Origin of the sequence: Pseudomonas sp. COW5, assembly GCF_026240005.1 — a bacterium.
Classification (GTDB): domain Bacteria; phylum Pseudomonadota; class Gammaproteobacteria; order Pseudomonadales; family Pseudomonadaceae; genus Aquipseudomonas; species Aquipseudomonas kribbensis.
The window spans coordinates 4,458,130-4,511,710 of record NZ_JAPHVP010000001.1; the positions used below are offsets into that span (position 1 = coordinate 4,458,130).

Here is a 53,581-nt window from a genome sequence, read left to right on the forward strand (position 1 = left end):
TGCGCACGGCGGGCGAGGAGGGTTCCAAATCGCTGATCGTCTCGTGGCTCAGCGGCAGCGACTTCGTTTCGCAGGCCCTGGACTCGATGATCATCTTCTTCCGCCTGTCGTTCCCCGTGGAGCTGATCCTGCTGTCCGGGCCGGGCCAGGTGATCTTCGTGGCGCTGATGATCATGACCGCGCTGCTATTGTTCAAAGTCATCACCTCGACCGATTACAAGGGCGCGCCGATCCAGACCAAACCCAAGGAACTGATCGCGATTCCCCTGGCTTTTCTGCTGGTCCAGGGCTTGTTCGAACCGGACTTCGGCTCGTTCGCCCGACACTTCTCGATGGTGGTGCCGGTGTTGTTCGTGGGCCTGGGGTTGATGCTGCGGGCGAACAAACCGGTGCGGGTCGAATCAAGAATTCTGAATTGAGGCGGGTGCTTTATGTCGAGCAAGAAAAAGTCCCTGGAGATCGAAACCCTGCGCGGGCTCGCTTGCCTGTTGCTGGTGCTCTACCACGTGATCGGCCCGTTGGGCGGCGGTTTGAAAATCGACATCGGCTCGCCGTTCCGGGTGATCGCCGATTCCATGGTGTACGTGCGCATGCCGCTGTTCACCTTCATCTCGGGCTACATCTATTCCATCTACAAGATTCGCGGCAATGACTTTTCGGCGTTCTTCACCGGCAAGGTGCGGCGGTTGATCGTGCCGCTGTTTTGCGTGGGTGTACCGTTTTCCGTGTTGCAGGCGGTGGGGCCGGGCGTGAACAAGGACGTCGGTGTGATCGATGCGCTGTTGTCGTTCTATGTGCCGGTCAACCACTTCTGGTTCCTGCAGGCGGTGTTCATCATTTTCATGTTTGTCGGCCTGCTGGAGTGGCGTGGATTGCTGCGCTCGGCGGCGCGTCTGTACCTGCTGTTCGCGTTTTCCGCCGCAGTGTTTCTGTTGCCGCCGTTCAAGTTCGATGCGTTCGGCATCAACGGTGCGACCTATCTGCTGCCGTTCTTTGTGGCGGGGATGATTGGCCAGGAAAATGTCAGTGCGTTGAAACAACGGTTCAAAGTCGTCGGCCCGTTGGTGTTCGTGCTGATTTCCCTGACGCTGTTGTACATCGCGGCGCTGGATCGTGAGCTGATCATCGATCGCCGCAGCCTCATCGGCCTGACGGTGGGTTGCGTGTCCTGCTTTGCGCTGCTGTCGAGTGACATGCGTTCGAAGGCGCTGACCTGGCTCGGTGGTTACTCTTACGCGATTTTCCTGTTTCATGTGTTGTTCGCGGCGACATCGCGTTCGGTGCTGGGGCGTCTGGGCATCAAGGACGAAAGCGTGCTGGTGTTCTGCGGCGTGGCGTGCGGGTTGCTCGGGCCGGTGTTGCTCTCGACGATCTTCAGCCGGTTCAACTTCACGTCGGTGCTGTTTCTGGGCGAGCGTGCGGCGGCGAAAAAACCGGCGGGGAACGTCTCCCCGGCGCAGGTTTCGGCTAAAGGAAGTGCTTGATGGTTGCAGTGGATGACGCAGCGCCGGTCGCGGCATCGGTGGTCGAAGTCGGCGACGCTCGCGAGCGGTTTGCCCAGTGGCGCGAAGGCAAGGCCGGGAAGGTGTTGTCGGTCTCGGTGATCGGCGACAGCTACAGCGCCGGGCAGGATTACTACCTGAACAAACTGGTGCAGCGGCTGGTCGGCGAGGTCGGTTTTGCCGGCCCCGGTTATGTCGGCTTCAACCACGGTGCGGCGCTGGGCGGCAGCCATTTCAAGTACACCCGCAGCAGCGAGAAATACTTCGGCGGCGACTGGAAGGTGTCGAACCTCGGCGCGGCCAGTCCCGACAGCCGTACCGTGACCGGAAGTCCCGGTGCATGGCTGCAGGTCGATGCGCATCCGAGCGAAGCGATAAACACCGCTGTCACTCAGGCAAAGTTACTTTTTCTGGGCAACGGCGAATCCAGTGAACTGCGCTATCGCTGGGCACCCTCGCAATCCTGGCAGCCGTTGAAGTTGAGCGGCGTCGGTGTTCAGGAAGTCCCACTGTCAGGTACATCCGCCGCGACGGACTGGTCGTTCAGGCTGGAAGTGGTGAAAGGCGCGCCCACCCTGTTCGGCCTGTGGATGAGCAACGAGCAGGCCGGTTTGCGGGTGTCGAAGCTGGCCGCATCGGGCGCTGCGTCCGGCGATTTCTATCATGCCGACGGTCAGTGGCAGACCCAGTGGAAATCGGTGGTGTCGAAGATTCCGGCGGACGTCTACCTGATCATGCTCGGCGGCAACGATCAGGGTTTCGGCGTGAAGCCCGAGCAGTACCTGAAGAACGTTCAGGGGCTGGTCGGGATGATCCGCGAGATTCAGCCGGCAGCGAGCGTCAACCTGATCATGCGCCAGGACACCACGCGTTCCAGCGCCTATCCAATGTCGGCTTACGCGCAGGTGCTCGAACCCTGGGCCCGCGAGCAGCATCTGGGCTACGCCAATCTGCAATGCGCGTTCGGTACGGACGTCAAACGTTACGCGGCGGCGATGATCGGCCCGGACAAAATACATCCGGTGCCGGCCACGGGAGGGAAGGTGATTGCCGATTACTTCTATCGGATGATCGTTGGCGGCAACCACGGGACTTCCTGCGGCGCCGCCTCGGAATAAGGGCTCAGGCTTTTTTGAAGTTATCGATCTGACTCAAAAGCTCTGCGGTCTTCTGCGGCATCAACTGCGTCACGCAACGGGTCTCCACATTGATGATGATTGCCGGCTCGTTGCAGCAGAGGCGCACGCGGAATCGCCAGTCGCCGAGAATCACCTTCAGGCCGTCGCGGTCATCGACCTCCAGCGCCTGTTCTCCATAGATCTGTTTCAGATGGGCGAGCAGGGGATAGGGATCACGCACTGGCCGGCGAATGTCTCCGGACGATGGAAACATGCCGATCCGCTCCACCAGCAGGATGGTCCCCAGCCAGGATTCGTTGGCGCTGGGCAACGGCTGATGACGAGACAACCAGCTCATCACCCCGAGGTTGTCCACCTCCCGTTCAATGTCTGTCAAATGTTGTGCGATGTTCATGGTTGCCTCGTCGGAAGTGCGTGGGGCGCCTTTCAGCGGCCCTTGAGGTAGACGTTGTCGTAGCAGAAGTTGGTCGCCTGCAGGTAACCCTCGGCGTCACCGCAGTCGAAGCGCAGGCCCTTGAACTTGTAGGCCAGCACGCAACCGTTCTGCGCCTGTTTCATCAGGGCGTCGGTGATCTGGATTTCCCCGCCCTTGCCGGGCTCGGTGTCGGCGATCAGGTCGAAGATGTCGGGCGTCAGGATGTAGCGGCCGATGATCGCCAGGTTCGACGGAGCGTCCTGCGGTGCGGGTTTCTCCACCATGTGGTTGACCCGGTAAATGCCCTCGGAAATCGCCTCGCCGGCGATCACGCCGTACTTGTGGGTCTGGTCCCGCGGGACTTCCTGGATGGCCACGATCGAGCAGCGGAATTTCTTGTAGAGCTCGATCATCTGGGTGAGCACGCCGTCACCTTCCAGGTTCAGGCACAGGTCGTCGGCCAGGACCACGGCGAAGGGCTCGTCGCCGATCAGCGGGCGTCCGCTGAGGATCGCGTGGCCCAGACCTTTCATTTCCACCTGACGGGTGTAGGAGAAGGTGCAGGTGTCGATCAACTCGCGAGTACCGGCCAGGAACTTCTCTTTTTCGGTGCCGCGAATCTGGTGTTCGAGTTCGTAGCTGATGTCGAAGTGGTCTTCCAGTGCGCGCTTGCCCCGACCGGTGACGATCGCCATGTGTTGCAGACCGGCGTCCCGTGCTTCTTCAACGGCGTACTCGATCAACGGCTTGTTGACGATCGGCAGCATCTCTTTCGGCATGGCTTTGGTGGCCGGCAAGAAACGCGTGCCATAGCCGGCAGCGGGGAACAAACATTTACGAATCATAGAAGTTTCCTGGACATTCATGGCATACAGCCATCGGTTACATTGCAATAAGGAAAAGTTGCAAGTTGATGAAGCTGTACTTTAATACCTGAGTCAGGTTATGAGTGACAACGTTAGCTTAGTGTAAAGGGGGGTAATGTTATTAGATGTCGGCTTGATAAATAACAGTTATTTTTAGTCGGTATCTGTTGATAGTGGTGAAAGTGCGGGAGTGCTAATAAGTACCGGGCAATACAGTTTGGCCTTTAAAAATATTTTTGGCCAGTGATGGAACTGTTTTTGTTTTGGGTTGTTGTCGCCCTGTTTATGTGAAGCAAGACACACATTAAACAAGTTGGGCTTGACACGCTAGTTGGCACTTTTCCCACTATGGACCGCGCTATGAAGATTCTGGTAACGGGTGGCGCCGGGTATATCGGCTCGCACACCACACTCGCATTGCTTGAAGCAGGTTATGAAGTTGTCGTTCTGGATAATCTTTGCAACAGCAGCGACGCGGCACTCCACGCCGTGGAAGGCATTTGCGGCAAAAGTGCGCTGATGATTCGCGGCGATGTGTGCGACCGGGCGTTGCTGGACCGGATATTCCAGCAGCATTCAATTGATGCCGTCCTGCATTTTGCCGGGCTTAAAGCGGTCGGCGAGAGCGTGCGCAAGCCGCTCGAGTATTACGAAACCAACGTCAGCGGCAGCATCACGCTGTGCCAGGCGATGGCGGCGGCGGGGGTCTTCCGGCTGGTGTTCAGTTCTTCGGCCACTGTTTACGGCGAGCCTGAGCAGATGCCGATCCGCGAGGATTTCCCCACCGGCATTCCGACCAATCCCTACGGCCAGTCCAAGCTGATCGTCGAAAACGTGCTGCGCGACCTGAGCCAGGCCGAGCCGCGCTGGTGCATCGCGCTGCTGCGCTACTTCAACCCGATCGGCGCCCATGCCAGCGGCCATATGGGCGAAGACCCGAGCGGCATCCCCAATAACCTGCTGCCGTACATCAGCCAGGTCGCGGTTGGCAGCCTCCAGGAGTTGTCGGTCTTCGGCGACGATTACCCCACGGCAGACGGCACCGGTGTGCGCGATTACATCCACGTCGTCGATCTGGCGGACGGGCACCTGAAGGCCTTGCAGGCCATCGACGGGCGCACCGGCATTCATACCTGGAACCTCGGCACCGGCGACGGTTACAGCGTGATGCAAGTGCTGCGAGCCTTCGAACAGGCGTGCGGCAAGCCAGTGCCGTTTCGGGTGATGCCACGGCGCTCGGGCGATATTGCCGAGAGTTGGGCCGACGCTTCCAAAGCGGAAAAAGAACTGGGCTGGAAAGCCACACGCAACTTGCAGGACATGGTTACCGATACCTGGCGCTGGCAATCGAATCATCCCAAGGGTTATCTGGAATGATGGCCTTTTAGTCCAATGTTATTTTCGGTCAGGTTGTTAGATATCGTCGGGAAATTACACTGGCAATGCCTTTTGCAAGTCCGTAGATATAAACCTGCCGTTCGACTTTTATCAGTTGCGTAGGACTGTGAAAGAACAACGGATCTTGTTCGCGCTTTTTGCGACTTGAACTCTACCACCTCTAACGAAACACCCGATGTATTGGTGCAATGTTAGAAAGGAGTTGATATGAAAAAAGTGATGGCGATTGCCTTGTTGACGATGTTGAGCAACTGGGCATCCGCAGCTGAAGCGCCGCTTACTGCGGTGACCAATGTATCGGGCAGTGTCGCGGCTTCTACAGCGCCTGCTGCCAGTACTGCAATGGTTGCCAGTGCCGTAGCGGCGTCCAACAGTGGTGGAAGTGCCAACGGCGGTACAACGGGTACCACCGGTACCACGGGTACAACCGGCACGCACAACTAACTGAAGTAACTGTTGGTGCAGTACAAGGTCGCCCGACGAAAGTCGGGTGACTTTGTTTTGGATTCGCCCTTGAATAGCGTAGTGCCATTATGACTCGTAGTTTTTCTCTTTTAATGCTGGCAAGTCTCGCTCTGCAAGGTTGCATGTTTTCCCCCGGTCAACACCTGAGCACCTTTGGCATCACTCGCCAGGGCGCCAGTGAAAGCAGCCGGGTCGAGTTGATTCCGATCACCCCCAAGCTGATCTCCATGAACCGCGCCACGCAAAAGCGTGAGTCAGTGCCCACGGAATTGCTGGCGACGCCGGCCGAGTACCGCATCGGCAACAACGACGTGCTGTACATCACCGTGTGGGATCACCCCGAGCTGACCGCGCCGTCGGGCGCGCAGCAGCAGATCGATGCGAACGGCCGTCTGGTGCGCTCCGACGGCACGCTGTATTACCCGTACATCAAGGAAGTCCAGGCCGCCGGCCGGACCATCCAGCAACTGCGCGACGACATCGAACAACGGCTGTCGGCGTTCATCGCCGAGCCGCAAGTGGACGTCGCCGTGTTGCGTTTCGCCAGTCAGAAAGTCGTGGTCACTGGCGCAGTCGCCAAGGCGGGCCCGCAAGCGATTTCCACCAACCCGCTGAGCGTGGTCGAAGCCCTCGGTTCGGCGGGGATCGACACCAACAATGCCGACCTGTCCGGGTTGTTGCTGACGCGCAACGGGCGGGTCTATCCGCTGAATCTGGATACCCTCAACCAGCAGGATTCCGAGTTGCAGAACGTCTACCTCCAGGGTGGCGACAAACTGTATCTGCCGTACAACGACAACAAGCGCATCTACGTGATGGGCGAGGTCAACCAGCCGCGCGCCCTGAGCTTCAAGACGGCGACGATGAACCTGTCCGACGTGCTCGGCTCGGTCGGCGGCCTGAGCCAGACCACCGCCAACGGCAATGCCGTGTACGTCATTCGCGGGGTGGAAAACCTCGATGTGGAGCCGGCGAAGATCTATCAACTGGAAGCTGAATCGCCGACTGCCATGGTCCTTGCCACGCACTTCGAAGTGCGTCCCCAGGACGTCGTTTATGTAGGGCCTGCCAACGTGACTCGCTGGAACCGTCTGATCAGCCAGTTGGTGCCGTCGGCATCGATTGTCGGCACCGGCGCTTCCGCTGCGAAGAACTGGAGCGAATTCACCAACAACAGCAAATAAGGCCCGCCGACTTTGAAAACCTTGAATGTTGGCGTCTGCCTGATGGCGGCCTTGTTGCTGTGTGGCTGTAATCCGCTGATGGTTGCGTCGGTGACCAACCTGAAGTCGGCGGTGGTCGACCCGGATGATATCGACGTGACGCCGGCCCAGGTGGCCGAGGTCAATTATCCGCAACTCAAACTCACCACGCCGTCCGGTTCCGGTGTGCTGGCGCTGGTGCGCAAGCGCGATGACCTGCAGTTCTGGGTGGCGTCCGGCAAGCAGGTCCTGTTGCTGCGCGACGGTCTCGCGGTGCGCAGCATCGGCCTGGGCGCGGAGGGCGACCTGGACGGCACGCGTCTGTCCGATGCGTCGCCGTTCAAGCGCGGTCTGCAACACGTTGCCGATGGCCAGACCAGCCAGCGCTGGATCGACCTCTACAAGGGCCAGGAAGTCGGGCTGATCGTCAACAGCCGCTTCACCCGCAAATCCGTGGAAACCCTGAAGATTCTGAACAAGGAATACGCCGTGCTGCGTGTCGATGAACGTATCGACGTCCCGGCCATCGGCCTGCGGGCGACCAACCGTTATTGGGTCGATCCGGTGGACGGTTTCATTGTGCAGAGCGAGCAGCAACTGACTTCGCAACTGCGGGTGAAGATCGTGCAACTGACCCCTGATCGCAGGCATCTGCCATGAAGTGCTTGAGGGTTCTGTCGGCGGGTTTGATGTTGCTAGCCGGCGCAAGTCAGGCGGCGGTCACGGTCAGCGGCGATGTCGCCAACCCCGGGCCGGTGGCGTTGCCGCCGGGTGGCCGTTTGACCGATGTGATCAGCGAGGCCGTACCCAATGCCGAGGGTTACTGGCTGGCCGGTGTGCTGCTGCGCCAGTCTCTGCTGGAAGAGCAGACCCGGCTCAAGGTCGGCGTGCTGTTCGATCTGGACGTATTGCAGCGCATGGCCGATCTGTTCGATCGACCGAGCCGCAAAGCCCTGGCGGTGCGCATGGCCGAGGACGTGCGGCAGATGCCGGTCACCGGGCGCCAGATCGCGGACCTGGACCCGGTGGCACTGGAAGTCGGCTTCGCCCGCAACATTCGTCTCGACGACGGTGATCGCCTGATCTACCCGCAGCGGGTCGATGAAGTGGAAGTGCTCGGCGCAGTCGCCGGGACCTGCCGGCTGCCTTATCAGCCGTTGCTCGAGGCCCGTGAATACCTCAGCAGTTGCGTGCTGCTGGAGGACGATGCCGACGCCGATTACCTGTGGCTGATCCAGCCCAACGGGGTTTCGCGGCGCGTCGGCATCGCCCACTGGAATCGCGAGAGCGGGCAGTTTCCCGTTGCCGGCAGCAAGATTCTGGTGCCGTTGAAAAACGATGATCTGGATCCGCCTATCCCTGAACTGAATCAGCAGTTGGCCGAATTTATTGCCACGCAGTTGGCTGAGGTGGTTCGTTGAATTTGCGTTTTGCAGCTGTGTTGTTATTGCCGTGCGGCCTGGTCCATGCCGAGCCGCGAATTACCCAGGGCGATTTCGGTGGCACCGGTCTGTTGCAGACGCCCACCGCGCGCATGTCCCCGGCCGGCGAGTTGAGCGTCAACGCCAACCGCACCGAGCCCTACAGCCGCTACAGCGTTTCGTTGCAGCCGCTGGACTGGCTCGAAGGCTCGTTTCGCTACACCGCCATTACCAACCGCCCGTACGGCCCGGAATCCATGAGCGGCAACCAGAGCTATAAGGACAAGGCGGTCGACGTCAAAGTCCGGCTCTGGGAGGAAACCCATTGGGCCCCCGATATTTCCCTGGGCTTCCGAGACGTCGGCGGTACGGGTTTGTTCGCCAGTGAATTCCTGGTGGCCAGCAAACGCTACGACAACCTGGATTTCAGCGCCGGCATCGCCTGGGGCTACATCGGTAATCGCGGCGATATCGACAACCCGTTCGGTTATCTCGATGATCGCTTCAAGACCCGGCCAGCCCTGGAAGGCACCGGTGACGTCAACGCCGGTTCGTACTTTCGCGGCCAGCCGTCGTTCTTCGGCGGCGTGAGTTACCAGACCCCCTGGGATCGCCTGAGCCTGAAACTCGAATACGAAGGCAACGATTACAAACACGAACCCAAGGACAACGTGATCAAGCAGGACTCGCCGATCAACCTTGGCGCGGTGTTCAAGGTGACGGATTCCCTCGACGTGAGCGCGGCGTGGGAGCGGGGCAACACAGCGATGTTCGGCGTCACCTTCCACACCAATTTCGTCAGCCGCAAGGCGCCGGCCAAGACCTTCGATCCACCGCCGGAGCCGCTGCCGGCGAAGGCCCCGACCACTTCGATGGATCAGGTCGATTGGGCCAACGTTTCGCAACGCTTGCAACAGAATGCGGGCTACCGGGTCGAGCGCATCGCCCAGCGTGACTCCGAGTTGATCGTGTACGGCGAGCAGCAGCGCTACTTCCATTCCTCGAAAGCGGTGGGGCGTGCGAGCCGGGTGCTGGACAACAGTGTCAACGACGACATCGACTGGTTCACCCTGGTGAACAAGCGCTACGACCTGCCGCTGGAAGAAACCAGCGTGCCGCGCCAGACCTTCCGCGAAGTGATCAACAACGAGGAACCGCTGCAAACGTTGCACCGCACCACCGAGGTCAACCCGGCGATGCCGCACAACGAGAAGACGCTCTACACCCAGCCGCTGCAGCACTTCAGCTATGGCGCGGGTCTGGGCTTCAAGCAGAACGTCGGTGGCCCGGATGGCTTGCTCTATCAATTCAGTGCCGACCTCGACGCCGAGTTCCGCTTCAACCGCAACACCTGGTGGAGTGGCATGCTCAGCCAGAACCTGACGAACAACTTCGACAAGTTCAAATACGACGCACCCAGCGGCTTGCCGCGTGTGCGTACGGACTTGCGTCAGTACCTGACCACGTCCGACACCACGATGCCGTTATTTCAGGTCAGCCATGCCGAGCAGTTGGACAAAGACTTGTACGGCATGGTCTACGGCGGTTATCTGGAGTCGATGTTTGCCGGGGTGGGCGGCGAGGTGCTGTTCCGTCCGACCGGTGAGCGCTGGGCGATCGGCGCCGACCTGAACTACGTGCGTCAGCGTGAATTCGACCAGGGTTTCGGCCTGCGGGACTACTCGGTGCTGACCGGTCATATCACCGGTTACACGGATCTGCCTTACGAAACGCTGGCGGCGGTCAGCGTCGGCCGTTATCTGGCGGGCGACTTTGGCGGCACGCTGGATATTTCCCGGGAGTTTTCCAACGGCGTGCGCTTCGGTGCCTGGGCGACCATCACCACGGCGGGCAGTACGGAATACGGCGAAGGTAGTTTCGACAAGGGCATTTATCTGTCGATTCCGTTCGACGAGATGATGAGCATGTCGACCATGCGCCGGGCCAACCTGGTCTGGGCGCCACTGACCCGTGACGGTGGTGCGAGGCTCAGCCGCAGCTTCCAGCTGCACTCGATGACCGATAGCCGTGAGGACGACATGTTCTATCGCAACTTCGGGAAGATTACCGAGTAAGTCCGGGAGACCGGAAAGCCAAAACGGGAGCCCTTGGGCTCCCGTTTTTGTTTGTGGTGGATGGCCGTCGTGATCCATCCAGCACTACCGACGGAACGGACGTGTTCCGGGTGAGGAGATTGGCAAGGCCGAGCCCGTTGCTGAACGACCCGACGCTTTCGTCGGATCGCCGCCCGGACCAAGCCCGCTCCCACAGGGGTCCGGGAAGTGCTGCAAATTGCGGCATCATCCAAAAACTGTGGGAGCGGGCTTGCCCGCGAAGGCGTCTGGCCTGTCGACATCCATATTGACTGATTCACCGAAATCGCCAGCCAATCCAGCCCCCAAATCCCGCCCACAAAAAAGGGGACTTTCGTCCCCTTGCGGTCTTGCCTTTCGAAGCGCTGCGTCTCAGTAAATATCCTTCGACAACAGGGTAAACGGCGTCTTCACCAGAATCTTCACATCCAGCCACAGCGACCAGTTGTTGATGTACTTCAGGTCGATCTCGACACGCTTTTCCATCTTGTCGAGGGTATCGGTCTCACCACGGCAACCGCTGATTTGCGCCAGACCAGTAATGCCCGGTTTGATTCGGTGACGCGCCATGTAGGCGAGGATCTTGCCCGAGTAGTAGTTGTTGTGTGCTACGGCGTGCGGACGCGGGCCGACCAGTGCCATGTGACCTTGCAGCACGTTGAACAGTTGCGGCAATTCATCCAGCGAAGTGCGGCGGATGAAGCGCCCGACGGCGGTGATGCGCGAATCGTTGCGGCTGGCCTGTTTGACGTCGCGGTCATCGTGGACGCGCATCGAGCGGAACTTCCAGACCTGAATCACCTTGCCGTTCCAGCCATGGCGATCCTGCTTGAAAAACACCGGGCCCGGCGAGCTGAGCTTCACCGCCAGCGAGATCAGCAACAGCACCGGGCTCAACAGGATAATCGCCAGCAGCGCGACGCTTTTCTCCATCAGGCTCTTGCTCAGGGCGGCGGTCGGGCGGCTGGTCAGCGGGCTTTCATTGAGGTAGATCGCCGGCAGGCCGTCCACGACTTTTACCGAGTGATTGAGCAGCGTCAGGCTGTTCAGGTCCGGCACCCAGACCACGTCGACGTTGGCATCCAGCAGATCGACATACATCGCTTCGATCTTCGCCGCTTCGGACAGCGACAGCGTGATGTAGAGACGGCGGATATCGTGGCGTTTGATCAGCTCCAGCAAGTTTTCCTGATCGCCCACGACCCGTGGCGCGTCGGCGTCCAGAGCGGGCAGGGTGCCGTTGCTGACCAGACCTACCAGTGGCAGGTTTTCGTGTTCGCTGAGCTTCTTCGCCAGGCCCAGGGCCAGTTCGCCGGTGCCGACGATCAGGGTCTTGTGCTCGCTTTTGCGGGAACGCTGGTAGTACTTCGAAAACGCATGCAGTGGCGCATACAGCAGCGCCTGACCGAGGAAACCGTACACCGCCCAGTCAAGAATCACCTGGCGGGAAAACAGCTCATCGGCCTTGCAGATGAACGCGATGAAGGTCAGCCCGGCCATGGTCATCGACCAGCCCATCAGCAGCCGACCGAGGCCGGTCAGGTAGTTGTCGCGCTTTCGGTAGGCGCCGCTGAACGTGTAGGCCGGAACCGAAGCCAGCACGGCCAGCATGGTGCACATCCGGTAATAGAACTCGACCGTTCCCGTGTGCTGCTCAGCCAATACAAATAACAGTGAAACAATAAAGCACTGTGCCAGCGCCCATTGGCCCCAGAAGGTAAGTCCCTTGAGGCCGGTGTTTCGGTTGATACGTAGAGTGAGATCCATATGCGATATCCCCAAAAGACTTCCATTCAGGTTTCGACAGTTGAAATCCGAGTTGTTAAGCAGAGTTGTTTTTGTTTTAGGTGCCCATGTTCTGAGGTAACAACATCGGTATGCCGAACTGTCGTCAATCAATAGACTAAGTTATTGGGGAAGAAGCTGTCTGACGAGTTCTAACAAGATGGCAAAGTGCCAATCAATTGATTGGGGAAATAATCGAACGTTAGAAAAGGTCAAAGGGCAAAGGGTGAACAAACAATAATCTGTTTGCTATCGTAGGAAGGGTGAGGAGGGAAGCATTACTGAAAAGGAGGTTCAAACAAGCAAAGTGCTTTTTTATTTTTGTTATTGCACTTGCTTCAATTTCTGGATGTGGAGGCTGTGCTCAGGCAACAACTTCCTGGATCAGGCAATAACCACGATTGCGCACGGCACGAAACAGCCGTTCACCATTGCTGGCACTTTTGAACTTGTCTTGAAGACGGCTCAGGCACATTTCCAGTCCGCGATATTGTTCCGGTTCCCGGCCGATGCTGAGGATCAGATCGTCGCGACTGACAACACGCTCTTCGTGGTGCAGCATCTTTCTGACCAGTGCGGTTTCGAGGCCGGTGAGGCTGATCTCGACACCTTCCTTGACGAGGGCGCCCTGGTCATTGTCCAGATGCCAGGCCTCTGTGCAGGGAACATTGCTTTCAATGGAGCCGGTGTCTTCCATTGCCGGCGATTTCTGGAGCGAGTTTACCGATTGTGCCGCCAGCCACTCGGATTCGAGGGTGGCCAATATGCGCTGTGTATCGTGTTCAATACTGCGAGCGACGCTTTTCCTTGTGCCGCGTGGGTAAGTGAACTCCATGAGCGTGGGAGTGGAAGAGGGCGAAGCAACACCTTCAACAAACATTTGTGCCTGGGACGTACCGAACGAATTGAAACGCTCGCTGGAGAGAATGCTCTCGAGTTCACGTTGCGACGCAGAGTTATTGGTCACGACAACAAAATATTTTCGTGGGAGGGTTGTACTGGTTTCCATGTCTCTCTCCTGAATAACGCACCAAATTTGGCTAAAAGGTAATCGGCAGACGAGTTATAACGCGCTCGGAAATAATCGACAGGCAGGGTCTGGGCCCGATTATGGCCCGCGACAAGTTCCACTGGGTCTGCTTTTAGAGTAATGATTTATTGTTATGTTTAAGTGTTGCAGCGCTCATTCAATTGACAGCTTTTTATTGGATGGATATTGCAAATAAAACGGTGAGACCGTGGATTGTTGTAGCGTTGCATCAGACGTTCCCTCGTATGCTGCAAATGGTGATTTCCCTGACTCAGGCGGTCGAGATCAACCCCCTCATCAGACGGTAGCCATACCCGCGAATGCTCTGTATGGCGTTCGTACCGTACACGTCCTTGATTTTCCCACGCAAGCGGCTGATGGATTTTTCCAGCGCGCGAGGGTCGTAGAAATGCGTGTTGAGCCCCATGATGCCGGCGATTTCGTCATGGCTGAGAATGTGATTGCTGGTTTGCGAAAACGCTTCCAGGATCTTCATCTCGGCAAAGGAAATGTCCAGTTTCTTGCTGGTGTCGGAGAGGCAGATACGGGTCGGGTCCAGTATCAGATCAATGTCACGCAGCCATTCTTCACTGCTGAAGAACTCACTCAGCAACTCGCCACCCTCATCGGAAAGGGTATTGAGCTTGATACAGAAGTCTGCCCCGGCAAGATGGTATTTGATCTTGTTGTGGGCGCCGCGACCGGTAATCACCGCACAAATGATCGGCTTCAAGTTCTCGGTGCGCAGGTTCTCCACCAGCGCCAGATTGTCTTCCAGTGCTTGCGGAGTATCGATGACGATGAAAATGGCGCGATAGGCGCCGTGATATTCGTTTGGCTGATATGAACTAGTGAAAGAGTCGGCTTCCAGCGCCAGACCGGTCTGCACATGTTTGGCGATTAGCGCTCTGAAGTGTTCGGCCACAGCACGGGTACGCGCCAGGGCAAGAACACCTGGCGCGTCGTTTGTCTGGTGCGAGCTTCTAGTCGCTAAGTTCCCTGTAAGCATCATGCCTTGACTCGAAAAAGTGCGGACATCGGGATGTTAAAGCACCGGTTCTCATCTGTGACTGACAATTGGTAACATTCGCGCGATTTTTAGACGTGGCTCCCGAGTTTTTTAACAATAATTAAGCTTTTCAAGCTTTTAGTTGATTTTCTCGGGGTGCTGAACTAACGAAACGAACGTCGTTAGATGGTGGCGATGTGCAACGGTGCCACTATTTTGTAATTATGGCGACCGGTTTTTATGTCCTATGGCCAGTATGGTTCGTCGCCAGAATCAGGGGAGTGTGAGGTGGGTCACATTTTAGGGGTGCAAGGTTATTTTTGCCACTAAGTGAACAAGTTCACAGACAGACGATTATTAACATGGCTTGAGTGTGTCTTTTGATAAGACATATTCTCCGTCACCAAATCGGGCAATGACTGTAGATCTGCCAATTGTTTAATTGCAGATACTCAATGCCTGAATGCAGTTGACCGGGCGCTCTTGAAGAGCGTTCTGACGGAGGATTAATGGATTTACTGACCTTGTTCAAGGTGTTGGTTTTAGGTGCGGTAGAAGGTCTCACCGAGTTCTTGCCCATCTCCAGTACGGGCCACCAGATTATCGTTGCCGACTTGCTCGACTTCGGTGGCGAACGTGCCATGGCGTTCAACATCATTATTCAACTGGGCGCCATTCTGGCCGTCGTCTGGGAGTTTCGCCCGAAGATCTTCGAGATCGTCAAAGGCCTGCCGACCCAGCGCAATGCACAGCGTTTCACCCTTAATCTGCTGATCGCATTTTTCCCGGCAGTGATTCTCGGCGTGTTATTCGCCGACGCCATTCATCATTACCTGTTCAACCCGATCACCGTGGCGGTCGCACTGGTGGTGGGCGGTATCGTGATGTTGTGGGCCGAAAAACGAAATCATGTGGTGAGTGTCGAGCACGTCGACGACATGGCCTGGTCCGACGCGCTGAAGATCGGTTTCGTACAGTGCCTGGCGATGATTCCCGGCACCTCGCGCTCCGGCTCCACCATCATCGGCGGCCTGTTGTTCGGCCTGTCACGCAAAGCCGCCACGGAGTTCTCGTTCTTCCTGGCAATGCCGACCATGGTCGGCGCAGCGGTGTACTCCGGCTACAAATACCGCGACCTGTTCCAGGCAGGCGACCTGCCGGTCTTCGCCCTGGGCTTCGTCACCGCATTCGTCTTCGCCATGATCGCCGTACGCGGCCTGCTCAAGTTCATTGCGAACCACAGCTACGCCGCGTTTGCCTGGTACCGGATCGCGTTTGGTTTGCTGATCCTGGCGACGTGGGTGTTTGGCTGGGTGAACTGGACGGAAGCGGCGGCCTGATCACTGGCTGCTGATCAGCGCGGCGACGGCGAGGTCGCTCAACTCTGTATCCGGCGATTCCCGACGAAAACGCTGCAAGGCTGACGTGAAATACGCGGCTTGCAGCATGCCGTCGCTGGCGAGGTAGAGCCGCGCGTCCTCAAGCTCCGCAGCGGAGTAAACGCGTTTATGGCTGTCGGTGGTTTCTTGCGAGGCCGTAAAAGGCGTGAGCAGCAAAGAGACAAGCGCGAAGCCAGACAGCTTGGTCACCTCCCATGGCGTATCGGTGTTACCCAGACACAGCCCGTCGCAGTGGGCCTGAACATTGGACGTGACGCAAAACAAGGCAAGGAAGGTGCAGCGCTTGAAGCCAGAGAAATTCAACGCGGGCATAAACAAAAGACATCCTGTCAGTACATCAAAAGAGTTACAGCAGCGGGCAACGCTCATTCGTTGCCCGCACAATCAACGCATCGATCAACGACCCGCCAGCAACTCCGCCGCCTGATCCAGCAACGCCAGCGGATCCTTGGCCTTGTGAATATCCACCGACAACAACTGCCGAAACTTGCGCGCCCCCGGGAAACCGGTGCCCAGGCCCAGCACATGACGGGTGATGTGATGCATCGCCCCGCCAGTCGCCAGATGCGCGGCAATATAAGGCCGCAACTGCGCCAACGCCTCGGCCCGGGTGATTACCGGCGCCGAACTGCCGAACAACTGCTGATCCACCTCGGCCAGCAGATACGGATTGTGATAAGCCTCACGACCCAGCATCACACCGTCAAAGGTCTGCAAATGCTCATGGCAGGCCTCCATCGTCTTGATCCCGCCGTTCAGAATGATCTCCAGCTCCGGGAAATCCGCCTTCAACAGCGCCGCCACGTCATAACGCAGCGGCGGAATGTCACGGTTCTCCTTCGGCGACAACCCCTCCAGAATCGCAATCCGCGCATGCACCGTAAAACTCGTGCACCCGGCATCCCGCACCGTACCGACGAAATCGCACAGCTCCTCATAACTGTCCCGCCCATTGATCCCGATCCGATGCTTCACCGTCACCGGAATCGACACCGCATCACGCATCGCCTTCACACAATCCGCCACCAACTGCGGATGCCCCATCAGGCACGCACCGATCATATTGTTCTGCACCCGATCACTCGGGCAGCCAACGTTCAGATTCACCTCGTCATAACCGTGCTCCTGCGCCATACGTGCGCAGGCGGCCAGGTCCAGCGGAACGCTACCGCCCAACTGCAACGCCAGCGGGTGCTCGGCTTCGTTGTGACGGAGGAAACGTTCGTGATCGCCGTTCAGCAGAGCGCCGGTGGTAACCATCTCGGTGTAGAGCAGGGCGTTTTTCGACAACAGGCGTAGGAAGAACCGGCAGTGACGGTCAGTCCAATCCATCATGGGCGCAACGGAGAACCTTCTAGACAGTGTAGAGCCGGTGTTTGTTGGGTATGTAGCTGAATTCTGTACCATTTTGCTCTACGTGTTCTAAGCCGGTTTCAGGGGGTAAATAGGCGTTTTCTGAGGTCGGTTGGTACAATGTACCAATCACTTTTCAAATTGTACCAGTTGACTATGGCCACGATCAGAGCACGGAAACGCACCGACGGCAGCACCAGTTACACGGCACAGATACGCCTGTTTCGCGATGGGACGCAAGTTTACCAAGAGAGTCAGACCTTCGCCCGAAAACAGGCCGCACAGGCTTGGGTGCGTAAAAGAGAAACCGAACTGGACGAACCAGGTGCGATCGAGCGGGCAAACCGACCTGGTGCGACGATCAAGGAAATGATCGATCGGTACTTGGCCGAGATGACCAAAGCGCGCCCTCTCGGGAAGACGAAGCTCGGCACGTTGAAGGCGATCAGCGAATCTTACCTGGGGAAGTTGAACGACAGAGATGTAAGCAGCCAGCACCTGGTCGAATATGCGTTATGGCGCATGGGCAAAGAGGGCGGGGGAGTTCAGCCTCAAACCGCCGGCAACGATCTCGCACACTTGGGCGCGGTTCTCTCGATAGCTCGGCCCGCTTGGGGGTATGAGGTGGATCCGCACGCAATGGCGGACGCCCGCCGAGTATTAAAAAAGCTCGGTTACAACATGAAAAGCCGCGAGCGCGATCGCCGGCCGACCTTGGAAGAACTCGACAAACTGCTGACGCACTTCCGAAGTATCCAAACCCGTCGTCCAACTTCTATCAACATGCTTAAGCTGACCGGCTTCGCGTTGTTCTCCACGCGTAGGCAAGAAGAGATTACCCGGATCCGCTGGGATGATTTGGACGAGGCTGGCCAGCGGGTTCAGGTTCGTGACATGAAGAACCCCGGGCAAAAAATCGGTAACGACGTCTGGTGTCATTTGCCGCCAGAAGCATGGGCGATCCTTCAGACCATGCCTAAAGTGTTGCCTGAGATTTTTCCTTACAGCGCTGAATCCGTGTCGACGTCCTGGACCAGGGCCTGCAAAATCCTGGGCATTGAAGATCTGCACTTTCACGATCTGCGACACGAGGGCGTCAGTCGTCTTTTTGAAATGGATTGGGATATTCCGCGAGTGGCGAGCGTGTCGGGCCATCGAGACTGGAACTCAATGCGCCGTTATACCCACTTGCGCGGGCGAGGGGATGTCTATGCAACTTGGGAATGGTTCGAGCGCATCCTGCAGGCGCCCGTAAAACTGGGCGCCAAAACGTTGAAGTGAATTAGCTGCTGCGCGGCGCGCTATTCAGTTGGTTACTTTCTTTGACTGCTGCAGCGCGCTGTTCATCCAGGTAGGCCGACAGGTCTGCAATATGAACACCTTTCGCACTTTTCTGGCTCGACTCCATGCGAGTAATCGGGAGCTTTATCTGCCCTGCACCAACTTTGCGTTGAAACATATCCGTTGTCAGGTGCGTGAAATAATCCTGGCACACTCGATCCAGGGGAATTACCACTTGGCCATTGTATTGGGCCATCAGTACAAACAGCGTTTTCATAGTGCAATACCTTCGAGTGAGAAAGTTCGATCAATTGGGGGGCGGTCTGCTGTTGATTTGCCTGCCAATAGTTGAGCGACAACAGCGAACTCTGCCGCATCAATGTCGCCCAACTCCTTGGCGAAAGTGGTAAGGCATTCAAGCCGGATCCGCGCTGCTTCAGTTTTCCGTACTCGATAGTCAAACAGCGCTGTACCTACGATTCTGATAGCCATCAGATGCCGAGCGTGCGGGTCACTGTTGTTGAGTGTGTTAGCCTTTGGATCACTGCTGCTTTGGTGCTGTGCTTCCATGGTGTTGCCCTCAGTGGTGGTTGATGTCGGGGAGCTGCAACTCCTCGACATCGCTTCTATTCCGTCAGTCCCGACGGGCCAGGTGAATAACCAGGTCAGCGTAATTCGGGTCTTCCTCGGTACAGGATTGCCATTCCAGTACGCTCAAAATCTGCTGTGGGCTGCATGAGTCCACCAGGATTTCGCGCTGGCCACCTGCAGCACGAACTTCAAGAATCTGCAGCAGCCCGTCCTCGTCATAAGCCCTGGCTTGAATCACCGGCTGGCTCTTACCCAGTGCATTCAGGCGATCGATGATTTCCTGCAGCTTGTTCGTGTTGCCGTCGCCGGCATTACCCATAAAGACTTGGATTTGCATCGGTGTAGCCTCCTTTTCACGCTTTGAAGATCCAGCACTTGACCGTCGTGGGACGGCCCGGCGCCAAGGGTGTTCTGCTGTTCATCGCTGCGCGGACTGCGCTGTGTACTGCTTTATTTGCTTCCAGAAACTTGTGCGAGCGTGACTCTTTCAGCAGGTCGCGCAGGGTGGCCACGTCGGCCAGCTTCTGTTTGTGTTCGGCGGCGCGTTCACTGAATTCGTTGAGGTTGATCGCAATCACGTTCGGGTCGCTGCTGTGATCGACCAATGGGTCGTCATTGAGCGATTCGAGGTAGTCGTAGACTTCCCAGAATTCGGCAACGGCCGGGTGGTCGGAGCTGATCGAGGCCTGGCGCTCGATGGCCATTCGCACGATCTGGCGCTGGCTGGCGGCAATCTGGGGTTCGTCCAGTTTCAGAACCAGGCGCAGGGCATCGAGCAGCGAAAGCAACTGCGCGTGGTTCTTGCTGATCCGCTCCACGCGGATGTATCCGCGCAGGTCAGATCCGCAGCTGCGACAGTTGCCTTGCTCGCTGGAGTACTCCGTGCAGCAGTCAAAGCAGTGGGTATGCAGCCGGCGCAGCTTGGCTTCGTGTTCCGGCATGCGCTGGGCGAAAAGCTCGAGGACGGCGGACTCTTTACCAACGGCCCGAATCAGGAAGTGGCTGAGCATGTCGCCATCCAAGGCGTTCAACTTGTCGGCTGCAGCGCGGCTTTGCGGCGTCACTGTTGGTCGGATGAAGTGCAGCTTCACGATCCGGGTCATGATCGCCTCATGGGCGACCACTGCCGCGTTCTGGCTGATGGCAATCGTGCCGCGAAACGGTGGTTCGTAGGTTTCGTTGCCGGCAGTCTTCACCCCCTTTGTGGCCAAGGTGCCGCCGCCGTAGTAATCCTTTAGCTCGTCCCATTCGAAGGTTTTGGCGTGAGAGCGATCCTCGCTGTGCCGATCGGCTTCGAGGAATACGACCGGCATACCTGCGACTTGCCCCATCAATCGCGAACGACCGGCTTTCGTCGATTTCATCGGGTCGAAGCCTTCGTACCCCTCGCGCCCGAGCAGTTTCCACAGCAGGTTGAGCAGGGTGGTCTTGCCGGCGCCGGCCTCGCCGGTGGCCTCCAGAAAAGGGAAAGACTGATAGCGCGCCCGGATCTGCTCGCAGAACAGCGAACCGAAGAAGAACACCAGCGCGACCAGACCCTGGGCGCCGAAGCATGTCCACAGCAGCTGCAGCCACTGCTCGTTAAAGTCCTTCCCGTCGCGCTGTAGCTTGATCGGCACGCCTTTCTGCAGTGATTTCAGCCGGAGTTTCCCGAACTCAAAATAGTCCTCACTGTTGATTTTGTAGATCGTGCCATCCTTGATGGCGAGATCCCCAAAAACGTAGCAGCCGTATTCCTTGCTGTAGCCCACGTAGTCGATCGTGGACACGGTTTTGATGCCGAACAGTTGATCCTTCATCAGCTTGTCGAGCTGCTGGCCGCTACCGGTGTACATGGCACCGGCAGCCATCCCGAGCAGACGTTTTTTGAACTCGCTGGCGGCTGATAGCTGACCGCTGGTGAAGGTGTTTTTCACGCTTTCTGAGTCGTGAGGGAAGTCTACGCGCACGTAGTACCAGGATTCGTCGGTGACTTCGTTGCGTTGAAAGTACAGCGCCTGTGGGTAGCAGTTTGCGATCTCGGCCACGCTGCCCGATTGCTGCAGGGCTTTTTCGCGCTGCTGTGCTTGATTGAGCAATTGGTCGTCGTGGTTCTCGCTGTCCTCGATGTCCTGCATCGCCCGGTTGAACTTCTCCATGTCCAACTTGAACCAGTACAGGCGGCTACCGAAGGCCAGGTGAAATTCACCGCGCTTGTTCCAGTCGTACATCAGCAAGGCTTTCTCGGCGGCACTCTCTGCCAACAGCAGCGCGCCCTGGTGACGTACCTGTTTCAGGTCAGCGGCAATTTGTTCAGCGCGTTCGCTTTCGTCATCGATAAAGCCCCAGCGTTGATGCAGGTCGTTCCAGTCGGTCTTCCGTCCGTCACGGAGAGGGATCTGCGCGGCCTCACAAACGAACCCCAGCGCTCGCGCCTGCTTGGCCCAGCGTTTGGTATAGGCATGTGCACCTGGTTCGTTGTCCAGCGCCCAGACCAGCTTCGGCAGCTTCCCCTCACGATCACGAACGAGCGCCCGTAGGGATTCCTCCGGAAACGCATTCGAAGACATGGCGGATACGGCGGCGATATCGTTATGCACCAAGGCAATCGCATCGAAGATGCCTTCCACAATCCAGATTTCTTTGGCTTCCAGCAGATCCACGCAGGGCGGGCACCACCAGACGCCGCGATAGCTGTCCTTCGATTTGAAGCGCGCTTTCATCTTGCCGAAGCGGCTAGGTCGGTCGATCAGGCGCTCCCACCAACCGCCTTTCTCCAGCGCAAAGCGAACAGTCGCACTGCCGGCGTTGTGTTCGACTGAATAGAAGCTTTCCTGCGTGAACCAGCCTTGGATCAACTGAATGTTGAAGCCCCGAGCGAACTCCAGGTAAGCACGGGCGGTGGCGTTGGGATCTTGATCGGTTATCGGTGCGCGCTTGCTCCAGTCCTCAAACAGATCGTCGTACAGCTCCTTCACATGCATTGTGTGGGCGCATTTCTCGGGTCTGCCACATATCACCAGCCACGGAGCCTGAATGCGGGTGTACAGCGTTTTCTGCCGGCACTTCGGGCAAGTTCCGCCGCGCATGTAATGGGCGTCTGACCGTTGCTTAAGTCCGTAATCGTTTTGCAGGCGCTTAAGCACGTCGACGCGCAGTTGCTCTTTCATGGTTACTTCACTTTCTTAAGGCAGTGGGAGAGGGCGCCGATCAGATGTTTCTGAGCGGCCATCACGGGGGAGTTGGCGAGAATCGAACCGTGACGCAGGCCTTCGGGGATAAAGCGGTATTGGTCTGCGTACCAAAGGTCATTGAGGCTGAGACGGTACTGTTCGCGCAGGTTGGCCAAGAGTGCCTGAGCCTGTTCCGGCGGCAGTTTTGCGTGGATGTTCAGGGCGTTTTCCATCGTCAAACCTCAATTTCGGGCGCAGCTCACCCAAACCCACGGGAATGGGGAATCGGGATCTTTTGGGGTGGGTGTTACGGAGTGGTGATACGGAAGCGCCCGTTGTCCGGTGCGTTCAGAATGCGTTCATAAATCAGGCTGACAGGGATGGCCCATACCTCACCGGTGCCTGTATCCGTGATTACGGTGTGTGTAGGCGTGCTGGTCAGAACATCCAGACGCTGCCGATCGCTGGCTGCAGACAGATCGCTGTAGGCAAGGTGAACCATTTTTTCCGCGGTAGGTGTCAGCACGTCAAAGTCGGCAACCAGGTGTTGGACTGCGCGTTTCAGCAACTGCTGGTCGTCGCTCAGGTGTTCGCATTGGTGACGCTCAAGGAAGACCAGCGCTGCGGCTTTGAGCATGTCCTGATATTCCTGTACTGCGGGCAGATTGTTCATTGGGCTTTCCCTTCGCGGTAGAGGGCGATCGCTGCCAATACTTCGGCGTGGCGGGCTGCCAAGTGCAGGTTGTTGGCATCCAGAATCAGTTCGGCTTCTTCTTCGCTGATTGATCCGTCCTCAAGTGCTTGAGCAATAGCCTGGTCAACGCAGCCGCGTTTGGCTGCGACTTGCAAAGAGCGGGCATAGAGTTCGACGTTGTCGAGTGTTTCCGGGTCGGCAACGGGGATAAAGCGACCCCCGTACATTGAGGCGACGTAGTTAGCCAGGTGGTAAGTGCCGCTTTCCTGTTCGAGCATGAATATCTGCGCGTCAGTGAGGGGCGAGCATCCAGCATTTTCGTAGGCATGGTTATCGAACTTTTTGAGCTTCATTCCCAAACGGTTCGCTGCAGCCTCGCGGCCACCGGCGTAGGTTCGAATAATCTCGCTGGTAACTTCCCTGCGTGTATCTAGGATCAGACTTTTCATCTTCTACTTTTCCCTGTTGAACCGTGGCACTACTGTTCAATTTCGCCGTCTTTGATTCCGAGTAGGACGGCTGCTCGATGTGCCTCCCCACGGCGACCTTTGATCCGACCGTTCAACAGGTCGCTGACTAAATTTTTGTTCAGCCCATGCTTGCGGCTGAATTCCGCAATGCTGACGCCTTTTCGATCAAGCGCCGCCCGGGCTTGCTCGTGCGTAACGGTGGCGGGCATAGTGCTCCCCTTGTTCGTTTCTGTTTGTTTGCGTTTATCTGTGGTGATTCTTGGTCAAAAAAATGACCAAGTCAATGGTGGTGGCTAAAAAAATGCTCATAGCGGATCGAGTGGGTGAACGCCTCAGGGAAGAGCGCGAGCGCTTGGGGTTAAATCAAACTGATTTTGGTGTGCTGCTAGGCGTTAGCAGAGGCACACAGAAGAACTACGAGTTGGGAGCAAATTCTCTCGATCTCCGTTATGTCACTGCGCTTGAGGAGCGTGGTGTTGACGCGGCTTACGTGCTTACCGGTCGGCGATCGACGCCACTGGGCCAACTTTTTAGCGCTGCGGAAGAAGAATTGATTCACCAATTCAGAAACATTTCTGACGAGGATCAAAAAGCAATTCGTCGCTTTCTCGAAGCCATGGCAGACGACGCTGCTCGCCAGCGGAAGTAACTCGCAACAATGCACCTGACTCATTAGTCGCGCCTCTGTTTCAATGCGGTTTGCCGCCCCGATAACGTCGATTCAGCAATGCACTTTATGGAGTAGTAAGCATGTTGGATCGCAAGATGAACGATCGCACCACGTTCGAGAAAACCGAGTTCGATACGTCCGGACTCACAAATATCGAGCGTCGTTTGATCGATCTCTATCGACGGTTGAGCCAGGTGGAGCAGCAGCAAGTCCGTCGAGTTGCCGAGATACTGGCCGTAAACCCAAAGGAGCCAGTAGAGGGCTGAATCTCATTCCTTGAGTGATCCCGATCGCCGACGCTTCTGCGTTGGCGATTTGCAGTTACGCCACCGCCTGCGATCCCAACTGCTCGAAAAGCTCCCGCTGCTTTGCCCTGGGCAACTCGCGAAACCGATCGATCAACATTCGTTCGAAGGTCTGCGATGAAGGGCTGAGCGTGTGTGAGAACGTGAGGTTTGACACCCACGTGTGCCCGCATCTGGCGTCCAGGCATTGGCAATACAGCTTCACGAATTCCGTTGTTACCTCTTCCCGTGAAGCAATTCGGCCCTTGTGGCCGCACTTGCATACAACTCTCATAGTGTCCCTCCCCAGGGGCAGCTGATCGCCACCATATTGCCACAAATTGTAGTGGCATTCGCTTCGAAAGGTATTTCATGAAGTGGCATCCACTGCATTTGTCGCAGGTTTCCAGCTAAATCGCCTGTCTTCGCGTAACCGGTCATTAAGCTGATCGAACAACTGGCAAATCGGTCGAATCTCGTTGCTGGTGTACACGCGATCGATTTTCTCGATGTCACCGAATCCGCCGGTGTTCTCCGGGATGATGCCGGCCAATGCAGGGTTCATCCGCCAGGCCGCGATGACGTCGTTTCGGGTGATGTTCTTCACCTTCTCCAGCTCGTCTTTCGCCTGGAAGTCGCCTACCGGGATGATCTGGATCGCGTTCTCTTTGCCGTTGGGGATGTTGACGAACATCGAGCGGAAGTTGCCCACGCCTTTGCTCGCGCTGATTTGGGCGCGCAGCTCGTCTTCGTCCTCTTCGGTCAGATCCGGGTCGTTGGTGTAGAAGATGTAACCGGCATGCGCGCCGTTGCTGTAGTAGCGCCGGCGGAAGAGGGTGGCGGCCTCATTCAGCAGCAACGCCTGCAAGCCCCCCAGGTAGTCCGGAATACCGTAAATGTTCTGTTCCACGTCGTAGTCCAGGACGTGGGAGATTTCGTGCGCCTCGAACTCCATTTCCTTGTTGTCCGGCAGTAGCATCACGTAGCCGCCGTCGACCTTTACGCGCATGTTGATCGCCGGCAGGTGCTGCAGCTCCAGCACCTGGCCGAATGCGTTGGTGTCGTTGTAGAAGTACGCTTCGCCAAACACCATGTAGTCCAGTCCGGCGCGTCCCATCGTCTCAGTGCTGCAGCCAGCCGAGGCGATGAACTCACGCAACAGCAGGTTGCGCTTGAACTTCGGAATGGCTCCGTGGTGCGCGTTGGCGCGCAACAGCTTCGCCAGGCCGGCCCGCGATACTGGCGGCTTGTAGATTTTGCCGTCGTCGCTTGGAAACACGCCCACGTACTCGCCGATGTTGCCGGACAGCACCTGTTCCGGCTCCCCGAACGTAAACGAGCGCATCGGTTGCTGCTGTGGTTGGGCTACGTGGTGCTTTCTGCGTTTGCGGTTGGCCATGGCTGCTCTGGTTACTCGTGACGTAGCGGCTACGGCGCCGCTTGTTGGTGTTCAAAGGTTCGTTGGACAGGGCGTGCATCACCGCCCAGGCAATGTCGGCGTGACCGGTGGCTTCGGTACGGGATGCGCTGTAGGTGATCTGGCCGCTGTTGGTGGCGCCGCGCTTGATGGTCAGGAATGCCTGGGCAATGTCCGTCCAACCGGCGTCCCACTCGATGCGGCTGCCCTGGATCGTGTCCTGGGCTTTCAGCACCAGGGCGTTTTTCGCTTCCAGGCTGTAATGAATCGGTGTTGCCTTGACGTAGAAGTCGCGCACCAGGTCGAACACGCCGTAACCCACGCCGGTGACATCGATGCCGATGTGCTGCACGTTGAAGCGCTCGGTCAGCTTCTTGACCTGCGCGGCCTGGTAGGTGAACGAGTGGCCCCGCCAACTGTGTTTTTCCAGAATTCTGAACTTCGCCCCGGGTTCGAGCGGCGGCGCGATGACCACGCAGGTGGCGTCGTCGCGTGTGCGGCTCGGGTCGTAGCCCAGCCAGACCGGACTGTTGCCAAACGGGCGATCCAGATCAGGGTTGTAGTCCTCCCACAACGACAGATCCGAGTAGCAGCGCTCCAGATCCTTGAGACTGAATGCGCTTTGCGTGCTGTCGATGAACCTGCAGTAGAACAGCTGCTGGAACTTGTCTTCGTCGTACTCCAGCTGCAGCTGCTCCAGGTCGAACAGATCGCAGCCACCGGCGATCGCATCGTCCAGGGTGATCGTCTTGCGCCACTGACCGTCCGGACACAGCGCGCCCTGCGTGTAAGCCGCTTCGCTCGGCCATTCGCCGCCGGCCTTTTTGCCGCGTTTGCTGTTGCGGAACTCTTCACCCGACCAGAACGGGTACGCCTGGTGCGACACGGCGCTGGGCGTCGAGAAATAGGTTTTGCGCCATTTCTTGTGGGTGCCCATGGCACTGGCGACGGTGCTGAGCTTTTCGAAGTCGCGAATCCAGAAGTATTCGTCCACGTAGACATGGCCGTGATACCCCTGGGCGGTGCTGCTGTTGGTGCTGAGAAAGCGCAGCTCGGCACCGTTGCTCAGGGTGATCGGATTGCCCGTAAGCTCAATGCCGAACCACTGCTGGGCGAACTGGATGATGTAGCTTCGGAAGATTTCCGACTGCGATCGGCTTGCCGATAGGAACACCTGGTTGTCACCGCTCAACACGGCGTCCATGAAGGCTTCGCCGGCGAAGTAGTAGGTCAGGCCGACCTGACGGCTTTTGAGGATGTTCCGGACACGGCGGGTCAGTGGATTCTGTTTCGCCTCGAACAGCTCTTTCTGGTAGCCGTACATTTTCGAGATGAACTTATCCAGGAAGTCCACTTCGGTCAGGCCGCTGACGTCGTTCTTTACCTTCTTTTCGCGCTTCTTGCCGCCGCCCTCGCGCCGCTCACGGCGTTGGCTTGACTGGCGTTCGTCAGGCTCGTCAGGACGGTCAGCAGGCGCTGCCGGCGCAGGTTTTGCCGCAAGCTTTTTCAGGCGCTCCAGCAGGCTTGTCAGGCGCTCCAGCTCTTTCAGCTCGGCGACCGTCAGCGAATCGATCTTTTCCAGAATCAGGGTGATCCGCCGGCTGACTGCGCTCAACGGTTCTTCATCCGTAAGCATCTCGTCCCAGGCGCCTTGGCGGATCCAGTAGTAGACGATACGGATGTTGGGCAGCTTCAAATGCGCCTGAATTTCCTTCACCGAACAGCGGCGTAGGTAGAGGCGTTTTGCGGCTTCTTTGACTTCGGTCGGGTAGTTCATGGGCCGCAGTCTATGCGGCGAAAACGCTGGAAACGCGGGGTTAAATCCCGGCATTCGCCTATATCCGGAAAATAGGAGAACGCCGAAAACCAACCGTTTGTTTGGGGCAAAACGGCTCCCTATCGTGGCGGCTCATTCAACGATTGAGCGCAATCACCGACCATGCCCCGTTCCCTTGTCTCCTACTGGAAACGTGTTGCCACCAGCGGCCCGACCGTCGATGGCCGCGAGATCCTGCCCCAGGAACTGCGCGACATCGCCGAGACGTACGCGCCAAACCTGTACACCGCTGTTATCTGGTGTGAACACGATCGTTGGTTCGGTTCCTTCGGCACTGTGTTCGCTGTGCGCCTCATCGAGGACGCGGAAGATCTGGAGCCTGGCCAAGTTGCCCTTGAGGCCCAGCTGAAGCCCAACGACAAGTTGCTGCGCCTCAACGACGCCGGCGAAAAACTCTTCACCAGCATCGAGATCAGGCCGAATTTCCGGGGCCGTGGCAAAGCCTATATGACCGGCATCGCGGTCACTGACGAACCCGCCAGCGTCGGTACTCAGGAACTCTACTTTTCCAGCCGTACCAGCCGCGATTCGTATTACGCCGCCTCCCACGAACTTGGCTCTTTGAGCGAAACCGAGCCGCAGGGCGAGATCGGGCGCCTGGGCGCCATGTTCACCCGCCTGTTCAAGCGTTTCGGGATTGAAGACACGCCCACCGAAACCACCCCGCAAACCCCAAACGAGAGCAAACACCCAATGGATGAAGCTACCGCAACGGCCTTGAAAGCCCTGCTGGCCCAGCTGCTGGTCGTCGCTGCCGGCATTCAGGCCGTGATCGAGCCTGCAGCCGAAGAAGCACCGGAACCCGATCAAACCCCGATCGATGATGTCAGCGCTGCAGTAGACGAAATCGTCACTACTGCCGAGGAAGAACGAGAGTTCAAGCGCAACGGCGGCGGCAACAAGGCCGTGATGGCGGCACTGACCAGCCTGCAGAAACAGTTTACTGAACTGAAAAACACTCCTGCTGGCCGTCATCTGCCACGCAACGCCGGCCCGGCTGGCAAGACCAAAGCGCGGGTACTCTGACCATGGCTGCTCACTCCCTGAGCGCCTATGGCGCGAAAATGTATGCCGAGCTGCAGCTTGCCCTCGCCGAAACCTACGGCGTCGACTTGGCCAGCAAACAGTTCAGTGTGGAACCGTCGGTAGCCCAAGAGCTTAACGACGCCATCACGGCCAAATCGGACTTCCTCTCGCGTATCAACGTCATCGGCGTGAGCGAAATCAAGGGGCAAAAGGTTTTCCTGGGCGTGTCCGGCCCGGTGACTGGCCGCACCAACACCAAGACCACCGACCGCGAAGCAAAAGATGCGTCCGCGCTCGATGACAGCACCTACGAGCTGTCGTCGACCGAATCGGACGTGGGCCTGCCTTACGCGAAGATCGATGCCTGGGCCAAATTCCCGGACTTCCATCAACGCTACTCCGCCGCCGTGCAGAAACAGATCGCCCTGGATCGCATCATGGTCGGTTTCCACGGCACCCACGCGGCAGCGCAGACCGACATCGGCGCCTATCCGATGTTGCAGGACGTGAACAAAGGCTGGCTGCAGCAACTGCGCGAGCAGGCACCGCAGCAGGTGCTCAAGGAAGGCAAAACACCTGGCAAGGTCACCATGGGGCCGAGCGGCGATTACGCAAATCTCGACGCCCTGGTGCACGACACCAAGCAAATGGTGGACGAACGCCTGCGCGACGGCGGCGACCTGGTGGCGATCATCGGTTCCGACCTGTTGGCCGCTGACAAAGCCAAGCTGTACGCCAAGCAGGGCGACACCCCGACCGAGAAAGAGCGCATTGAGGACGCCCAGGTGATTGCCACCTACGGCGGTCTGCCGAGCTTTAGCGTTCCGTTCTTCCCGGTCAACGGCGTGCTGGTCACCAGCTGGGACAACCTGTCGATTTACTTCCAGGATTCCAGCTGGCGCAAGCAAACCGTGGACAACCCGAAGCGTTCCCGCGTCGAGGATTACAACAGCCGCAACGAGGGCTACGTGATCGAGCAGCTGGAGAAAATCGCGCTGACCGAGAACGTGGAGCTGGTGAAGTGAGCCTGGCCCTTGCCCACAAACGCCGCATTTTGGCTCAGGGAACCGCTGCAGTGATCGCTGCTGCAGCGGCACCGCTGGCGTATTCGCCGGCGGAAGCCCTGAGCAGCCCGGCCAACGCGAAAAAGCATCTGCAGCTGCAGGAAGCGGCACTGGCTCAAGACCTGGAGCGCCTGAGCGCGATCAAAGGGCTGGCCGGACGCCAGGCACTCAAGCGCGAAGAACTCCTGCCCAAGTATCAGGACTTCATCCAGCGTTACATGGACTCGGGCCTGGTGATGCCGAACCCCGTCCTGGTGCAGGTGATGGTCTGGCTGTTCGATACCGAGCAGTTCGAAGACGGCCTGGTGCTGGCGGACTTTGCGATCGAGCAGGGCCAGGAAATGCCGGAGCGCTTCAAGCGGCGCGACGTGCAGACCTTTGTCGCGGATGCAGTAATCGACTGGGCCTACGACCAATACAACGCCAAGCGCAGTCCGGAGCCGTACCTGTCCAACCTGCTGCCGCGCGTCGACGGTGAATGGGATCTGATCGAGCAGATCCCGAGCAAGTACCACAAGTTGATCGGCATGCGCGCCCTAGAGGCCGAGCAATGGGAAACCGCGCTCTGGCATCTGGAGCGTTCCACCGAGCTGTACGCCAAGGCCGGCAACGAAACGCGCATTGCGAAGTGCCGTAAGGCGATCGCCAAACAAACACCCGCCACCGGCGCCCAATAACCGACTACCCCCCCCCAGCGGGGAACTGTGGACGTGTGTCTGCCATTTATGGCCAGCCCCACGGAAAACAGTCTCCCCGCCCTAATTCGAGCGGTCAGCAATGAGCTTTTCCGGGAAACCCACCACCATTGTGGAACAGGCGATCGAGAACGACGGCTTCTGGCCGAACCTTTCCGTGGCCGAATTCCAGAAGGGCTACCGCCTGCCGGCGGAGTTCCTGGGCGACCTGCTGACCGACGCCCTGTTTATCGCGATGGCCGAGGTCAATACCGACCTGACCAAGCTCAAGGCCAGTTGGCTGGCAGCAGGCATCACCGCCGTGGAAACAGCCGATCCGATGCTGCTGCCTGAACGTGCATTCAAAGCCAAGCTGTACAAGCGCGCCGTGTATTGCCGCGCCAAGGCCAGCGCCCTGCAGCAGTTCGCTACCGTTACACGTCGCGAGAGCGCCGAAAACACTGGCAAGGAAGCGCCGGAGCGTGAAGACACGTTTCTGGCATTCAGCCAACAGGCAGTGCGCGCCCTGCAGGGCCGTGGCCGCATCACGGCGAAATTGCTATGACCAAGCTGCAGGCGTTGACCGCCTACCTGCTGGAGCACCGCCTGGTCGAGCCTGAACAGCTCGACAGCTGGACGGAGCAGGTCAAGCTGTCGCTGATCTGGAAACCCGACGTCGACGGCATGCACTTTGCCGACATGCACTATCGCGCCGTGATTGTCCTGGAGCGTTTCGCCGCCAATCCGGCCCGCATGATGGCCCTGGTGGGCAGTTGGCTGGAGACCCACGACGCCGATCGCGACCGCCACGAACTGCCAGCGCCGGAATTCGCCGTGGAGCCGCTGGACAACGATCTGTTCGACGTTGAAGTCACGCTGGAATTCGTCGAGCCGCAGTACCTCTCCGAAGATCCGGACGGCGAGATCCAAGCCTTCGGCAAGTCCTGGGCGTTCATCCCGTTTGACCTGTGGATCGCTGAGCGCGGCGAGGTGGCCACCAATGGCGGGGCGTAGCACGTTCGAACTCGACGTGCGCGGACGCTTGGGCGTGCGCGAGCAACTGGCGTTGCTGAGCCTGCCGCCGCAGTTGCGCCGGCGTTTGCTGAACCAGGTGACCAAGCGCGTGCGGACGATGAGCCGCAAGCGTGTGCGCGACCAGCAGAACCTGGACGGCACGCCGTTCGCCCCGCGCCGGGGCGATGGCAAAGGCAAAAAGAAGATGGAAGCCGGCCTGGCCAAGTTGATGGTGGTCACCCGCGTGACCGCTGACGAAGCGGAACTGGGCTGGAAAAACGCCCTGACCCGATGGGTCGCCGCCCAGCAACACAACGGTGTCAGCGAACGCCGCACCGCCGCACAGATGCGCCGCTGGAACAAAACCCCGCCCGGCCTGGCCGCGACCGAGAAACAGGCCAAGCGCTTGCGTCGGTTGGGATTCCGCGTGCGCCAGGCCGGCAAAAAGAGCCTGACCAGGCCGTCCGTGGCGTGGATTCAAGAACATGTGAATTACGCCAAGGCGGGTCTGTTGATCCGCATCCTGGACGACCAGCGCAGCGAGTCGTCGGGCGCGCAGAGCTGGGAAATCACGCTGCCCAAACGCCAGTTCATCGGCGCCGAAACCGAACGCGACACCAACCTGCTGATTAACCAGGTGTTGCAACAAATCCTAAATTCACCCCGCTAACGAGGCACTGCATGGCACTCGGTCAAGTCACCGTCGACAATCTCAACCTGGGCCAAGGGCCTGTGAGCGAGATTGAGCGTTACTTTCTTTTCATCGGCCCCGCCGGCAAGAACGTCGGCCAGTTCCTGCCGCTGAACACGGACAGCGACCTGGATGCCGCCCTGGGCGTTCCGGGCAGCGACCTGAAAACCCAAATCACCGCTGCCCGTCTCAACGGTGGCCAGCGTTGGGCATGCGTTGCCGCTCCGATCGGCGCCGAGGGCAATTGGGTCGATGCATTGGAGAAGGCCCAGCAACAGGGCTACTCCGTCGAGTCCGTGGTGATTACCAAACCGGTGATCGCGCCGGCGGAAATCTCGGCCATGCATGACGCTGCAATCTCATTGAGCAACACCTATGGACGCCGCGTGTTCGTCATGGCGTCCGCACCTGGCGTCACTGCCGACCAGACCTGGGCGCAGTACATGGGCGAGCGAAAAGCGCTGTTGGCCAACTTGGCCGCACCCCGTGTTCTGGTCGTTCCGCAACTGCACGGCAATGACCTGGGCGTTCTCGCCGGTCGCCTGGCCAACGCTTCGGTGAGCATTGCGGATAGTCCGATGCGTGTCGCCACTGGCCCCGTGCTGGGCCTTGGCCCTGTGCCGATTGACGGCGAAAAAATCCCACTGCCGTCGGCTGTGCGCAGCGAGCTGGATCGAGCGCGCTACTCGGTGTCGCAGACCTATCCGGACTACCCGGGCGTGTATTGGGGTGACGGCAACATGCTGGACACCCCCGGCAGTGACTTTCAGGTCGTGGAGTACCTGCGTATCACCGACAAGGCCGCTCGCCTGATCCGGGCGCTGCTGATCCGCCGCGTGGCCGATCGCCGCTTGAACAACACGCCCAACAGCATGGCCGTCAACACCAACCAGTTGATGGCGCCGCTGCGCGCCATGGCCAAGTCCATCACCTTTGCTGGCCAGGTATTCCCCGGCGACATCGAGCCGCCAAAGGACGGCGACCTGGTGCTGACCTGGCTGAGCAAAACCAAGGTGGTCGCCTACTTCAAGCTCAAACCCCTCAACTGCCCGAAAGACCTGGCCGCGAACATCGCTCTGGATCTTTCCACCGACAAAACGGAGTAACGCCCCATGGCAAAGATTGGCGGCAAGAACTTTGACGTGAACCTGGGCGACATCGCGCTGCACGTTGAAAGCTGCACCCTGGACATCACCGACAACTCGGCAGTGGCCCAAACCCGTGGTGTGCCGGACGGCTACGTGGACGGCGACGTCGCCGCCGCCGGCGAACTGGAACTGGACAGCACCAATTTCAACTTGCTGGTGGATGCCGCCCGCTCGGCGGGCAGTTTCCGCGAGCTGAAACCCTTTGACGCGGTGTTCTTTGCCAAGGCCGGCGAGGACGAAGAAATGCGCGTGGAAGCATTCGGTTGCCGGGTGAAGGTCTCCAGCCTGCTGTCGATCGATCCCAAGGGCGGCGAGAAGAGCAAACACAAGGTGCCGTTCGACGTCACCAGCCCGGATTTCATCCGCATCAACGGCGTTCCGTACCTGGCCGCTGCTGAAACCGAGGGGCTGCGCTGATGGTGGACTGGTTCGACCGTGCCCAGGAGCTGGAGCAACGCCAACGTGACCAGGCGATCAAAGCCCAACTGAGCAAGCCCGTGCCGGTCGGGCCGAGCCTGACCCATTGCCAGGACTGCGACAAACCAATCCCGCCGGCGCGCCAGGCGCACGGTGGCATAACCCGGTGCGTCCCGTGCCAGACGGACGTCGAGAAGAGTAAACGCCGATGACCACTGAAACTTCGCGTCTGGGAGCGCTGGAGCGGCAAATCGCCGTGATCGAGCACCGCATGAACGAGTTTGAAGGTCGTCACGACACCGTGCCGACTCGCGTGACCAAGCTTGAGCAGCAATTCGAAAACATGACTGGTCAGCTCAAGGAACTGAACAGGGGACAGCAGGCGTTGACCCTGGCGGTCAACGTGATCGGCTCCAAAGTCGGGCGCTTGCTGACCATCCTGACGCTGGTTGGCGCCGTCCTGCAGATGGCGGTGCCGGCACTGTTGCGAGTGTGGTTCCCATGAGCCTGCGCGGCAGGATCATGGCCGGCGTGATCGCGCTGGCCAGCACCCCGTTGGTGATCTTCTTGGGCACCTGGGAAGGCAACGGCCAGAACACCGTTTACGCGGACAAGCTCGCCGGCGGACTGCCCACGGTGTGCAAAGGCATCACCCGGTTTACCAGCCCGTACCCGGTTGTGGTCGGCGAATACTGGTCGCCCGCCAAGTGCGCCGAGGTGGAGCAATTGGTGATCCGCAAAACGCAGCTGCAGCTGGCCGAGTGCATCACCAACCCGAACGTAAGCCAGAACACCTTCGACGCCCTCACCAGCCACGGCCACAACTTCGGCGTGACCAGCACCTGCGCCAGTCGAGCGGTCGCGCTTATCAACGCCGGACGCATTGCCGAAGGCTGCAAAGCCTTGGCATGGGCGCAGGACGGTAAGACGCCGGTATGGGCCTTTGTGACTGACGCCAACGGCCAGAAACGTTTTGTACCAGGGCTGCACAACCGCCGGCTGGCCGAGATGGGGGTCTGCCTGAAATGACCATTTCACCTTTCAAGGCCGCCCTGCTCGGGATGCTGATTGCCGCACTGGTGCCTGTGTACTGGTTTATCCGCGTGGTGGATCAACGCGACGACGCGCTGGAAGGCCTGCGAGGCCTGAACACTGAGGTGGTCGGGCTGCGCCACGCGGCACGCATCAGCGGCGAAATGCTCGCCGAGCGGGACGCGATCGACCAACGAAACACCAAGGAATTGATTGATGCACGCACTGAGAACGAACGCCTGCGCCGCGCTGTTGGCGATGGCACTGGCCGGCTGTACGTCAGCGCCACCTGTCCCGCCTCCGGATCTGTGTCCGCCACCGCCGGCACCGCCGGCACCGCCCGCGTGGCTGATGCAGGACGCGCCGAACTCGCTGCAGACGCTCGACCGGATTATTTCACCCTCCGAGATCAACTCACCCAAAGCCGACAAATGATCGTCGGACTGCAGCAATACGTCCGTGGCGTGTGCCAGCGATCGCCCGCGCACCAGGACACCACTTTTCCCAACCTCAACGAGAGAACCACCCCATGAGCCAGCAAAACACCGAAATCACCCTGGAAGTCGGCGAAAACGAATTCACCTTCAACCTGACGCCGGCGGACGTGACCAAGTATTTCAACGCGCTGACCCAAACCAACAAGGTCGCCCCGGGCAACAACCTGCTGATGAACACCGTGCTGCAGGATCAAAAAGCCGTGCTGAAACCGTTGCTGGCCAATCCGGTGATGGTGATGCAGCTCGCCGGTGCGCTGCTGGAGGAATACGCGCCCAACGTTGAGGTGATCGTAAAAAAGCGCTCGAGCACGCTGAGCGCCTGAGCGAAAACGGACTGGGCCAACTGATGGCCCTGACGAACCGCTGGCTACCTGGTGCCGAACCCACGCCCGAGGCGATGGGCACGGCCAAGTGGCTGGAGGACGAACACTGGAGACGCATGGAGTTTGCCGTGGCTAACGGCATTGCCCTTGCGCTGAACGGGTAACGATTTTGGCAGACCGTAGCGCCAGCCTGGCTTTCATTCTAAGCCTGACCGATAAGGTCACCGCGCCCCTGGGCAAGGTGAAAATGGGCTTTGCCGAGCTTTCCGATCAAAGCGAGAAGCACATTAAGACGATCGGCCTGGGCTTGGGCGGTCTGACTGCAGGCGTGGTCGCCATCCGCGAATCCATGGAACCGGCGCTGGAGGTCAACCGCGCCCTGGGCGACGTCCGCTCGCTGGGCGTGGCCGAAGACGCGCTGGCGGCGCTGAACAGCAAATCGCTGGAGTTCGCGGTGAACTACGGCGAGAACGCCAAGGACTTTGTGGCGTCCGCGTACCTCATCGAGGGCGCCATCAAGGGCCTTGCCGGCAACCAGCTGGCGACGTTTACCAACACCAGCAACCTGCTGGCCAAGGCCACCAAGACCGACGCCGAAACCATGGGCGAATACGTCGGCACGCTCTACAACCTGCAGAAGTCCCAAGCTGATGCGATGGGGAAGGGCGCGTGGGTGGAAAAACTCGGCGGCCAGACGGCGCTGGCGGTGCAGCTGTTCCGCACCAGTGGCGCAGCCATGAAAGACGCCTTCAAGGAAGCCGGTGCGATCGCCACGACGTCCGGCGTCGACCTGGCTGAACAGATGGCGGTGATCGGCACGCTGAGCAGCACCATGGAAGGCGGCGACGCCGGCGGACGCTACAAAGCGTTTTTCGAGAACATCGGCGCCGCCTCGGAAAAGCTCGGCATGAAGTTCACCGACCAGCAGGGCAAGGTGCTGCCGATGATGACCATCCTGGACAAGCTCCAGGGCAAGTTCGGCGACCTCACCAGCGCGTCAGCCGGGGCGAAGCTGATGGAGGCCTTCGGCGGCGAAGGCGCCCAAGTGATCGGCGCGCTGGCCAAGGACACCGATCGGCTGCGCAATGGCATCGAGCAGCTGGGCAAGGTACGCGGGCTGGAGAACGCCGAGCAGATGGCCCGGGCGATGGTCGATCCCTGGCAGCAATGGGCGTCCCTGGTCGAGGTCATGCGAACCGTGTTTGGCCAGGTGCTGATCCCGGTGCTGTCGCCGTTCATGACCAAGATGGTGGACATCGGCAAAACGCTGGTGCGCTGGTCGCAGCTGTTCCCGAATATCACCCGCGTGGTCGGCATCACTGCGCTGTCGATCATGGGCATCGTCGCTGCAATGTCGGCCCTGACCATGGTGGTGGGCATTGCCCGCATGACCTGGCTGGGGATGCTGACCGTCTGGAAAGTCTTCCAACTGATGGGGCTGCGCACCGTCGCGGTGTTCATCCTGCAGAAGCTGGCCATCCTGGCTTACGTCGCAGTGATCTACACGCTGAGCGCCGGCCTGGCGCTGATTCGCGGCGCCATGATGCTGTGGCAGGGCGCGATCTGGTTGGTCAACGCGGCGCTGATGGCCAACCCGGTGGTGTGGATCGTGGTCGGGATCGTTGCCCTGGTCGCCGCGATCGCTGCAGCCGTCTACTACTGGGACGAATGGACGACGGCCCTGATGAATACCGCCGCGTTTCAAGCCGTTGCCGAGACGTTCCAGAAGCTGTCCGACTGGTTCAACTCCATGGGCGGCTGGTCGGGCATGGCCAAGGCCGCGTGGGACAGCATCGTCGGCATTTTCACCAAGGCCGTTAACGGCGTGATCGAGCTGCTGAACAGCATCCCGGGCGTGAACATCGAAGCGCGCTTCGGCGGTATGCCCGAGGTGTTAGGCGTCGACGCCGCTGCCAGTGCCTCCGACACCGCCAACGCTGCGCAGAAAGCCCAACAGACCATCAACGCGGCAATCCCCAGCCTGTCGCCGGCGCGTCCGTCTGCAGTGCCGCCGGGTGGCCTGCTGACCAGCATCCAGAACAACAACAGCAGCCAGAACAAGGGAACTCATGTGGAGAACGTGACCATCAACACCGGTAAGCCGATGACCCCGCTGGAGATGGAAAACATGGTCGCCATGGCGGTGGGCGGATGAGCGAATACGTGGATCTGCTGATCGTTGGCAACGACCTGGCACTGGATCCGTCGCACCAGCCGCTGCTGGTCGATGACCGCGCCTGCATTGCCCAGGACATCGCCCACATGATCCGCGACAGCGGGCTGCTGGTGACGCTGGTGGCCGAGCGCGATCGCCTGCGCCAACGCGACTGCATTCAGCAGATGGAGCTGCTGGTGGAGGACGACGTGCGACTGGTGCCGGGGACGGCCCGCATCACGGAGCAGGCGCCGGGCGTGTACCTGGTCACTGCGAAAACCATCAAATTCGGATCGATTGAGGTCAGCCTGTGAGCGTCGATTTTAAAAAGGTGATCGCCGATGCCGGCATCCCGACCACCGAGGCGGGATTGAAGGCCGCGTGGGAAAAAGAGGTCGAGGCCCAGGGCGCCAAGGTGGCCAACACCAGCAGCTATTCGCCGTTCTGGCGGGTGATGACTGCGCTGGTGACCAAGCCGGTTCTGTGGCTGCTGGATTTCCTGTGCCTGACCGTGCTGCCCAACTTCTTTGTAAAAACAGCGGTCGACGCCTGGCTGGATACGCTGGCCTGGGCGGTCAACGTCGAGCGTAAAGGCGCGACCAAGGCCCAGGGGAAACTGCTGTTCACCCGGGCCGTTCCGGACGGTGTGCTGCAGCTGGAAAAGGGCATAGTGGTGCAGTCTGCCGCGATCAACGGCAATGTTTACCAACTGGTCACCACGGCGCCGGCGACGTTCCAGCAGGGCCAGCTCCAGCTGGATGTTCCGGTCGAGGCGATCGAGGCCGGCAGCGGTTTTAACCTGGCCCCGGGTTACTACGCGATCCTGCCGGTGCCGATCCCTGGCATTGTCCAGGTGGTGAACAAAGACGGTTGGCTGGCTTCACCAGGTGCAGATCCGGAACCCAACGACCAGTTGCGCCTGCGCGTGCGTAACCAGTTCTCGGCGGTTAACCAGTGGCACACCGACGCGGTGTATCGCGCCATGATTTCCGCCTTCCCGGGCGTGCGTCCGGATGGCGTGTACTTCGAACATGGCGCACCCCGTGGGCCGGGCAGCGCCAATGCCTACATTCTGTTTGATGCCGGCGTGCCGGCGGCGACATACCTGGAGCAAATCAACGCGCACATTCGCGACCAGGGCAATCACGGCCATGGTGACGATCTGCTGGCGATGGTCATGCCTGAAGTCCCGGCGACCGTGACGCTGTGGCTGTGGCCCAAGCCAAACTTGAGCGCCGAGCGAATCAGCGCCCTGGTGAAAGAGGTCGAGCTGTTCGTGCGGGCGGCGTTTCGCGAAAGCACCGCGACCGACTACCAGCCGACGCTGACTTATCCCCAGTCGCGATTCAGTTATAGCCGCCTGAGTGAAGAACTCCACCAGCAGTTCGCCGATATCGCTTCCCTGCGCTTTCTACCCGGCCAGGACATCATCAGCGGTCTGAACATTCCGCGCCTGGGCCAGTTGAAGGTGACGGCGCAATGACCAAGCTGAAATTACCTTTCTGGCTGGGTGGCACTGAGCTGGCCAAGTTATTGGCCGCTGCACAGTCCTGGTGGGAAACCGTCTCCGGGTGGCTGCGCTGGCCCTATTCGCAGATCGATCCCGATACGTGCCACCTGAGCATCCTTGAGCTTTGGGCCTGGCAGCGTGACGTGACGCGCTTCGCCGGTGAACCGGAAAGCCTGTTCCGGCTGCGTGTGAAATACGCCTTCGTGAACTCGGTCGACGCCGGCAGCACCGCCGGCATGAAACGCATTTTCGAGCGCCTGGGCGTCGGCTATGTGGAGATCGAGGAACGTCAGCCCGACCGGGATTGGGACGTCGTGTTGCTGAAATTCAGCAACGCCCAGCTGTCGCTGAATCCCGAGCTGCTGCGTGTGCTGATCCAGCAATACGGTCGGACGTGCCGGCGTTATGACTTTGTGACCATCACCCCTGTGGGCCTGCAAGTGGGCCTGATCGACTTCAACGACGACCAGCAAACGCTGGTCGCCAGCCTGTAGGAGCGCAAAGTGAGCGCCATTATTACGTTGGCCGGCGAAGGCCAAATCGCCCTGAAACAAAGCCAGAAAAAGCCCCTGGTTATCACGAAATTCATTTTCGCCAACGTGCCCGGGCTGGCCACCGAAGCGCCGGTAGATCGTGCTGCCGGCAAGCCGTCGGCGGGCCAGATCGTGCACACCTACGAGATTCCCGAGGGCAATAGCGGTTTTGTGAACCCCAACCAGATCGTCTACAGCGCGCAGCTGGGTTCAGACGTCGGCGATTGGGACTTCAACTGGGTCGGCCTTGAGGACGCTGACGGTTTGCTGTTCGCCGTGTCCTACGTGCCGCTGCAGCAGAAGCGCAGAAACATCCCACCGCTGCAGATCGGCAACAACGTCACCCGCAACTTTCTGGTGGCGTTCGACGGTGCCCAGGCGCTGACTGGCGTAAAGATCGATGCCAGCACCTGGCAACATGACTTCACTGTGCGCCTGGCGGGCATTGATGAGCGTCAGCGGCAAATCAATGGTGACGTCTATGGCCGGGCGTGTTTCTTTGGTGCCGGATTCAAAATTGATTGGGTTGATGATTCGTTTCAGATGCAGCCAGGCGGCGCCTATGTCGCGGGGATTCGTGTTGTGCGGTCGACCCCATTGAAGATCGAGCCGCCGAGCTACCCCACAGTCGCCTGGCTTGATGTCGCCCTGAAGCGAGAACTCAACGACGTTGTGGCCAGCTACACCATCGTGTTCGGAGCCGATCGTACCGATTACACCGACAGCGCCGGCGTTGGCCACTACTGCGTTCCCCTCGCCGAGATACCCAATGCTTCCATTGCACTGGACAGGCGCGTGGCCGAGCCAATCGACGCTTCGCTGATTACCTACCTTGCGGCCAGGAACGGCGACTACCCGCGCCTGCGCGCCCGAGGCACAAAGAAAGAAGATGTCGGACTGAGCAACGTCCCCAACGCAATCAGCGACGACCCGACCACCAACAGCAGCCAAATCATTGCCTCGACCGCCGCGCTGAACAAGCTGCAGCAACAAGTCGGCGACTCGATGACCGGGATGGTCGCCGCGTTCGATATGACCAGCGCGCCACCGGGTTGGCTGAAGTGCAACGGCGCCGCTATTTCCCGAACGACCTACGCGAAGCTGTTCGCAGTGATCGGCACCCGCTACGGCGCCGGCGACGGCGTCAACACCTTCAACGTGCGCGATATGCGCGGCAAGTTCATTCGCGCCTGGAGCGACGGTGGCGTTGTGGACGCTGGCCGGGCGTTGGGCAGTGAACAGGCCAACCAGAACCGCTCGCACACTCACGCGGCGTCCACTGCCGGAGCCGGTGCACACGGTCACGGCGGACATATCGATGCCGCCGGTTGGCACGGGCACTCGGCCTGGACGGCAGGCGCTGGTGAAGGAAACACCCAAATTCTGATGGGCAACCAAGGCGTCAACGTTGGCGGCAACGTCGCGGGGTCGGTGATGGGCTCCAGCTCCGGCGGCGCGTTCTGGCGGGAGTTCGGCAGCGCCCACGCTGCCCACACCCACGCCGTCGGCATCAATGGTGACGGTGTCCACACCCACGGCCTGAACATCTATGCCGCCGGTGACCATGTCCACGGTGTCACGGTCGCTGCAGACGGGGGCAATGAGTCCCGTCCGGACAACGTTGCATTTCTCGTCTGCATCAAATACTGAGCGCCCTTATGAACCGAAAAATCGTCTATCAAACCAATTCCTTTGGCCGCTATGTCGGCACGACCGAGGCAGAGGCGTGCCAACTGGAACCCGACGTTTTCCTGATCCCGGCGGGCTGCGTGGAAATCCCGCCGCCGGAAGAACCTGAACACAAGGCTGCATGCTGGATTGATGGAAAGTGGCAACTGCTGGACTTTTTCCAAGGTGTGACCGCGTACAACATCAAAACCGGAGAGCCGCTGACGCTGGACGGCTTCGCGCCGATGCCGAGCGGTTACACACTCAAGCAGCCAAAGCCGCTTCAAGTCTGGAAAAATGACCATTGGGTCGACGACACCGCTGCGATTCTGGCTTCGCTAAATGAGCAGAAAAAGCAGGAAATCAACCAGGCGTGCGCCCTGTACACCGAATCGGGCTTCGTTTCTCAAGCCCTGGGCTGGCCGTTTCATTACGACAGTGCGCTGGTCGATCAAATCAATCTGACCGGTTCCATTCTCTCGGGCCTGGCCGCCGATATCGCCTGTACCGACATGGAGCAGCACAAAGCTTTCAGAACCCACACCGCAGAACAATTGCGCGATGTTGGCCAAGACCTTTTCCGTTTCAAACAGGCGGCGCAATTGCATGCCGAAAATCTGCGCCAAGCGCTGGCCAAGGCGTTCAACGAGCAAGACAGCAAAGCGATGAACGCCATCAAATGGACGCCGCCAGCATGACCTGGTCACCGGTGACGATGCGCTGGCCGGAACAGGCCACGCAATGGATGGGCGGTCTGTCTGCCGCCAAGGATCTGGCCACCGGCGAGCTGGCCAGTACCGCCCAGCGTCTGGCGGGCCTGGAAGGTTTGGCCAGCACCAACCCGGGGCCGGTCGGTGATGCCGCGAAAGGCGCTATTGAAGCCGGACGTGCCGCGCTGGCCGAACAGTTGGGCCAGGTGCCGTCGTGCCTGGTGGTGACGCCATTTCAGAGCGGCATCGGCCAGGGCAAGGGCTACCAGCGTTTCCTGTCGGCGCCGAACGTGCTGGAACACCTGGCCAATAAACTGGAGGACGCCACCGACTTGGGCCGTCCGGTCGGGCCGCAATATGCCCTGTCGATTCTGTTTCTGGGGACACGTCTGGAACAGTTGGCCAGAGGCCTGTCGCGGTTCAACGCGTTGTTGCCGATCGGCGACCTGGTGCGCACCGAGCGGCGCGCCCAGCACCTGATGAAACTTGAGACTGAAAAGTGGGAGATCCCCGGCGCCGGCGCGTTGCCGCGCTGGCAAGGACTGCCCCTGGAGCGCTGCACGGTGGTCAAAGCTGCCAAGCAATCGATGGCCGGCCAATTGGCTGTGCTGGAGGGCTACGCCGCCGACAGTTCGCCGTTGGGCGATCTGGCGGCGCTGGCCGCTCGCAAGGCGGCACAGCAACAGGGCAGGGATCAACAACTGGCCGGCCTAAAAAAACTCCTGGCTGAGGGTAACCCCGACGTCAGCATACGGGCGCGCCTGATTGGCCCGGGTAATTCCAGCGAGCTGCGCCAGGAGCTGCTGAGCGGCGATGCCCCTGGGCATGAGTGGGTGCAATGCGCCGGCCTGCTGCTGGTGGGTACGCAAGAGGGGTTGAGTTTTGTACGGGAGCTGGTGGGCCTATGACGCTGTTGCTCGATGGGCAAAAAGTCCAGGGGAAGAACCTCAAGGTCACAGGCAATCTACGCATCGAAAGCGGCGACATGTCGGGGCAGACCAGCAACACCGACAAGGCGCACAAGGGCTTCAAGCCCAAAACGTTGGCCGTTTCGCTGATGATCCCCTTCGTTGATCGGGTGCAACTGACTGACTTGATGCGTCTGGCCGAAGCCACGGCGAGCGGCGGTGAGCTGCATCTGTATCGCGTCGTGAACGACACCGCCGAGGCGTTCGGCGTGCGCCAGGTGGAGTTTTCCGAAGGCGTCAGCGCCCGCGAGGCCGACAACCTGAAAGCCTGGCTGGTGCAATTCACGCTGAGCGAGCGCGAATCGAACCCGGAAAAGGTCGAGGGTCGACGTGCCGGCAACAAGGTCGATGCCCAAGGCGCCCCGGGCAACTCGGTCGGTGAAGGTGGTAGCAGCTCAGGTTCGAGCGACAACCCCGAACTGAGTGGCTTTGAAAAGGTGCTGGGTCGAGTCGACAAGTGGCTGGGCGGGAGTGAGCAGACGTGAAACTGCACAAAGTTCTGGCCATCAATGGCGCGCCTGTTCCCCTGGTCAAAGAAGACGTTCGGCTGGACGCCACCAGTCCAGGGCGGGCGAATTTCACCGTGCAGTCTGCCGAGCCGCTGAAAGGGTTGGTAACGCTGGACATCGGCTACAACGACCGCACGCTGCAGCGCCACTTCATCGGCTACGTCGAGCGCTGCACCGCCGCCAATGCCAAGGAGCAGGTGCTGTTCTGCCGTGAGCTGGCTGCAGTGCTGGCCAACCCGCTGCCGCTGAACCTGCGTCACGTCGATCTGCGCGCCGTGCTGGCTGCCATCAGCGAGCAGACAGGCCTGCGCTTTCGCGTACCCGATCGGCCTTACGCCGGCGTGAAGGCACCGTACTTCTACAGCCTTGCTGCCGGATACCAGGCCATGGACAGCCTGGCCCGAGTGTTCAGTATTCCCGACTTCACCTGGCACCAGTTGGGCAACGGCGAAGTGTTCGCCGGCAGCTGGGCCGACAGTTTTTTCGGCGCCCGGGCGGCGCTGCAGATCCCCACGGAGCTGTTCGACGGCTACCAGGGCAACCAGAGCGCAATGGTCGCGGCCCTTCCTGGCCTGCGACCGGGTGCAACGATCAACTCCGGCGAACGTGTCACCAGTGTGGCACTCGCCAATGACCAGATGGCCATCCGATGGAAGACGCAATCCGCCGCGCTGTAGAGCGCCAATTTCCCGAACTCACCGGCGGTTATCACCTGCCGCGCTTTGGCCGGGTCACTGCCGTGGCCGACGCCCCGGCGGATGCCGGGATCTGCGACGACTTCCGTCCGCGCTACGCGATCGACATTGAAGTCCTGGGCGCCGACGACGAGCCAGATCCGGCGATGCCGCCGCTCACTGGTGTACCGTTGCCACTGCCCACAGGCGGCGAGGGCATGGGCTTTTACGCTTTTCCGGAGGAGGGCACGCGGGTTGTGGTGTGTTTCGCCTATGGTCTGCCGAACAAGCCCTACATTCAATCGATCTTGCCCCACGGTCTGAGCATGCCTAAGGTGCCGAAAGGCGACCAGGTTTGGCAGCACAGCGGCACGGCACAGCAGCGCGTCGACGCGGACGGCAACTGGCTACGCCAAACCGATGGCAAGATTCGGGATCAAGCGATCGAGCGTGAGGTTGAAGCCCTGGACAACCGCGAGCAGTTCCAGAGCCACACGCGGGCCGTCGATGACCATTCGACCGAGACGGTGGGTGGTGTGAAAAAGATCGAGGCGCTGGGCGCACTCAAGCTGTTGTCCGGCGGATCTGCAAGCTTGGCGGCGGTGGACGATTTGCACCAAGCCACTGGGCGGGATCTGAACTTAGTCGTGGGTCAGAAGCACAGTTCCACGGTTGGTGGCGATATGCAGGAAAGAATTGAAGGGATGCGGCGAAGCTTTGCGGCGGTGAGTCAGCGGATGCAGGCGCCAAAAAATTGGGTCGGGTCTAATGACGTGAATTTGTTCAAGATGGTATGCGATACGCTAGACCTTTTGCATGAAATGAACAAACAGCTGGCCGGACATACACACGGCCCTACGCCCGCTCCCAATAATTCCGCCGAATTCCAAGGCGGTGCAGCACATGCGCTGCAACTCGCCTCTCAACTTAAAATAATCACACTGTGAGCATCATCCAAAGAATCATGCTTTTATGTACTCATATTTGAATACGGGAACGCTTTCATCTATGGGTTTTATCTTGTTCTCTGCTCGGAGTCGCTGAAGCGCTTTTTTAACTTTCTGCATATCATCTTCGCCACTCAGGTGTCTGACCAATTTGTTCGTCAGCACTGCGTCAGGGGTTTCGATTAAGTATGCTTCGATGATATCCACAACCGAGGCAATTTTCTGATGCTTAATAGTTACAATAAATGAGTTTTCGGATTCTTCAAAACTCGGTGCGACGAGTCCTACTTTTTTTAGCTCGTTTCTCGCTGTGTCAAGACCCTCACCAATATCGTGATTTACTGGGTTTGGTAAGTTGTGCAACATTCGTACAATATTTGGGTTTCTCGAAAATCGATCATCGTATATGTTGTCGGTGGTCATATAGCCTGGCAGGCGTCCGGGACTCCTAATTTCTACTCTATTGTCAAATATCCGTACATGGATGTCGTCATTTAAGCTGTAATCTCGGTGTATGACGGCGTTAACAAGAATTTCTTTGAGTGCTTCAGCTGGGTACTGAAGCTTTATTATTTTTTTTCCATCGTTATAGGACGCGCCATCAATATATTTTGCTACTTGTGCAATGGCTTGGCTGATTACTTGTTCGGCCGTTCCGTTGATCGTTACAGGCATCTCTTCGAGCTGCTCTCTCTTGTATTCCTTTTCGGTTGTGCGGAGCCTGTATACCTTTATCGCACAGCGAGTTTGTAGCGTAGCCTGCGGTTCCTCATCAAACAGCAATACACATCCCACGTTAGGTATCCGCTCATCATTTTTCTTAGTCAATAATCGCTGTTTTCTTAGAAAAATTTTCGGATCAAGGTTGGAGCTGACGCGCTGCATATAATCCTTCAGATGGGGGCTTTCTATGACTTCCTCTATGTCTAGATCATCAACGGTTTTTCGTTCATATAGTTCAGCGCCTTTTGAGTACCCGAGCTGAGTGATACGCTCGCCTTTAATCTTTCTTTTTTGGGCGTTTACTCTGATATAGCAATCGCCGCTTGCGGTATAATGAACCTTCGGGCTCTTTGGAATGCCTAGATGTAATAAGAGGCCTCTATCGCCAGAATCTAAGAACTCTACGGTTAAATTTTCTACAGCAGGTTCGGTTTGTTCAAGCAGCGTGGAAATTACAGCGTTAGCGTCTTCCTGTTCTCTAAAGCCAACAATCCTTTCTCCTTCCACAGCCTTATCTTCAATTCCGACATATAGGTCACCGCCATCCGAGTTTGCGAAGGCAACAAATGACTCTTGAAGCTTTGCTGGGCTTATGCGAGCACTTTTAACGTCATTAAAGTGGTCTTCGTTTAAGTCCAGCAGTTTTTGTAATACTTCTGGTGTGGTTGCGATAACTTCCATTTTTATCCCTGGCTCACTCGGATTGAGAGGATCAGTAAGCCAGTGTTATCACACCTATTTCAAGTGATTTCGTTGTGTCGAACCGGAGATCTACCCTTCCCGACACCACCAGGATTGGGCGTAGGCACAATCATCAATGTATTCGATTCCGCTCAGAACGAAACCGGTTACAGCCATACCTGCAAGTGTGGCATCAAGCAGTGGGGGAATCGGGTCGGGATCAAGCGGCATTCCCACTTCAAGGCGTGCAACATTAGCGGCGCGCCCCAGTTCATGGCACATGGTTGCGTTCACCATGACATTGCCTCGGATCGCCGGATAGCGGCGCCTTTCCTTTGAAGTGAGCGGTACGCCACGTAACCGCATTGGAGTGACGAGTAAGTGCATTCGGCGGCCTTCTAAGCTTCAGTCTTGATGTCGTGCAATGTTTCCACTGCGAAGGCCAGGGCGGCGTCTGCCAGTTCCAGAAAGTCGCATAGGACACTCGAATCAATGATTTGCGCACGGTGTAGGTGGTGGGCCTCAGACAGGAGCGCTTTGTGATGTGCACCTGGCTTTGCCAGTAATGCTTCCCTGTCTCGCAAGAGCATTTGCCACCTACCCAAGGCAGCATGATTAACAGGGATATCACTCACAAAAATTCGGTTCATTTGGCACCCAAGTGTCGCAAGATACTGTACATAAAAACAGTATAACGGGCGGATCTACGTCGGCGCATGGTTCTGCGACTGGTGGTCAGTACCTCACTCGTGTCAAAGCCCAACGTGCGCCAAGAAGCCCTGGCGAGAAAGCTTTCGGCATCAAGAAAAAATCTGCTGATAAATCACTTATCCCCCTCCCGCCGGCGGGCTTTGCGTCCCTTTTTTGTGCAAAGATCAGAGCGCTGCAATTGCCTATTCAATCCAGGCCCACTGTGGGGGCTGTGTGAATAGGAACGATTGCACGCAGTGCAAGGTTTTGCAAAAAAGTGTAGGAGTTTTGCATAGCGCGACGGGGCGGGGGCGAGTTGGTAAGGGGAGGGGGAGGCCCGGTCTGCAGAGGTTTCAGTCTGCAAAACCTACTGAACGGGTTTTTTACGTTTTCAGAGGTGTTGGCATTAGTCGCGAATCCTACACCGTCCAGTCCGCTTGCAAAACGGCTGTAAGCTCCAGCCTGCTTGGCTTTCCGGTGTTTGCCGGGATTACACAGCGTTACCAAAAATTCCCGGCGATCGGTGCCAATTTGGAAGATAAGAAAAAATGTCGACAACGGACGTTGTCGTTGCCCATGTTTCAAACATGGGCCAATGCATTTTTATTTTAAGTTTCGCACACGAAGCAGCGGTTTCGAACCGGTGTTGTTTTGGATGAAAGTTTCAATGGTTTTTATTTCGTCATCTATATTTCCGATTTCGTCATCATAGATGTCGGCAGAAATCGTATTTTGTTGGAAAAGTTGAATTATTTGTGTTTTTTGATTGTTTAGAGATGTTAAATTGATTGCGGCCATTTTTAAAATTGCAAGTGTGGTTTTGCGATATTCCACCTGGGTGGGGTCGTTTAATTGTAAAAGATCTTCGGTATACTCGCCAAATTTAGTGCGGGTCGCCATAGTGCCTTTGGTCGATTCAAATCTCAGGTGCTGGCTCATAATGTAGTCGCACGGATTCACAATGTAAGGCCCCTTGCTTTCATCTTTCGGCCAGTCATTGTTTTTACGAGAGTTACAACTACCACAGCAGTAATAAAGGTTTTGATAGTTGCACTCTAAGCTGGCAAATTTTGGTATGCCTTTAGGGCGATAATGATCAACGCCAAAATTCAAATTTGGTGCGCTGCTATCAGGCTGTCGACAATAAACACAAGTTCTTGAAAATTCGTGCTGTAGATAACGCTTGTAGGTTTGATAACGCTTGAATAGTCTTGGAGCCAAAGATCTAGTGTGCTTCGACTTCGGATACTGGAAGACTGTAAAGTTCAAGTTGGCAGTCCCAATCTTTTTGCACGGTCAAGTATAGACTGCTCCACTGATTTTATAGAATCGATTGACGCCTCTAGGTGGCTTATCTGTTCAATGGAAACTCTTGGAGCACGCTCAATTAATCTAGAATTGAGGATTTCAAGGCGTGCAATCATCTCCGCTGAGATGGAATCATTTGCGTATTTTATTGCAAGAAGTTTTATACGGTCTTCAGCGATTTTGCTAATTTCCAGGTCTCGTCCTTGAAGCTGTCGTTCATTAACGAGCGGTCGAATCGGTCGAGCGTCTGCGCTCTTAGGAAGGAGAGATGTGGAGTCATTCTGCGGATAGGCTTTTGGAACCTTTTCTGTGCCGTCGATATCCGCGCCGGAAAAGTTTAAACCTGTATACCGGTTTGTTAAAAATTGTGTGGCACCAAAGCCGAAATTTTCTTTGGGAGGGTTACGCCCCAAAGCGGCTTGTGATGCATAAAATATCGATGGTGCTGGCGCTGGAGTAACATCTACGTAATAGTCCATGATTAAATCATCCTTTCCGAGTCTTGTTATCTGTAGATAAAGCGCTTCTAGCTCTATCAGTGATAGACCAGTCGAACAGATCAAATGCTTGGCGATGCATGATATCAAGAGCAGCAGCAGTATCAGTTAGTAATACCTCTGATCGATACGTATCAATATCTATCAAGTAGTCAGGCTTAGGCGGCGCCCCGTTGGAGCGATTAAGCTGGATTCCATGTTGGAATAAACATCCACCGTCTTCAGCCACTAACTGCATTCTTCCGCCAAAGTCGCTTATCCCTGCGAAGAGCTCGGAGGTGATAGAAGCTGTTAGGCTAGGATTTATCCAGTTGATAATGTCTTCTTCTTCACTTTTTAGTACGTTGATATACCGAAGGCCAATTCGGGTGAAGAAATCTGAGTCAATGACTTTTTCAGCAGCTTCCAGAACTTGAAGAACACGCTCGCGCAGGTTGTCGAAACCCGAGTAAGAAGTGGTTTCAATCGATAGAGCATTCTCTTTTAATGATATGCTCCAGCCGCCTTTCGTAGATCGCAATATGTGTATATTGCTAGAGCCAGTATTTGTGGAGCCAATGCCAAGAGTGAACTCATTGTTTAGCTCTAGCAATGGATAATCTTTACGCAGCGCTTTAACGAATGATGCTGGCGGACGTTGTTCGCCTAGTTCCATAAGGGTCGGAAAACGTAGCTCGCAAACAGCCTGTTTCAAGAAATTACGCTTATAGCGATTTTCATTTTCAGACCGAGTACGTACTAATTCGTCAGCTTTCCAACTTGCGCTCATGATGGACTCATCGCTAGGTACAAAAGGCGGCCATAATGGCATGGATTCACAGTAGTGTCAGTACTGCATAGATTTTCGCTCACACCCGTCATCGAAAATCAAGCCCGTTTTGGGAGTATAGACGCCCGTGCCCATAAGGGACGGCAGGCCGTAGGTGTCAAGACGAGACTAACTCCGTCGTAAGCATGGCCAGTTGGACTGCTGGCGCTAGCAGCAATGCTGAATTGGATCTGGTGTGTGGTCATCAATCCTTCTCCTTCGCTATCAGCTGAGCCAAGCCTTGTCTGATAAAGCCAGCGTTTTCACCTATTCGCTCCAAGGCACCACGGGCGTTTTCCCCAATGGCTTCGTTTCCCTGCTGCTCTACCAAAATCACCAACTCCATCAACGCTGCTTCTAAGGCAAGCTGATTTTCGTAGATTTTTTCAAGAACGATAGAAAGGGAGTACTCACTGGGCATGCTTTCGACTCCATTCGAGAAACAGGAAGCATAGCAGGGCATCTGAGTATTGATTTCAGTTCGAGGCTGGGAAAAAGGTAATTTTGGTAAGCCGGTGCGAAAAATTGGCTGCAGCCCTTACAGACCGTGGCTTTGAGGTATTACCTTTGAAGGTAATATTTGGTAAGGCTGGAGGTAATATTTCACCAAGTGCCTGATTTTAAAGGGTTTCGTAGGGAGGTGAAATTACTACGACTAAGGGTAATTTTCTAACCTCTCTATTACCCTATTATTACCTTTGCCAAATGCATCTAAGATGCTGATTTTATTGGTTTTTTATCAATATGAAAAAGAAAATTACCAAAATTACCTTTTTCCCAGGGGTCAACCTGAAAACGGAGTGAAGCACAGACGGGGCGATTCGCTGGCCTTTCGTGTGCGCGGTTTAACACTCACGAAACACGCCTGAGCCGACGATAGACAGTGTCAGGATTGGAGCCGAGAACCGCTGCTTAAAATTTGCTAACGCAGTCGGCAGAGGGGATCGGACAAGGAGGGAGAAGAACAGAGCTGGTACGCAATTGGTACGCGGGGTGGTGGCGAGGCGTTTGGGCCTTTATTTACGGCGGGTAAAAGAAGGGTCAGTTCGATCCATCATAGGTCTGACTGTGGTGCTGCAGTAGGTGCGGTTATTCGCTTATGAAAAGTTCTTGCGCATGTTTTTTAAACATAAAAATTCACTCGTTTAAATGATCCATTCTTTCGTCATCCAATCCCTACACAACCTTGCGCCACCCCCTACATCTAAGACAGAATCCGCCGGCTTGTGCGTCTAGGGCGCGGGTTTTATCGTTCCTGGGTCACTGAAAACCAGTGATCGGGTTTGGTAGCCCGCTTCGTTCTAGACTCATGGCGTCTCCATGTGCAGTCCTTTTCAAGGCTCGGATTTCATGGTGGTCATGCGTGGGGCCCATTCGTGGGCGCCGGGTTCTAGTGCGACCGGTCTACCAACCCGCGTATGGCCGCCACCCTACGTTTGGTAGCGAAGGGTGATGGTTCCTTTTGGTAATCGCGCTAGAGGATTCATCCATGATCAAACCAACCCCAAACCCACCAGTAACCGATCCAGTCTCCCCCTACAAATTCCCCGATTCCCGAACCCTGAACGAAGCCGCCGAACGCGCCCTCGACCATTACCTCACCCCGCAACAACGCATCATGGGCAGTCACACCCAACACGACCCCATGTTCCTGGCCAACCCCGCCTACACCAGCGAATCCCTGTTGGCCAACGCCAGCGAGTCCCTCGATTCCGCCAGTGAAATGCTCAGCAACTTCGCCGCGATCCTGGAACCCGCTCACCGCAAAACGGCGCTGGGCATCGCGCAAGTGGTGATGGTGGCGGGGCTGGCGGTGAGTCAGGCGCTGGATCACGTCGAGCCGAAGTCGTAAGTGCAAATACCTTCCGTGGCGAATGCCGCCACGGGAGGGCAGTGTTTCTTCAGAATTCCCCGACATGGACGACAACTTACGCATTCCATTCCGCGTTTTGAGTTGTCCATGAAAAAACTAGTTGTCGTGATGTTTGCCGTCCTGTTTCTCGCAGGTTGTGCCAATCAGAAGTTCAAACCCGAATACCGCACCCAGATCCACACGGTGAAAGTCCTTCCGGTGACCTGGAGCTTCAAGGAAATGACCTACATGGGCCGCGAGCAGGCCTGGGGCGCGGCAATCGGAGCCGGTGTCGGCGCGGGTGTCGGGATGGCGTCCCATGCCGGGAAACTGGGGACGGCGGCGCTCAGCGGGGCCGGGTTTGCGGCGGGGTTGAAGGCCGGGGATCTGGCGTCGATGTCTACGGTCGAGGCGATTCAGTACAACATGACGAGTGCTGATATCGACCTGGGCAAACTGGTCAAGAAGGGGTTCGAGGATCAACTGGCGGCCAGCGGTCGTTTCAAGATCGTCGCCGATAATGAGCCGGCCGATGCGCAGATCGAGTTGACGGTGGTCACCTGGGGCTTTGCGCTGACGCAAGGTTTCAGCAGTGTGGTGTATCCGACGATTGCCGTGAACGGTGCCCTGAAGCGTGGCGATGAGTTGATCTGGCAGCGCAAGGAGCCCATCACTCCGTTCAACGGCGCCAACACCTACGGTTACGAGCCGCTGCGTTATCGCACCGAGCCGGAGCTGGTCCGTGAGGCGTTGACCGGTGTTTCGCAGATTGTCGGCACTTATCTGGTCAAGGATCTGAACGAGTAATCACCGCTCTGCCTGAACCCGCGCTGTCGATGGCGAAAGTTTCATGTTGTCGGCGCGCGGGGGCGCCTAGGATGCAGCGATAAGATCGTTTCATCCAAGGGGAGCCGTGCCATGAGTGCCAATGTCGTCAAAGTGCTGTTGATCGCTGCAGCTGTCTCGGTATTGAGTGCCTGTTCGGGCTCCGGTGGGTTGACCACCACCAGTTGTTTTTCTTCGGATTGCCAGTCGCCGGAAGGCCGCGCCAGCGCCAATACACTGAAGTTCGGCGGCACCGGTATTGGTGCCAGCCTCAACCAGTACAGCTCCGGCATGTTGCATGACGATTGAATAGAAAAGGGCGCCCATCGCGGGCGCCCTTTTTCGTATGGCCTAGATCGCGCCGATGCGCTCGACAACTTTCTGCAATGCCGGTCGCTTGGCCAGCCACTCATCCCTGGTAATTCCCAGCAGCACCACATCAATACGTTCGCCGTCCTTGAGGATGTTCTGTCGTCTGACGCCCTCCAGCTCAAACCCGAACTTCTGATGCATTTTCACTACGGCCGGATTGCTCGCCAGCACTTCGCAATTGAGCTTTTCCAGCCCCGCTTCGGCAAATGCGTAATCCAGCATCCAGAACTCGACCACGCTGCCCAGGCCTTTGCCTTGCAGTTGAACGTCGAGGTAAAACGCCCAATCAGCCGTCTTCTGTACGGTGTTGATGGCATTGAGTGAAACAACGCCAACCGCGCGCTCTTCCTTGAGCACGACAAACACTTGCTGGCGCGAATTGCCTTTGAGGGACGTCAGCCAGTTTGCATGTTCCTGGTCGCTGATTTCATGGGAGGTGTACATGTACTTGCGCACGTCTTCCTGGTTTCGAAGGGTGCGGACGTGGGCCTGGATGGCGGGGTTGGCTTCGGTGAGGGGGACGAACTGCATGGTGCTTTCCTTGTCTCGCGGGCGCCTGAGCTGAGCCCGCGGGGTCTATCGTTGATGTTTCAGGTTGTGTTCCCGGGCAGGCGCGCGGGAGAGGGGGGATTTGGGGGTATCGTTTTTTCCAGAGCAATCGCGAAATAAACACCAAATGTTTCAAGGGTTTATTGAACTGTGTCAGTGTTTTGCTCATAAAAAAGGGCGCCTATGGAGGCGCCCTTGTGCGTTTTACGTGGTTCGTCCTGAAAGACTCACTGCGGCCCTGC

Annotated in this window: 66 protein-coding genes (2 of these 66 running past the window's edge); 40 read left to right on the top strand and 26 right to left on the bottom strand. The window is 57.8% G+C overall.

What is annotated here, in order from left to right; translation table 11 throughout:
* The 3 genes in view from OQ248_RS20310 to OQ248_RS20320 are tightly spaced (at most 12 nt apart) and all read left to right on the top strand, a layout consistent with a single transcriptional unit that may run on beyond the window.
* Nucleotides 1-419: the end of a hypothetical protein gene (locus OQ248_RS20310; protein ID WP_134827557.1), read on the top strand. It extends 685 nt beyond the left edge of the window; only the last 419 of its 1,104 coding nucleotides appear in the window; its start codon lies beyond the left edge, outside the window; the stop codon is at nt 417-419.
* 12 nt (nt 420-431) lie between these two features.
* Complete coding sequence (locus OQ248_RS20315) at nt 432-1,484, top strand: acyltransferase (RefSeq protein ID WP_265813762.1); 1,053 nt, start codon at nt 432-434, stop codon at nt 1,482-1,484.
* Entirely contained in the window at nt 1,484-2,620 is a 1,137-nt protein-coding gene (locus tag OQ248_RS20320; RefSeq protein ID WP_265813763.1) for an SGNH/GDSL hydrolase family protein, read from the top strand. Before OQ248_RS20315 ends, OQ248_RS20320 begins: the two co-directional genes overlap by 1 nt.
* A gap of 4 nt (nt 2,621-2,624) precedes the next feature.
* On the opposite strand, the gene OQ248_RS20325 is transcribed toward OQ248_RS20320, so the two are convergent.
* Together OQ248_RS20325 and galU are read right to left on the bottom strand one after the other, a co-directional pair.
* Nucleotides 2,625-3,035 (bottom strand): mannose-1-phosphate guanylyltransferase, encoded by a 411-nt coding sequence (locus tag OQ248_RS20325; protein ID WP_265813765.1) that lies wholly within the window; start codon nt 3,033-3,035, stop codon nt 2,625-2,627.
* 32 nt (nt 3,036-3,067) lie between these two features.
* Nucleotides 3,068-3,901, bottom strand: a complete 834-nt coding sequence (galU, locus tag OQ248_RS20330) for a UTP--glucose-1-phosphate uridylyltransferase GalU (protein ID WP_007951629.1) — start codon at nt 3,899-3,901, stop codon at nt 3,068-3,070.
* 381 nt (nt 3,902-4,282) lie between these two features.
* Here galU and galE point away from each other — a divergent pair, with 381 nt between their 5' ends.
* From galE to OQ248_RS20360, 6 genes are all read left to right on the top strand, one after another.
* Nucleotides 4,283-5,299, top strand: coding sequence for a UDP-glucose 4-epimerase GalE (gene galE / locus OQ248_RS20335; protein ID WP_265813766.1), 1,017 nt, complete (start codon nt 4,283-4,285; stop codon nt 5,297-5,299).
* 228 nt (nt 5,300-5,527) lie between these two features.
* Nucleotides 5,528-5,764 carry a hypothetical protein gene (locus OQ248_RS20340; protein ID WP_003226528.1) on the top strand — a complete coding sequence of 79 codons (237 nt, stop codon included), beginning with the start codon at nt 5,528-5,530 and terminating at the stop codon, nt 5,762-5,764.
* An 89-nt stretch (nt 5,765-5,853) separates the two neighbouring features.
* A complete protein-coding gene (locus OQ248_RS20345; protein WP_114884344.1) occupies nt 5,854-6,969 on the top strand; it encodes a polysaccharide export protein in 1,116 nt (371 codons plus the stop codon).
* Nucleotides 6,970-6,981: 12 nt separating this feature from the next.
* Nucleotides 6,982-7,647: a YjbF family lipoprotein gene (locus OQ248_RS20350; RefSeq protein ID WP_265813768.1), complete on the top strand. Its 666-nt coding sequence runs from the start codon at nt 6,982-6,984 to the stop codon at nt 7,645-7,647.
* Complete coding sequence (locus tag OQ248_RS20355; RefSeq protein ID WP_265813769.1) at nt 7,644-8,408, top strand: capsule biosynthesis GfcC family protein; 765 nt, start codon at nt 7,644-7,646, stop codon at nt 8,406-8,408. Before OQ248_RS20350 ends, OQ248_RS20355 begins: the two co-directional genes overlap by 4 nt.
* Complete coding sequence (locus OQ248_RS20360) at nt 8,405-10,483, top strand: YjbH domain-containing protein (protein WP_265813770.1); 2,079 nt, start codon at nt 8,405-8,407, stop codon at nt 10,481-10,483. Before OQ248_RS20355 ends, OQ248_RS20360 begins: the two co-directional genes overlap by 4 nt.
* Before the next feature lie 390 nt (nt 10,484-10,873).
* Here the strand turns inward: OQ248_RS20360 and OQ248_RS20365 are convergent, their stop codons facing one another.
* From OQ248_RS20365 to OQ248_RS20375, 3 genes are all read right to left on the bottom strand, one after another.
* A complete protein-coding gene (locus tag OQ248_RS20365) occupies nt 10,874-12,268 on the bottom strand; it encodes an undecaprenyl-phosphate glucose phosphotransferase (protein ID WP_085713180.1) in 1,395 nt (464 codons plus the stop codon).
* Between the two features lie 382 nt (nt 12,269-12,650).
* Nucleotides 12,651-13,295: a helix-turn-helix domain-containing protein gene (locus OQ248_RS20370; protein WP_265813771.1), complete on the bottom strand. Its 645-nt coding sequence runs from the start codon at nt 13,293-13,295 to the stop codon at nt 12,651-12,653.
* A gap of 292 nt (nt 13,296-13,587) precedes the next feature.
* Complete coding sequence (locus OQ248_RS20375; protein ID WP_085713182.1) at nt 13,588-14,328, bottom strand: winged helix-turn-helix domain-containing protein; 741 nt, start codon at nt 14,326-14,328, stop codon at nt 13,588-13,590.
* A gap of 506 nt (nt 14,329-14,834) precedes the next feature.
* Here OQ248_RS20375 and OQ248_RS20380 point away from each other — a divergent pair.
* The gene (locus OQ248_RS20380) at nt 14,835-15,665 is read left to right on the top strand and encodes an undecaprenyl-diphosphate phosphatase (protein WP_134827547.1); all 831 of its coding nucleotides are present in this window, start codon (nt 14,835-14,837) and stop codon (nt 15,663-15,665) included.
* Here the strand turns inward: OQ248_RS20380 and OQ248_RS20385 are convergent, their stop codons facing one another.
* Together OQ248_RS20385 and dusA are read right to left on the bottom strand one after the other, a co-directional pair.
* On the bottom strand, nt 15,666-16,037 hold the full coding sequence (locus tag OQ248_RS20385; protein WP_192553595.1) for a DUF2388 domain-containing protein: 372 nt from the start codon (nt 16,035-16,037) through the stop codon (nt 15,666-15,668). It abuts the gene before it with no gap.
* An 84-nt stretch (nt 16,038-16,121) separates the two neighbouring features.
* A complete protein-coding gene (gene dusA / locus OQ248_RS20390; RefSeq protein ID WP_265813773.1) occupies nt 16,122-17,132 on the bottom strand; it encodes a tRNA dihydrouridine(20/20a) synthase DusA in 1,011 nt (336 codons plus the stop codon).
* Nucleotides 17,133-17,234: 102 nt separating this feature from the next.
* Here dusA and OQ248_RS20395 point away from each other — a divergent pair, with 102 nt between their 5' ends.
* A complete protein-coding gene (locus tag OQ248_RS20395) occupies nt 17,235-18,359 on the top strand; it encodes a site-specific integrase (protein ID WP_265815119.1) in 1,125 nt (374 codons plus the stop codon).
* A 1-nt stretch (nt 18,360) separates the two neighbouring features.
* On the opposite strand, the gene OQ248_RS20400 is transcribed toward OQ248_RS20395, so the two are convergent.
* The 8 genes from OQ248_RS20400 to OQ248_RS20435 all read right to left on the bottom strand — a co-directional run bounded on the left by OQ248_RS20400 (nt 18,361) and on the right by OQ248_RS20435 (nt 23,475).
* Nucleotides 18,361-18,636, bottom strand: a complete 276-nt coding sequence (locus OQ248_RS20400; protein ID WP_260520295.1) for a pyocin activator PrtN family protein — start codon at nt 18,634-18,636, stop codon at nt 18,361-18,363.
* On the bottom strand, nt 18,633-18,929 hold the full coding sequence (locus OQ248_RS20405; RefSeq protein ID WP_265813775.1) for a hypothetical protein: 297 nt from the start codon (nt 18,927-18,929) through the stop codon (nt 18,633-18,635). Before OQ248_RS20405 ends, OQ248_RS20400 begins: the two co-directional genes overlap by 4 nt.
* A 64-nt stretch (nt 18,930-18,993) precedes the next feature.
* Nucleotides 18,994-19,287, bottom strand: coding sequence for a hypothetical protein (locus OQ248_RS20410; RefSeq protein WP_265813776.1), 294 nt, complete (start codon nt 19,285-19,287; stop codon nt 18,994-18,996).
* 16 nt (nt 19,288-19,303) lie between these two features.
* A complete protein-coding gene (locus tag OQ248_RS20415; RefSeq protein WP_265813777.1) occupies nt 19,304-22,099 on the bottom strand; it encodes a toprim domain-containing protein in 2,796 nt (931 codons plus the stop codon).
* Nucleotides 22,100-22,101: 2 nt separating this feature from the next.
* Complete coding sequence (locus OQ248_RS20420) at nt 22,102-22,335, bottom strand: hypothetical protein (protein WP_260520291.1); 234 nt, start codon at nt 22,333-22,335, stop codon at nt 22,102-22,104.
* A 74-nt stretch (nt 22,336-22,409) separates the two neighbouring features.
* On the bottom strand, nt 22,410-22,775 hold the full coding sequence (locus OQ248_RS20425; protein WP_260520290.1) for a hypothetical protein: 366 nt from the start codon (nt 22,773-22,775) through the stop codon (nt 22,410-22,412).
* On the bottom strand, nt 22,772-23,245 hold the full coding sequence (locus OQ248_RS20430; RefSeq protein ID WP_260520289.1) for a YmfL family putative regulatory protein: 474 nt from the start codon (nt 23,243-23,245) through the stop codon (nt 22,772-22,774). The genes OQ248_RS20425 and OQ248_RS20430 overlap by 4 nt, the downstream gene beginning before the upstream one ends.
* 29 nt (nt 23,246-23,274) lie before the next feature.
* Nucleotides 23,275-23,475, bottom strand: a complete 201-nt coding sequence (locus OQ248_RS20435; protein ID WP_018929266.1) for a DNA-binding protein — start codon at nt 23,473-23,475, stop codon at nt 23,275-23,277.
* Between the two features lie 92 nt (nt 23,476-23,567).
* Between OQ248_RS20435 and OQ248_RS20440 the strand changes: the two genes are divergently transcribed.
* A complete protein-coding gene (locus OQ248_RS20440; RefSeq protein ID WP_173892726.1) occupies nt 23,568-23,915 on the top strand; it encodes a helix-turn-helix domain-containing protein in 348 nt (115 codons plus the stop codon).
* Between the two features lie 101 nt (nt 23,916-24,016).
* Nucleotides 24,017-24,202, top strand: a complete 186-nt coding sequence (locus OQ248_RS20445; protein ID WP_260520287.1) for a hypothetical protein — start codon at nt 24,017-24,019, stop codon at nt 24,200-24,202.
* Nucleotides 24,203-24,257: 55 nt separating this feature from the next.
* Here OQ248_RS20445 and OQ248_RS20450 read toward each other — a convergent pair whose 3' ends face one another.
* The 3 genes from OQ248_RS20450 to OQ248_RS20460 all read right to left on the bottom strand — a co-directional run bounded on the left by OQ248_RS20450 (nt 24,258) and on the right by OQ248_RS20460 (nt 27,414).
* Nucleotides 24,258-24,515, bottom strand: coding sequence for an ogr/Delta-like zinc finger family protein (locus OQ248_RS20450; RefSeq protein WP_047293252.1), 258 nt, complete (start codon nt 24,513-24,515; stop codon nt 24,258-24,260).
* 75 nt (nt 24,516-24,590) lie between these two features.
* Nucleotides 24,591-25,433, bottom strand: a complete 843-nt coding sequence (locus OQ248_RS20455; RefSeq protein ID WP_265813778.1) for a phage portal protein — start codon at nt 25,431-25,433, stop codon at nt 24,591-24,593.
* Nucleotides 25,372-27,414: a terminase family protein gene (locus OQ248_RS20460; RefSeq protein WP_265813779.1), complete on the bottom strand. Its 2,043-nt coding sequence runs from the start codon at nt 27,412-27,414 to the stop codon at nt 25,372-25,374. The genes OQ248_RS20455 and OQ248_RS20460 overlap by 62 nt, the downstream gene beginning before the upstream one ends.
* A gap of 162 nt (nt 27,415-27,576) precedes the next feature.
* Here OQ248_RS20460 and OQ248_RS20465 point away from each other — a divergent pair, with 162 nt between their 5' ends.
* The 24 genes from OQ248_RS20465 to OQ248_RS20580 all read left to right on the top strand — a co-directional run bounded on the left by OQ248_RS20465 (nt 27,577) and on the right by OQ248_RS20580 (nt 45,034).
* The gene (locus tag OQ248_RS20465) at nt 27,577-28,500 is read left to right on the top strand and encodes a GPO family capsid scaffolding protein (protein WP_265813780.1); all 924 of its coding nucleotides are present in this window, start codon (nt 27,577-27,579) and stop codon (nt 28,498-28,500) included.
* A gap of 2 nt (nt 28,501-28,502) precedes the next feature.
* Nucleotides 28,503-29,525, top strand: a complete 1,023-nt coding sequence (locus tag OQ248_RS20470) for a phage major capsid protein, P2 family (RefSeq protein ID WP_265813781.1) — start codon at nt 28,503-28,505, stop codon at nt 29,523-29,525.
* Nucleotides 29,522-30,241 (top strand): phage terminase small subunit, encoded by a 720-nt coding sequence (gene gpM, locus OQ248_RS20475; RefSeq protein WP_265813782.1) that lies wholly within the window; start codon nt 29,522-29,524, stop codon nt 30,239-30,241. The genes OQ248_RS20470 and gpM overlap by 4 nt, the downstream gene beginning before the upstream one ends.
* Nucleotides 30,242-30,341: 100 nt before the next feature.
* Complete coding sequence (locus tag OQ248_RS20480) at nt 30,342-30,803, top strand: head completion/stabilization protein (RefSeq protein ID WP_265813783.1); 462 nt, start codon at nt 30,342-30,344, stop codon at nt 30,801-30,803.
* Entirely contained in the window at nt 30,800-31,252 is a 453-nt protein-coding gene (locus OQ248_RS20485) for a phage tail protein (protein ID WP_265813784.1), read from the top strand. Before OQ248_RS20480 ends, OQ248_RS20485 begins: the two co-directional genes overlap by 4 nt.
* Nucleotides 31,239-31,922 (top strand): phage virion morphogenesis protein, encoded by a 684-nt coding sequence (locus tag OQ248_RS20490; RefSeq protein WP_265813785.1) that lies wholly within the window; start codon nt 31,239-31,241, stop codon nt 31,920-31,922. Before OQ248_RS20485 ends, OQ248_RS20490 begins: the two co-directional genes overlap by 14 nt.
* Before the next feature lie 11 nt (nt 31,923-31,933).
* Nucleotides 31,934-33,049 (top strand): DUF2586 domain-containing protein, encoded by a 1,116-nt coding sequence (locus OQ248_RS20495; RefSeq protein WP_265813786.1) that lies wholly within the window; start codon nt 31,934-31,936, stop codon nt 33,047-33,049.
* A 6-nt stretch (nt 33,050-33,055) separates the two neighbouring features.
* Nucleotides 33,056-33,508, top strand: a complete 453-nt coding sequence (locus tag OQ248_RS20500) for a phage protein (RefSeq protein ID WP_065257744.1) — start codon at nt 33,056-33,058, stop codon at nt 33,506-33,508.
* Nucleotides 33,508-33,720, top strand: a complete 213-nt coding sequence (locus tag OQ248_RS20505) for a TraR/DksA C4-type zinc finger protein (protein ID WP_102685930.1) — start codon at nt 33,508-33,510, stop codon at nt 33,718-33,720. The genes OQ248_RS20500 and OQ248_RS20505 overlap by 1 nt, the downstream gene beginning before the upstream one ends.
* Nucleotides 33,717-34,013, top strand: a complete 297-nt coding sequence (locus OQ248_RS20510; RefSeq protein WP_265813787.1) for a hypothetical protein — start codon at nt 33,717-33,719, stop codon at nt 34,011-34,013. Before OQ248_RS20505 ends, OQ248_RS20510 begins: the two co-directional genes overlap by 4 nt.
* Complete coding sequence (locus OQ248_RS20515; protein ID WP_265813788.1) at nt 34,010-34,537, top strand: lysozyme; 528 nt, start codon at nt 34,010-34,012, stop codon at nt 34,535-34,537. The genes OQ248_RS20510 and OQ248_RS20515 overlap by 4 nt, the downstream gene beginning before the upstream one ends.
* A complete protein-coding gene (locus OQ248_RS20520) occupies nt 34,534-35,073 on the top strand; it encodes a lysis protein (protein WP_265813789.1) in 540 nt (179 codons plus the stop codon). Before OQ248_RS20515 ends, OQ248_RS20520 begins: the two co-directional genes overlap by 4 nt.
* Nucleotides 35,070-35,360, top strand: coding sequence for a putative phage tail assembly chaperone (locus OQ248_RS20525; protein WP_065257739.1), 291 nt, complete (start codon nt 35,070-35,072; stop codon nt 35,358-35,360). Before OQ248_RS20520 ends, OQ248_RS20525 begins: the two co-directional genes overlap by 4 nt.
* A gap of 23 nt (nt 35,361-35,383) precedes the next feature.
* Nucleotides 35,384-35,524, top strand: a complete 141-nt coding sequence (locus OQ248_RS20530; protein WP_039013052.1) for a hypothetical protein — start codon at nt 35,384-35,386, stop codon at nt 35,522-35,524.
* A gap of 5 nt (nt 35,525-35,529) precedes the next feature.
* Nucleotides 35,530-37,515 carry a phage tail tape measure protein gene (locus tag OQ248_RS20535; RefSeq protein WP_265813790.1) on the top strand — a complete coding sequence of 662 codons (1,986 nt, stop codon included), beginning with the start codon at nt 35,530-35,532 and terminating at the stop codon, nt 37,513-37,515.
* The gene (locus OQ248_RS20540; RefSeq protein ID WP_065257737.1) at nt 37,512-37,829 is read left to right on the top strand and encodes a DUF2590 family protein; all 318 of its coding nucleotides are present in this window, start codon (nt 37,512-37,514) and stop codon (nt 37,827-37,829) included. Before OQ248_RS20535 ends, OQ248_RS20540 begins: the two co-directional genes overlap by 4 nt.
* Complete coding sequence (locus tag OQ248_RS20545; protein WP_265813791.1) at nt 37,826-38,998, top strand: baseplate J/gp47 family protein; 1,173 nt, start codon at nt 37,826-37,828, stop codon at nt 38,996-38,998. The genes OQ248_RS20540 and OQ248_RS20545 overlap by 4 nt, the downstream gene beginning before the upstream one ends.
* Complete coding sequence (locus OQ248_RS20550; RefSeq protein ID WP_169840841.1) at nt 38,995-39,519, top strand: phage tail protein; 525 nt, start codon at nt 38,995-38,997, stop codon at nt 39,517-39,519. Before OQ248_RS20545 ends, OQ248_RS20550 begins: the two co-directional genes overlap by 4 nt.
* A gap of 9 nt (nt 39,520-39,528) precedes the next feature.
* Nucleotides 39,529-41,208, top strand: a complete 1,680-nt coding sequence (locus tag OQ248_RS20555) for a phage tail protein (protein ID WP_265813792.1) — start codon at nt 39,529-39,531, stop codon at nt 41,206-41,208.
* A gap of 8 nt (nt 41,209-41,216) precedes the next feature.
* Nucleotides 41,217-41,924 (top strand): hypothetical protein, encoded by a 708-nt coding sequence (locus tag OQ248_RS20560; RefSeq protein ID WP_265813793.1) that lies wholly within the window; start codon nt 41,217-41,219, stop codon nt 41,922-41,924.
* The gene (locus OQ248_RS20565) at nt 41,921-42,844 is read left to right on the top strand and encodes a hypothetical protein (RefSeq protein ID WP_265813794.1); all 924 of its coding nucleotides are present in this window, start codon (nt 41,921-41,923) and stop codon (nt 42,842-42,844) included. Before OQ248_RS20560 ends, OQ248_RS20565 begins: the two co-directional genes overlap by 4 nt.
* Complete coding sequence (locus OQ248_RS20570; RefSeq protein ID WP_265813795.1) at nt 42,841-43,389, top strand: DNA-binding protein; 549 nt, start codon at nt 42,841-42,843, stop codon at nt 43,387-43,389. The genes OQ248_RS20565 and OQ248_RS20570 overlap by 4 nt, the downstream gene beginning before the upstream one ends.
* On the top strand, nt 43,386-44,090 hold the full coding sequence (locus OQ248_RS20575) for a hypothetical protein (RefSeq protein WP_265813796.1): 705 nt from the start codon (nt 43,386-43,388) through the stop codon (nt 44,088-44,090). Before OQ248_RS20570 ends, OQ248_RS20575 begins: the two co-directional genes overlap by 4 nt.
* On the top strand, nt 44,063-45,034 hold the full coding sequence (locus OQ248_RS20580) for a hypothetical protein (protein ID WP_265813797.1): 972 nt from the start codon (nt 44,063-44,065) through the stop codon (nt 45,032-45,034). The genes OQ248_RS20575 and OQ248_RS20580 overlap by 28 nt, the downstream gene beginning before the upstream one ends.
* Nucleotides 45,035-45,049: 15 nt before the next feature.
* Here OQ248_RS20580 and OQ248_RS20585 read toward each other — a convergent pair whose 3' ends face one another.
* From OQ248_RS20585 to OQ248_RS20615, 6 genes are all read right to left on the bottom strand, one after another.
* A complete protein-coding gene (locus tag OQ248_RS20585; protein WP_265813798.1) occupies nt 45,050-46,438 on the bottom strand; it encodes an ATP-binding protein in 1,389 nt (462 codons plus the stop codon).
* A 90-nt stretch (nt 46,439-46,528) separates the two neighbouring features.
* Complete coding sequence (locus tag OQ248_RS20590) at nt 46,529-46,825, bottom strand: hypothetical protein (RefSeq protein ID WP_265813799.1); 297 nt, start codon at nt 46,823-46,825, stop codon at nt 46,529-46,531.
* Between the two features lie 906 nt (nt 46,826-47,731).
* Nucleotides 47,732-48,397 carry a hypothetical protein gene (locus OQ248_RS20600; protein ID WP_265813800.1) on the bottom strand — a complete coding sequence of 222 codons (666 nt, stop codon included), beginning with the start codon at nt 48,395-48,397 and terminating at the stop codon, nt 47,732-47,734.
* On the bottom strand, nt 48,394-48,915 hold the full coding sequence (locus OQ248_RS20605; protein WP_265813801.1) for a hypothetical protein: 522 nt from the start codon (nt 48,913-48,915) through the stop codon (nt 48,394-48,396). Before OQ248_RS20605 ends, OQ248_RS20600 begins: the two co-directional genes overlap by 4 nt.
* A 7-nt stretch (nt 48,916-48,922) precedes the next feature.
* A complete protein-coding gene (locus OQ248_RS20610) occupies nt 48,923-49,702 on the bottom strand; it encodes a TIGR04255 family protein (RefSeq protein WP_265813803.1) in 780 nt (259 codons plus the stop codon).
* Between the two features lie 244 nt (nt 49,703-49,946).
* Complete coding sequence (locus tag OQ248_RS20615) at nt 49,947-50,162, bottom strand: hypothetical protein (RefSeq protein WP_265813804.1); 216 nt, start codon at nt 50,160-50,162, stop codon at nt 49,947-49,949.
* A gap of 1,068 nt (nt 50,163-51,230) precedes the next feature.
* On the opposite strand from OQ248_RS20615, the gene OQ248_RS20620 reads away from it, so the two are divergent.
* From OQ248_RS20620 to OQ248_RS20630, 3 genes are all read left to right on the top strand, one after another.
* Complete coding sequence (locus OQ248_RS20620; protein WP_265813805.1) at nt 51,231-51,593, top strand: hypothetical protein; 363 nt, start codon at nt 51,231-51,233, stop codon at nt 51,591-51,593.
* Nucleotides 51,594-51,701: 108 nt separating this feature from the next.
* Nucleotides 51,702-52,400 (top strand): hypothetical protein, encoded by a 699-nt coding sequence (locus OQ248_RS20625; RefSeq protein WP_119428468.1) that lies wholly within the window; start codon nt 51,702-51,704, stop codon nt 52,398-52,400.
* 111 nt (nt 52,401-52,511) lie between these two features.
* Nucleotides 52,512-52,727, top strand: a complete 216-nt coding sequence (locus OQ248_RS20630; protein WP_085712578.1) for a hypothetical protein — start codon at nt 52,512-52,514, stop codon at nt 52,725-52,727.
* A 42-nt stretch (nt 52,728-52,769) separates the two neighbouring features.
* Here OQ248_RS20630 and pseH read toward each other — a convergent pair whose 3' ends face one another.
* Both pseH and OQ248_RS20640 read right to left on the bottom strand, forming a co-directional pair.
* A complete protein-coding gene (gene pseH / locus OQ248_RS20635; RefSeq protein ID WP_265813806.1) occupies nt 52,770-53,321 on the bottom strand; it encodes a UDP-4-amino-4,6-dideoxy-N-acetyl-beta-L-altrosamine N-acetyltransferase in 552 nt (183 codons plus the stop codon).
* A gap of 245 nt (nt 53,322-53,566) precedes the next feature.
* Nucleotides 53,567-53,581, bottom strand: the 3' portion of a protein-coding gene (locus OQ248_RS20640; RefSeq protein WP_265813807.1) for a transporter substrate-binding domain-containing protein. It continues 771 nt past the right edge of the window; only the last 15 of its 786 coding nucleotides appear in the window; the start codon falls outside the window, past its right edge; its stop codon occupies nt 53,567-53,569.

What these genes read in the sequence shown, in the direction of transcription:
- OQ248_RS20315 (WP_265813762.1), top strand. Translation starts at nt 432, where the DNA reads ATGTCGAGCAAGAAAAAGTCCCTGGAGATCGAAACCCTGCGCGGGCTC.
- OQ248_RS20320 (WP_265813763.1), top strand. Translation starts at nt 1,484, where the DNA reads ATGGTTGCAGTGGATGACGCAGCGCCGGTCGCGGCATCGGTGGTCGAA.
- OQ248_RS20325 (WP_265813765.1), bottom strand. Translation starts at nt 3,035, where the DNA reads ATGAACATCGCACAACATTTGACAGACATTGAACGGGAGGTGGACAAC.
- galU (WP_007951629.1), bottom strand. Translation starts at nt 3,901, where the DNA reads ATGATTCGTAAATGTTTGTTCCCCGCTGCCGGCTATGGCACGCGTTTC.
- galE (WP_265813766.1), top strand. Translation starts at nt 4,283, where the DNA reads ATGAAGATTCTGGTAACGGGTGGCGCCGGGTATATCGGCTCGCACACC.
- OQ248_RS20340 (WP_003226528.1), top strand. Translation starts at nt 5,528, where the DNA reads ATGAAAAAAGTGATGGCGATTGCCTTGTTGACGATGTTGAGCAACTGG.
- OQ248_RS20345 (WP_114884344.1), top strand. Translation starts at nt 5,854, where the DNA reads ATGACTCGTAGTTTTTCTCTTTTAATGCTGGCAAGTCTCGCTCTGCAA.
- OQ248_RS20355 (WP_265813769.1), top strand. Translation starts at nt 7,644, where the DNA reads ATGAAGTGCTTGAGGGTTCTGTCGGCGGGTTTGATGTTGCTAGCCGGC.
- OQ248_RS20365 (WP_085713180.1), bottom strand. Translation starts at nt 12,268, where the DNA reads ATGGATCTCACTCTACGTATCAACCGAAACACCGGCCTCAAGGGACTT.
- OQ248_RS20370 (WP_265813771.1), bottom strand. Translation starts at nt 13,295, where the DNA reads ATGGAAACCAGTACAACCCTCCCACGAAAATATTTTGTTGTCGTGACC.
- OQ248_RS20375 (WP_085713182.1), bottom strand. Translation starts at nt 14,328, where the DNA reads ATGATGCTTACAGGGAACTTAGCGACTAGAAGCTCGCACCAGACAAAC.
- OQ248_RS20380 (WP_134827547.1), top strand. Translation starts at nt 14,835, where the DNA reads ATGGATTTACTGACCTTGTTCAAGGTGTTGGTTTTAGGTGCGGTAGAA.
- OQ248_RS20385 (WP_192553595.1), bottom strand. Translation starts at nt 16,037, where the DNA reads ATGCCCGCGTTGAATTTCTCTGGCTTCAAGCGCTGCACCTTCCTTGCC.
- dusA (WP_265813773.1), bottom strand. Translation starts at nt 17,132, where the DNA reads ATGGTACAGAATTCAGCTACATACCCAACAAACACCGGCTCTACACTG.
- OQ248_RS20395 (WP_265815119.1), top strand. Translation starts at nt 17,235, where the DNA reads ATGGCCACGATCAGAGCACGGAAACGCACCGACGGCAGCACCAGTTAC.
- OQ248_RS20400 (WP_260520295.1), bottom strand. Translation starts at nt 18,636, where the DNA reads ATGAAAACGCTGTTTGTACTGATGGCCCAATACAATGGCCAAGTGGTA.
- OQ248_RS20405 (WP_265813775.1), bottom strand. Translation starts at nt 18,929, where the DNA reads ATGGAAGCACAGCACCAAAGCAGCAGTGATCCAAAGGCTAACACACTC.
- OQ248_RS20410 (WP_265813776.1), bottom strand. Translation starts at nt 19,287, where the DNA reads ATGCAAATCCAAGTCTTTATGGGTAATGCCGGCGACGGCAACACGAAC.
- OQ248_RS20415 (WP_265813777.1), bottom strand. Translation starts at nt 22,099, where the DNA reads ATGAAAGAGCAACTGCGCGTCGACGTGCTTAAGCGCCTGCAAAACGAT.
- OQ248_RS20420 (WP_260520291.1), bottom strand. Translation starts at nt 22,335, where the DNA reads ATGGAAAACGCCCTGAACATCCACGCAAAACTGCCGCCGGAACAGGCT.
- OQ248_RS20425 (WP_260520290.1), bottom strand. Translation starts at nt 22,775, where the DNA reads ATGAACAATCTGCCCGCAGTACAGGAATATCAGGACATGCTCAAAGCC.
- OQ248_RS20430 (WP_260520289.1), bottom strand. Translation starts at nt 23,245, where the DNA reads ATGAAAAGTCTGATCCTAGATACACGCAGGGAAGTTACCAGCGAGATT.
- OQ248_RS20435 (WP_018929266.1), bottom strand. Translation starts at nt 23,475, where the DNA reads ATGCCCGCCACCGTTACGCACGAGCAAGCCCGGGCGGCGCTTGATCGA.
- OQ248_RS20440 (WP_173892726.1), top strand. Translation starts at nt 23,568, where the DNA reads ATGCTCATAGCGGATCGAGTGGGTGAACGCCTCAGGGAAGAGCGCGAG.
- OQ248_RS20445 (WP_260520287.1), top strand. Translation starts at nt 24,017, where the DNA reads ATGTTGGATCGCAAGATGAACGATCGCACCACGTTCGAGAAAACCGAG.
- OQ248_RS20450 (WP_047293252.1), bottom strand. Translation starts at nt 24,515, where the DNA reads ATGAGAGTTGTATGCAAGTGCGGCCACAAGGGCCGAATTGCTTCACGG.
- OQ248_RS20460 (WP_265813779.1), bottom strand. Translation starts at nt 27,414, where the DNA reads ATGAACTACCCGACCGAAGTCAAAGAAGCCGCAAAACGCCTCTACCTA.
- OQ248_RS20465 (WP_265813780.1), top strand. Translation starts at nt 27,577, where the DNA reads ATGCCCCGTTCCCTTGTCTCCTACTGGAAACGTGTTGCCACCAGCGGC.
- OQ248_RS20470 (WP_265813781.1), top strand. Translation starts at nt 28,503, where the DNA reads ATGGCTGCTCACTCCCTGAGCGCCTATGGCGCGAAAATGTATGCCGAG.
- OQ248_RS20480 (WP_265813783.1), top strand. Translation starts at nt 30,342, where the DNA reads ATGAGCTTTTCCGGGAAACCCACCACCATTGTGGAACAGGCGATCGAG.
- OQ248_RS20485 (WP_265813784.1), top strand. Translation starts at nt 30,800, where the DNA reads ATGACCAAGCTGCAGGCGTTGACCGCCTACCTGCTGGAGCACCGCCTG.
- OQ248_RS20490 (WP_265813785.1), top strand. Translation starts at nt 31,239, where the DNA reads ATGGCGGGGCGTAGCACGTTCGAACTCGACGTGCGCGGACGCTTGGGC.
- OQ248_RS20495 (WP_265813786.1), top strand. Translation starts at nt 31,934, where the DNA reads ATGGCACTCGGTCAAGTCACCGTCGACAATCTCAACCTGGGCCAAGGG.
- OQ248_RS20500 (WP_065257744.1), top strand. Translation starts at nt 33,056, where the DNA reads ATGGCAAAGATTGGCGGCAAGAACTTTGACGTGAACCTGGGCGACATC.
- OQ248_RS20505 (WP_102685930.1), top strand. Translation starts at nt 33,508, where the DNA reads ATGGTGGACTGGTTCGACCGTGCCCAGGAGCTGGAGCAACGCCAACGT.
- OQ248_RS20510 (WP_265813787.1), top strand. Translation starts at nt 33,717, where the DNA reads ATGACCACTGAAACTTCGCGTCTGGGAGCGCTGGAGCGGCAAATCGCC.
- OQ248_RS20515 (WP_265813788.1), top strand. Translation starts at nt 34,010, where the DNA reads ATGAGCCTGCGCGGCAGGATCATGGCCGGCGTGATCGCGCTGGCCAGC.
- OQ248_RS20520 (WP_265813789.1), top strand. Translation starts at nt 34,534, where the DNA reads ATGACCATTTCACCTTTCAAGGCCGCCCTGCTCGGGATGCTGATTGCC.
- OQ248_RS20525 (WP_065257739.1), top strand. Translation starts at nt 35,070, where the DNA reads ATGAGCCAGCAAAACACCGAAATCACCCTGGAAGTCGGCGAAAACGAA.
- OQ248_RS20530 (WP_039013052.1), top strand. Translation starts at nt 35,384, where the DNA reads ATGGCCCTGACGAACCGCTGGCTACCTGGTGCCGAACCCACGCCCGAG.
- OQ248_RS20540 (WP_065257737.1), top strand. Translation starts at nt 37,512, where the DNA reads ATGAGCGAATACGTGGATCTGCTGATCGTTGGCAACGACCTGGCACTG.
- OQ248_RS20550 (WP_169840841.1), top strand. Translation starts at nt 38,995, where the DNA reads ATGACCAAGCTGAAATTACCTTTCTGGCTGGGTGGCACTGAGCTGGCC.
- OQ248_RS20560 (WP_265813793.1), top strand. Translation starts at nt 41,217, where the DNA reads ATGAACCGAAAAATCGTCTATCAAACCAATTCCTTTGGCCGCTATGTC.
- OQ248_RS20565 (WP_265813794.1), top strand. Translation starts at nt 41,921, where the DNA reads ATGACCTGGTCACCGGTGACGATGCGCTGGCCGGAACAGGCCACGCAA.
- OQ248_RS20570 (WP_265813795.1), top strand. Translation starts at nt 42,841, where the DNA reads ATGACGCTGTTGCTCGATGGGCAAAAAGTCCAGGGGAAGAACCTCAAG.
- OQ248_RS20580 (WP_265813797.1), top strand. Translation starts at nt 44,063, where the DNA reads ATGGAAGACGCAATCCGCCGCGCTGTAGAGCGCCAATTTCCCGAACTC.
- OQ248_RS20585 (WP_265813798.1), bottom strand. Translation starts at nt 46,438, where the DNA reads ATGGAAGTTATCGCAACCACACCAGAAGTATTACAAAAACTGCTGGAC.
- OQ248_RS20590 (WP_265813799.1), bottom strand. Translation starts at nt 46,825, where the DNA reads ATGCACTTACTCGTCACTCCAATGCGGTTACGTGGCGTACCGCTCACT.
- OQ248_RS20605 (WP_265813801.1), bottom strand. Translation starts at nt 48,915, where the DNA reads ATGGACTATTACGTAGATGTTACTCCAGCGCCAGCACCATCGATATTT.
- OQ248_RS20610 (WP_265813803.1), bottom strand. Translation starts at nt 49,702, where the DNA reads ATGAGCGCAAGTTGGAAAGCTGACGAATTAGTACGTACTCGGTCTGAA.
- OQ248_RS20615 (WP_265813804.1), bottom strand. Translation starts at nt 50,162, where the DNA reads ATGCCCAGTGAGTACTCCCTTTCTATCGTTCTTGAAAAAATCTACGAA.
- OQ248_RS20620 (WP_265813805.1), top strand. Translation starts at nt 51,231, where the DNA reads ATGATCAAACCAACCCCAAACCCACCAGTAACCGATCCAGTCTCCCCC.
- OQ248_RS20625 (WP_119428468.1), top strand. Translation starts at nt 51,702, where the DNA reads ATGAAAAAACTAGTTGTCGTGATGTTTGCCGTCCTGTTTCTCGCAGGT.
- OQ248_RS20630 (WP_085712578.1), top strand. Translation starts at nt 52,512, where the DNA reads ATGAGTGCCAATGTCGTCAAAGTGCTGTTGATCGCTGCAGCTGTCTCG.
- pseH (WP_265813806.1), bottom strand. Translation starts at nt 53,321, where the DNA reads ATGCAGTTCGTCCCCCTCACCGAAGCCAACCCCGCCATCCAGGCCCAC.